The 57,671-nt window shown below is 60.2% G+C and carries 46 protein-coding genes (1 of these 46 cut by a window edge); 23 read left to right on the top strand and 23 right to left on the bottom strand.

The window, feature by feature from the left end; genetic code table 11:
- A protein-coding gene (locus tag ACM6IN_RS05815) for an acyltransferase (protein WP_414915577.1) crosses the window boundary here: on the top strand, positions 1-294 show its 3' portion. It extends 594 nt beyond the left edge of the window; only the last 294 of its 888 coding nucleotides appear in the window; the start codon falls outside the window, past its left edge; it ends in the stop codon at positions 292-294.
- A 1-nt stretch (position 295) separates the two neighbouring features.
- Here ACM6IN_RS05815 and ACM6IN_RS05820 read toward each other — a convergent pair whose 3' ends face one another.
- Positions 296-853, bottom strand: coding sequence for a DUF2780 domain-containing protein (locus ACM6IN_RS05820; protein ID WP_414915578.1), 558 nt, complete (start codon positions 851-853; stop codon positions 296-298).
- A 315-nt stretch (positions 854-1,168) separates the two neighbouring features.
- Here ACM6IN_RS05820 and ACM6IN_RS05825 point away from each other — a divergent pair, with 315 nt between their 5' ends.
- A complete protein-coding gene (locus ACM6IN_RS05825; protein WP_414915579.1) occupies positions 1,169-1,489 on the top strand; it encodes a hypothetical protein in 321 nt (106 codons plus the stop codon).
- A gap of 58 nt (positions 1,490-1,547) precedes the next feature.
- On the opposite strand, the gene fdhA is transcribed toward ACM6IN_RS05825, so the two are convergent.
- From fdhA to ACM6IN_RS05865, 8 genes are all read right to left on the bottom strand, one after another.
- On the bottom strand, positions 1,548-2,747 hold the full coding sequence (gene fdhA / locus ACM6IN_RS05830) for a formaldehyde dehydrogenase, glutathione-independent (protein WP_034155015.1): 1,200 nt from the start codon (positions 2,745-2,747) through the stop codon (positions 1,548-1,550).
- A gap of 200 nt (positions 2,748-2,947) precedes the next feature.
- Positions 2,948-3,805: a formyltetrahydrofolate deformylase gene (purU, locus tag ACM6IN_RS05835; protein WP_007909989.1), complete on the bottom strand. Its 858-nt coding sequence runs from the start codon at positions 3,803-3,805 to the stop codon at positions 2,948-2,950.
- A 222-nt stretch (positions 3,806-4,027) separates the two neighbouring features.
- Positions 4,028-4,660, bottom strand: a complete 633-nt coding sequence (locus ACM6IN_RS05840; protein WP_008086919.1) for a sarcosine oxidase subunit gamma — start codon at positions 4,658-4,660, stop codon at positions 4,028-4,030.
- Between the two features lie 132 nt (positions 4,661-4,792).
- Entirely contained in the window at positions 4,793-7,810 is a 3,018-nt protein-coding gene (locus ACM6IN_RS05845; protein WP_414915580.1) for a sarcosine oxidase subunit alpha, read from the bottom strand.
- Positions 7,807-8,136: a sarcosine oxidase subunit delta gene (locus tag ACM6IN_RS05850; RefSeq protein WP_007913119.1), complete on the bottom strand. Its 330-nt coding sequence runs from the start codon at positions 8,134-8,136 to the stop codon at positions 7,807-7,809. The genes ACM6IN_RS05845 and ACM6IN_RS05850 overlap by 4 nt, the downstream gene beginning before the upstream one ends.
- A 14-nt stretch (positions 8,137-8,150) precedes the next feature.
- Entirely contained in the window at positions 8,151-9,401 is a 1,251-nt protein-coding gene (locus tag ACM6IN_RS05855; protein ID WP_003206307.1) for a sarcosine oxidase subunit beta, read from the bottom strand.
- Between the two features lie 20 nt (positions 9,402-9,421).
- Complete coding sequence (locus ACM6IN_RS05860; protein WP_007913117.1) at positions 9,422-10,675, bottom strand: serine hydroxymethyltransferase; 1,254 nt, start codon at positions 10,673-10,675, stop codon at positions 9,422-9,424.
- Positions 10,676-10,960: 285 nt separating this feature from the next.
- Complete coding sequence (locus ACM6IN_RS05865) at positions 10,961-11,671, bottom strand: TraX family protein (RefSeq protein ID WP_414915581.1); 711 nt, start codon at positions 11,669-11,671, stop codon at positions 10,961-10,963.
- Between the two features lie 126 nt (positions 11,672-11,797).
- Here ACM6IN_RS05865 and ACM6IN_RS05870 point away from each other — a divergent pair, with 126 nt between their 5' ends.
- Complete coding sequence (locus ACM6IN_RS05870; RefSeq protein WP_236431625.1) at positions 11,798-12,838, top strand: low specificity L-threonine aldolase; 1,041 nt, start codon at positions 11,798-11,800, stop codon at positions 12,836-12,838.
- Between the two features lie 174 nt (positions 12,839-13,012).
- A complete protein-coding gene (locus ACM6IN_RS05875) occupies positions 13,013-13,837 on the top strand; it encodes an SDR family oxidoreductase (protein ID WP_414915582.1) in 825 nt (274 codons plus the stop codon).
- Between the two features lie 189 nt (positions 13,838-14,026).
- Here ACM6IN_RS05875 and gbcB read toward each other — a convergent pair whose 3' ends face one another.
- On the bottom strand, positions 14,027-15,127 hold the full coding sequence (gbcB, locus tag ACM6IN_RS05880) for a glycine-betaine demethylase subunit GbcB (protein WP_007911227.1): 1,101 nt from the start codon (positions 15,125-15,127) through the stop codon (positions 14,027-14,029).
- Between the two features lie 297 nt (positions 15,128-15,424).
- On the opposite strand from gbcB, the gene gbcA reads away from it, so the two are divergent.
- Entirely contained in the window at positions 15,425-16,720 is a 1,296-nt protein-coding gene (gene gbcA, locus ACM6IN_RS05885) for a glycine-betaine demethylase subunit GbcA (protein ID WP_007911229.1), read from the top strand.
- A 115-nt stretch (positions 16,721-16,835) separates the two neighbouring features.
- Here gbcA and ACM6IN_RS05890 read toward each other — a convergent pair whose 3' ends face one another.
- From ACM6IN_RS05890 to ACM6IN_RS05930, 9 genes are all read right to left on the bottom strand, one after another.
- A complete protein-coding gene (locus tag ACM6IN_RS05890; protein WP_123375954.1) occupies positions 16,836-18,080 on the bottom strand; it encodes a metallophosphoesterase family protein in 1,245 nt (414 codons plus the stop codon).
- Between the two features lie 26 nt (positions 18,081-18,106).
- Positions 18,107-19,975 (bottom strand): hypothetical protein, encoded by a 1,869-nt coding sequence (locus ACM6IN_RS05895; protein WP_123375953.1) that lies wholly within the window; start codon positions 19,973-19,975, stop codon positions 18,107-18,109.
- Between the two features lie 139 nt (positions 19,976-20,114).
- A complete protein-coding gene (locus ACM6IN_RS05900) occupies positions 20,115-23,567 on the bottom strand; it encodes a GMC oxidoreductase (protein ID WP_414915583.1) in 3,453 nt (1,150 codons plus the stop codon).
- A 1,128-nt stretch (positions 23,568-24,695) separates the two neighbouring features.
- A complete protein-coding gene (locus ACM6IN_RS05905) occupies positions 24,696-25,466 on the bottom strand; it encodes an electron transfer flavoprotein subunit beta (protein WP_150793274.1) in 771 nt (256 codons plus the stop codon).
- A 9-nt stretch (positions 25,467-25,475) separates the two neighbouring features.
- Complete coding sequence (locus ACM6IN_RS05910; RefSeq protein WP_414915584.1) at positions 25,476-26,696, bottom strand: electron transfer flavoprotein subunit alpha/FixB family protein; 1,221 nt, start codon at positions 26,694-26,696, stop codon at positions 25,476-25,478.
- Positions 26,696-28,645 carry a dimethylglycine demethylation protein DgcB gene (gene dgcB / locus ACM6IN_RS05915; RefSeq protein WP_095112750.1) on the bottom strand — a complete coding sequence of 650 codons (1,950 nt, stop codon included), beginning with the start codon at positions 28,643-28,645 and terminating at the stop codon, positions 26,696-26,698. The genes ACM6IN_RS05910 and dgcB overlap by 1 nt, the downstream gene beginning before the upstream one ends.
- 163 nt (positions 28,646-28,808) lie before the next feature.
- Positions 28,809-30,869, bottom strand: coding sequence for a dimethylglycine demethylation protein DgcA (gene dgcA, locus ACM6IN_RS05920; protein WP_007911244.1), 2,061 nt, complete (start codon positions 30,867-30,869; stop codon positions 28,809-28,811).
- Between the two features lie 15 nt (positions 30,870-30,884).
- Positions 30,885-31,415, bottom strand: a complete 531-nt coding sequence (locus ACM6IN_RS05925) for a DUF5943 domain-containing protein (protein WP_007907543.1) — start codon at positions 31,413-31,415, stop codon at positions 30,885-30,887.
- A gap of 106 nt (positions 31,416-31,521) precedes the next feature.
- Entirely contained in the window at positions 31,522-32,499 is a 978-nt protein-coding gene (locus ACM6IN_RS05930) for a dipeptidase (RefSeq protein ID WP_095112751.1), read from the bottom strand.
- 234 nt (positions 32,500-32,733) lie between these two features.
- Between ACM6IN_RS05930 and ACM6IN_RS05935 the strand changes: the two genes are divergently transcribed.
- The 4 genes from ACM6IN_RS05935 (at position 32,734) to ACM6IN_RS05950 (ending at position 34,355) form a co-directional block, all read left to right on the top strand.
- Entirely contained in the window at positions 32,734-33,135 is a 402-nt protein-coding gene (locus ACM6IN_RS05935; RefSeq protein ID WP_007911252.1) for a lysozyme inhibitor LprI family protein, read from the top strand.
- A gap of 212 nt (positions 33,136-33,347) precedes the next feature.
- On the top strand, positions 33,348-33,602 hold the full coding sequence (locus tag ACM6IN_RS05940; RefSeq protein WP_007911254.1) for a type II toxin-antitoxin system RelE family toxin: 255 nt from the start codon (positions 33,348-33,350) through the stop codon (positions 33,600-33,602).
- Positions 33,586-33,909, top strand: a complete 324-nt coding sequence (locus tag ACM6IN_RS05945) for a helix-turn-helix transcriptional regulator (RefSeq protein ID WP_311997004.1) — start codon at positions 33,586-33,588, stop codon at positions 33,907-33,909. The genes ACM6IN_RS05940 and ACM6IN_RS05945 overlap by 17 nt, the downstream gene beginning before the upstream one ends.
- Positions 33,910-33,938: 29 nt before the next feature.
- Positions 33,939-34,355, top strand: a complete 417-nt coding sequence (locus ACM6IN_RS05950) for a DUF3010 family protein (protein ID WP_414915585.1) — start codon at positions 33,939-33,941, stop codon at positions 34,353-34,355.
- Positions 34,356-34,491: 136 nt separating this feature from the next.
- Here the strand turns inward: ACM6IN_RS05950 and ACM6IN_RS05955 are convergent, their stop codons facing one another.
- On the bottom strand, positions 34,492-35,436 hold the full coding sequence (locus ACM6IN_RS05955; protein WP_414915586.1) for a GlxA family transcriptional regulator: 945 nt from the start codon (positions 35,434-35,436) through the stop codon (positions 34,492-34,494).
- Positions 35,437-35,628: 192 nt separating this feature from the next.
- Between ACM6IN_RS05955 and choX the strand changes: the two genes are divergently transcribed.
- From choX to ACM6IN_RS05985, 6 genes are all read left to right on the top strand, one after another.
- Positions 35,629-36,573 carry a choline ABC transporter substrate-binding protein gene (gene choX / locus ACM6IN_RS05960; protein WP_414915587.1) on the top strand — a complete coding sequence of 315 codons (945 nt, stop codon included), beginning with the start codon at positions 35,629-35,631 and terminating at the stop codon, positions 36,571-36,573.
- A gap of 109 nt (positions 36,574-36,682) precedes the next feature.
- Complete coding sequence (locus ACM6IN_RS05965; RefSeq protein ID WP_016983621.1) at positions 36,683-37,570, top strand: 3-keto-5-aminohexanoate cleavage protein; 888 nt, start codon at positions 36,683-36,685, stop codon at positions 37,568-37,570.
- A 158-nt stretch (positions 37,571-37,728) separates the two neighbouring features.
- Positions 37,729-38,694 (top strand): L-carnitine dehydrogenase, encoded by a 966-nt coding sequence (locus ACM6IN_RS05970; RefSeq protein ID WP_414915588.1) that lies wholly within the window; start codon positions 37,729-37,731, stop codon positions 38,692-38,694.
- 228 nt (positions 38,695-38,922) lie between these two features.
- Entirely contained in the window at positions 38,923-39,399 is a 477-nt protein-coding gene (locus tag ACM6IN_RS05975) for a thioesterase family protein (protein ID WP_414915589.1), read from the top strand.
- 24 nt (positions 39,400-39,423) lie between these two features.
- Positions 39,424-40,587 carry a gamma-butyrobetaine dioxygenase gene (locus ACM6IN_RS05980; protein ID WP_414915590.1) on the top strand — a complete coding sequence of 388 codons (1,164 nt, stop codon included), beginning with the start codon at positions 39,424-39,426 and terminating at the stop codon, positions 40,585-40,587.
- Between the two features lie 344 nt (positions 40,588-40,931).
- Entirely contained in the window at positions 40,932-41,195 is a 264-nt protein-coding gene (locus tag ACM6IN_RS05985) for a hypothetical protein (protein ID WP_016983943.1), read from the top strand.
- Between the two features lie 125 nt (positions 41,196-41,320).
- On the opposite strand, the gene ACM6IN_RS05990 is transcribed toward ACM6IN_RS05985, so the two are convergent.
- Together ACM6IN_RS05990 and ACM6IN_RS05995 are read right to left on the bottom strand one after the other, a co-directional pair.
- A complete protein-coding gene (locus tag ACM6IN_RS05990; protein WP_007949927.1) occupies positions 41,321-42,424 on the bottom strand; it encodes a GlxA family transcriptional regulator in 1,104 nt (367 codons plus the stop codon).
- A 514-nt stretch (positions 42,425-42,938) separates the two neighbouring features.
- Positions 42,939-44,315, bottom strand: a complete 1,377-nt coding sequence (locus ACM6IN_RS05995; protein WP_095112759.1) for an L-serine ammonia-lyase — start codon at positions 44,313-44,315, stop codon at positions 42,939-42,941.
- A gap of 437 nt (positions 44,316-44,752) precedes the next feature.
- On the opposite strand from ACM6IN_RS05995, the gene ACM6IN_RS06000 reads away from it, so the two are divergent.
- The 3 genes from ACM6IN_RS06000 to choV all read left to right on the top strand — a co-directional run bounded on the left by ACM6IN_RS06000 (position 44,753) and on the right by choV (position 47,784).
- On the top strand, positions 44,753-45,697 hold the full coding sequence (locus tag ACM6IN_RS06000; RefSeq protein WP_007918300.1) for a choline ABC transporter substrate-binding protein: 945 nt from the start codon (positions 44,753-44,755) through the stop codon (positions 45,695-45,697).
- 66 nt (positions 45,698-45,763) lie between these two features.
- Positions 45,764-46,609: a choline ABC transporter permease subunit gene (gene choW / locus ACM6IN_RS06005; RefSeq protein ID WP_007918299.1), complete on the top strand. Its 846-nt coding sequence runs from the start codon at positions 45,764-45,766 to the stop codon at positions 46,607-46,609.
- Complete coding sequence (choV, locus tag ACM6IN_RS06010) at positions 46,606-47,784, top strand: choline ABC transporter ATP-binding protein (protein ID WP_007918297.1); 1,179 nt, start codon at positions 46,606-46,608, stop codon at positions 47,782-47,784. Before choW ends, choV begins: the two co-directional genes overlap by 4 nt.
- A gap of 240 nt (positions 47,785-48,024) precedes the next feature.
- On the opposite strand, the gene betT is transcribed toward choV, so the two are convergent.
- Entirely contained in the window at positions 48,025-50,022 is a 1,998-nt protein-coding gene (betT, locus tag ACM6IN_RS06015) for a choline BCCT transporter BetT (RefSeq protein WP_007918294.1), read from the bottom strand.
- 429 nt (positions 50,023-50,451) lie between these two features.
- Between betT and betI the strand changes: the two genes are divergently transcribed.
- The 5 genes from betI (at position 50,452) to ACM6IN_RS06040 (ending at position 57,553) form a co-directional block, all read left to right on the top strand.
- The gene (betI, locus tag ACM6IN_RS06020) at positions 50,452-51,045 is read left to right on the top strand and encodes a transcriptional regulator BetI (protein WP_007918292.1); all 594 of its coding nucleotides are present in this window, start codon (positions 50,452-50,454) and stop codon (positions 51,043-51,045) included.
- An 88-nt stretch (positions 51,046-51,133) separates the two neighbouring features.
- The gene (gene betB, locus ACM6IN_RS06025) at positions 51,134-52,606 is read left to right on the top strand and encodes a betaine-aldehyde dehydrogenase (RefSeq protein ID WP_123376206.1); all 1,473 of its coding nucleotides are present in this window, start codon (positions 51,134-51,136) and stop codon (positions 52,604-52,606) included.
- Positions 52,607-52,786: 180 nt separating this feature from the next.
- Positions 52,787-54,490 (top strand): choline dehydrogenase, encoded by a 1,704-nt coding sequence (gene betA, locus ACM6IN_RS06030; RefSeq protein ID WP_414893077.1) that lies wholly within the window; start codon positions 52,787-52,789, stop codon positions 54,488-54,490.
- A 283-nt stretch (positions 54,491-54,773) separates the two neighbouring features.
- Positions 54,774-56,216, top strand: a complete 1,443-nt coding sequence (locus ACM6IN_RS06035) for a TldD/PmbA family protein (RefSeq protein WP_414915591.1) — start codon at positions 54,774-54,776, stop codon at positions 56,214-56,216.
- Positions 56,216-57,553, top strand: coding sequence for a TldD/PmbA family protein (locus ACM6IN_RS06040; protein WP_414915592.1), 1,338 nt, complete (start codon positions 56,216-56,218; stop codon positions 57,551-57,553). Before ACM6IN_RS06035 ends, ACM6IN_RS06040 begins: the two co-directional genes overlap by 1 nt.
- Positions 57,554-57,671 lie beyond the last annotated feature (118 nt).

A 57,671-nucleotide genomic window follows, 5' to 3' on the forward strand; every position in this document is an offset into this window, starting at 1 on the left:
CCCAAGGCCGGCGGCGTGGCGTTCGTATTGGCAGCGATGGGTGAACAACTGGATGCGATTCTCGATGTGACGGTGGTTTATCCACAGGCGAACATTCCGGGTTTCTGGGACTTGATCAGCGGCAACGTGCCTCGCGTGATCATCGACATCAAGACCCGCGACCTCGACCCGGCGCTGTGGCAGGGCGATTACGAGAATGATCCGGCGTTTCGCCAGAAGGTCCAGAGCTGGGTCAACCAGCTCTGGAACGAGAAGGACCAACGCATCGCCGAACTGCGCGGCGAGCGCGGCTGAATCAGCTACCGCTGCCGGCGCCCCAGATGCTGCCCAGGCTGCTCAACAGCGAACCGCCGACGCCCTGCTGACCGAGGTATTGCAACAGTACCGGGGCAAACTGGCCGATCATGCCGCTGTCCATGCCCAATGCGCTGAAGGCATTGTTCAGGTCATTGGTGTCCTTGACGTTGCCCAGCGCATTCTCCAGCCCGGCAGACTTGCCGGATGAACCGAGCAAGGCGCCCAGCGCCGCCAAATTGCCGCTGCCACCCGACAGTTTGTCGATGCCCGGCACTTCTTTGGCCAACTGCGAGTAGTCAGTGCTGCTCAGCTGATTCTTCGCCAGCCCGAGCATTGCACTGGTGCCGCCGACGGCTTGCTCCGGCGTGACATCCAGCGCACTGAGGGCACTGAGCAACCCGGCGGTCTCCGACGTCGGCGCCGCAGCGGCCGCCTTGTCACCGCCCTGCATCCCCGAAACCGCACCTGCGACGTCGTTCAGACTGAAACCGGCAAACACCGGCCCGGCGGCCAGGGTCAGGAGCGATGCCAAGGCAAAACCGCGTGAAATCTTCATTCAGACATCCTCTTGCGCTGTAAAAACCACCCGATGAGTGGGCAGTGAAACTGCCGGTTTGACCGGGTATCCGCCGGCATGTTCCGGCGCGGCGCATCCATTTTCATCCGGCCTGCGTGTGTAAAACGTGAAATCCCGGAGACCCCCGCGATGAATGAGCCCTTGGAATTCGGAGGCTGCGATCTCTTAGGCCATTCAGTAGCGATTAATTGGAATGCTTATTTCAAATGGACCTCAATACCTGTCAGGTCTGACAGTTGGCGGCAATCACTATCAAAGCGAACATTCCTGCTCCTTTTATGTAACGGAGTACAAATGATGAAGCTGAAAATCGCCGCCGGTATTTTGGTCAGTCTTGCCATGATGAGCACCGCCTACGCAGCCACTTGCCCGACACTCTCGATTACCCACTCTCAAGACAACGAAGACCTCACCTTCACCTCTGCACGCCTTAAAGACAAAGACAGCGCCAATTCCGTTGTCATTTGTCGCTACGAAGGCAAGGGCGATCTCGGCGCCTCGGCCGGTTACCGAAACGGTACGCCGGTCGACGCCGTTACCCCCACAAACTGGAGTGGTGATGATTGTTCAACCAAGGACGGCGATGCCAGCAAATGCGCGTTCAAAGAAAAATAGGAAAAATAAGGCGCAAAAAAGGGCAACCCGAGGGTTGCCCTTTTTATACGGGTAAAACCTACGCCGCACTAAACAACTTATGCGGATCAATCACAAACTTCTTCGGCACGCCCGCATCAAACTCGCCGTAACCTTCCGGCGCCTGATCGAGGCTGATCACCTGCACGCCCACCACTTCGGCGATGTTGATGCGATCCCACATGATCGCCTGCATCAGTTGGCGGTTGTACTTCATCACTGGGGTCTGGCCGGTGTGGAAGCTGTGCGACTTGGCCCAGCCCAGACCGAAGCGAATGCTCAGGCTGCCCATTTTCGCGGCGGCGTCCACGGCACCTGGATCTTCGGTGACGTACAGGCCCGGGATACCGATCTTGCCGGCAACACGCACCACGCCCATCAGTGAGTTGAGCACGGTGGCGGGAGCCTCGGCTTTCACGCCGTCGTGGCCGTGGCCGCGTGCTTCGAAGCCGACGCAGTCCACCGCGCAATCCACTTCCGGTTCGCCCAGCAGTGCGGCGATCTGTTCGTGCAGAGGGGTGTCCTTGGACAGGTCGACGATTTCAAAACCCTGGGATTTGGCGTGAGCCAAGCGGATGGTGTTGACGTCGCCGACGATCACCACCGCAGCACCGAGCAAACGTGCGGAAGCGGCAGCGGCCAGACCGACCGGGCCGGCGCCCGCAATGTAAACGGTGCTGCCCGGACCAACGCCGGCAGTGACGGCGCCGTGGTAGCCGGTCGGGAGAATGTCGGAGAGGCAGGTCAGGTCACGGATTTTCTCCATGGCCTTGTCGCGGTCCGGCAGTTTCAGCAGGTTGAAGTCAGCGTACGGCACCAGCACATATTCGGCTTGGCCACCGGTCCAGTCGCCCATGTCGACGTAACCGTAAGCGCCACCGGCACGGGCCGGGTTGACGGTCAGGCAGACGCCTGTGTGTTGCTCTTTGCAGGAACGGCAGCGCCCGCAAGCGACGTTGAACGGCACGGAAACCAGATCACCGATTTTCAGGTTTTCGACGTCGGAGCCTTTTTCGATCACCTCGCCGGTGATCTCGTGACCCAGCACCAGACCGGTCTGCGCCGTGGTACGGCCGCGCACCATGTGTTGGTCGGAGCCACAGATATTGGTGGAAACCACTTTGAGAATGACCCCGTGCTCGATCTTGCGACCGCGCGGGTCCTGCATTTTCGGATAGTCGATTTTCTGTACTTCGACCTTGCCAGCGCCGAGATACACCACACCACGATTGCCAGACATGCTTTCACCTCGCTGTTGTTTTTATGGAACCGCGTTGCCCAGGCAGGCAGCGCGTTGAGTGCTCGGGTACAGATGCTGTTTATGTGTTGCCTGTCAGGGCCTCATCGCTGGCAAGCCAGCTCCCACAGGGATTTGTGTCGTTTACAGAATCTAAATCCAACACCGAATCCTGTGGGAGCTGGCTTGCCAGCGATGGCGATCTAGAGAACGACCGTACGATTGGCGTTGAGAAACACCCTCCGCTCAATGTGATACCCAACCGCCCGCGCCAGCGTCAGGCCTTCAATATCGCGCCCCTTGGCAATCAGATCCTCAGGGTAATGACTGTGATCCACCGCCTCGACGCCCTGGGCAATGATTGGCCCTTCATCCAGATCGTTATTGATGTAATGCGCCGTCGCGCCGACCAGTTTCACGCCCTTGTTGTAGGCCTGGTGATACGGCTTGGCGCCTTTGAAACCCGGCAGCAGCGAGTGATGAATGTTGATCGCCTTGCCATCGAGCTTGCGGCACAGCTCCGGCGACAGCACCTGCATGTAGCGGGCGAGGATCACCAGTTCGGCGCCGGACTCTTCGATCACCTGCCACACCTGACGCTCCTGCGACGGCTTGTCGTTGGGGTCGAGGGGGAAATGGTAGTAGGGAATCTGGTGCCAGTCGGCCAGCGGTTTCAGATCCGGGTGGTTGGAGACCACCGCCGCCACGTCCATCGATAACTGGCCGATGCGCTGGCGGTAGAGCAAGTCGTTGAGGCAGTGGTCGGCCTTGGAGACCATGATCACCACTTTCGGCCGGTAGTTCGGTGCGGTCAGCTCGAAGATCATGCCGAAGGCCTGACCGCGTTCGGCTAAGCCTGCGCGGAAGGACTTTTCGTCGAAGCCGTCGGGCTGGCGGAATTCCACGCGAATGAAGAAACGCCCGGAGAGGCGGTCATCGAACGAGTGGTGCTCGGTGACGTAGCAGCCCTGCTCGAACAGAAAACGCGTGACCGCGTCCACGGTGCCGAGGACGCTGGGGCAGTCGGCGGTCAGAATCCATGTGTCTGGGGCGCGGCTCATGGTGCGGTGACTCCTGTTCTTTGTGCGGGGTGTCTGGGGAATTTTTGCCCCTCACCCTAGCCCTCTCCCGGAGGTAGAGGGGACTGACCGAGGTGTTGTTTCGAGCTACGCCGACCTGAAATATCGCGGCGAACTCAGGCTCGAAAACTACACAAATCTGCTCCCTTTCCCCCTCTCCCCCCTGGGGGAGAGGGCTGGGGTGAGGGGGTGGCTCTTGATCTTTCAGGCCTGAACGCTCAACCCGTACTCAGCCGAAGCATCCTGCAACCACAACCACCAGTAATCCGAGAAGCTACGACGAATCAGCAATTCCCAAGTGTCTTCAGCGGTATGGCGAATCATCAACTGCGACTTGGCGAACACCGTGCCGACCGCTTTACCGACCGGGAAGTTGTTCGGGTGCACGTCGTAGCTGGTGGATTTCATCAGCACCTGACGCACGTTCGGCCCGCTCAGTTCGAGTACTTGCTGGCCGCCGCTGACGTTGACGATCGCTATGTGCAGATCGCCCAGTGCTTCACGCAGTTTCTGTTCGGCGGCGAATTCTTCACCACTTGGCACGATCAGCAGCCACTCGTCCGGGCCCATCCATTGCAGGCTGGTTTCGCCTTTGACGATCACGCTGAGGGCGCCGGGCAATTCAATGCCCAGGGCCTTGTGCACGCCGGCGGCGAAGGCTGCATCGTGGCCATCACCACGAATGGTCAGGTGGCCGAGGAGTTTTTTCTCACGCACGATCACGCCGGCGTTCTTGCGGCCCTTGCCGACCAGGCTGGCGAGGTCGGCATGGTGCAGCGACGACTCGGCCTTGGCGCCGGTGGTCGGGCGTTGTTGGTAAACATTGGCTGTGGTCATAAAGCACCTTCCTGAATTCTTGATCGTTCCCACGCTCTGCGTGGGAATGCCGCCATGGACGCTCTGCGTCCGCTCTTGGGACGCAGAGCGTCCCGGGATGCATTCCCACGCAGAGCGTGGGAACGATCAGTGTCAGATGTTCTGGCGATCACCCTTCGGATCGAAGAACACCGAAGAAACAATCTCCGCCTCGATCACGCTGCCGTCGGCCAGCGGTGCAAACACCCGCTCACCGAGGCGCTTCAGACCGCCCTTGACCACACCCATGGCAAACGAATAACCGAGGGAGTTGTGCGCGTAGCTGGAAGTCACGTGGCCGACCATGGTCATCGGGATCGTCTGCTTGGTGTTGAACACCAGTTGCGCCCCTTCCGGCAGCCACACGTTCGGATCGATCGGCTTCAGACCGACCAGTTGCTTACGCTGATCCTTCACACAGTCTTCACGGTTCATCCCGCGCTGGCCGATCCACGAGAACGGTTTGGTGCGACCCACACACCAGCCCATGTTCAAGTCGTCCGGGGTCATCGAGCCGTCAGTGTCCTGACCGACAATGATGAAACCCTTCTCGGCACGCAGCACGTGCATGGTCTCGGTGCCGTACGGCGTCAGGTTGTATTGCTTGCCGGCCTCGACGATTTTCTCCAGCACGCCCATCGCGTAGTCGGCCTGCACGTTGACTTCGTACGACAGCTCACCGGTAAACGAGATGCGGAACACCCGCGCCGGCACACCGCCGACCAGACCTTCTTTCCAGGTCATGAACGGGAAGGCTTCGTTGCTCAGATCAATGTCGGTCACGGCGCTGAGCAGCTTGCGGCTGTTCGGCCCGGACAGGGTCATGGTTGCCCAGTGGTCGGTGACGGAGGTGAAATACACCTTCATGTCCGGCCATTCGGTCTGGTGGTACAGCTCCAGCCACTGCAGCACGCGTGCGGCGCCGCCAGTGGTGGTGGTCATGACGAAATGGTTGTCCGCCAGGCACGCCGTCACACCGTCGTCGAAGACCATGCCGTCTTCTTTGCACATCAAACCGTAGCGAGCCTTGCCCACGTCGAGCTTGGTCCAGGCGTTGGTGTACACGCGGTTGAGAAACTCGCGGGCATCCGGGCCTTGAATGTCGATCTTGCCGAGGGTCGAGGCATCGAGCAGGCCAACGCTGTCGCGCACGGCTTTGCATTCGCGCTTGACGGCGGCATGCAGGTCTTCACCGTTTTTCGGGAAGTACCATGGACGTTTCCACTGACCGACGTCTTCAAACTCGGCGCCGTTCTTAACATGCCAGGCGTGCAGCGCGGTGTGACGCACCGGTTCAAAGATGTGCCCACAGTGACGACCGGCCACGGCGCCGAAAGTCACCGGCGTGTAGTTCGGGCGGAACATCGTGGTGCCCATCTGCGGGATGGTCACGTTCAGCGAACGGGCGGCAATGGCCAGACCGTTGACGTTGCCGAGCTTGCCCTGATCGGTGCCGAAGCCCAGCGCGGTGTAGCGTTTGACGTGCTCGACCGACTCGAAACCTTCGCGGGTTGCCAGTTCGATCGCCGCAGCGGTCACGTCGTTCTGCAGGTCGACGAATTGCTTCGGCGCCCGTGCGGTGTTCTTTTCGTGCGGCACCTGGAACAGCGCCAGTGTCGGTTCTTCGTGACGGCTCAAGGCTTTCGGCAGTACGCCTTCGACAGTCTGGAAACCGGCTTCAGCGGCAGCACGCACGCCACCTTCAAAACCGTCAGCCAACGAATCGCCGAGACCGTAAACGCCATTGATGCCACCGACGCACACGCGTTTCTGCGGTGCTTCGCCCGGTACGAAACCGAGGATGTCTTCGCGCCAGGTCGGCTTGCCACCAAGGTGCGAAGCCAAATGAACGACCGGGCTGTAACCGCCGGAACTGGCGATCACGTCGCAGTCGAGCCATTCGCCCGGGCTGGTCACCGAATGGGCTTTGACATCAATCGCGGCAATGCGGGCAGCAGTGACACGCTTGCTGCCACGGGCTTCGATCACGGCGCTGCCGGTGAGGATGCGGATACCTTTGGCACGGGCTTCTTCCACCAGCGCACCACGCGGATTGCTACGGGCGTCAGCGATGGCGACCACTTGCAGACTGGCGTCGAGCCAATCCAGCGCCACGCGATAAGCGTGATCGTTGTTGGTCGACAGCACCAGTTTCTTGCCCGGCGCTACGCCATAGCGACGCACGTAAGTCGACACTGCGCCCGCGAGCATGTTGCCCGGCACGTCGTTGTTGCCGTAAACCAGCGGACGCTCGCAAGCACCGGTCGCCAGCACTACGCGTTTGGCGCGAACACGGTGAATGCGCTGACGCACCTGGCCAATCGGCGCGCGGTCACCGAGGTGATCGGTGAGGCGTTCGTGAATGGTCAGGAAGTTGTGGTCGTGGTAACCGTTGACCGTGGCGCGCGGCAACAGCAGCACGTCTGGGGTGTTCTTCAGTTCCGTGATGACGCTGGCGACCCAGTCCATCGCCGGTTTGCCGTCGAGGCTTTCGCGGGAATCGAGCAGGCTGCCGCCGAACTCTTCCTGCTCATCGGCCAGAATCACTCGGGCACCGCTGCGCGCAGCGGCCAAGGCAGCGGCGAGACCGGCCGGGCCGGCGCCGACGATCAGCACGTCGCAGTGCTGGTTCATGTAGTCGTAGGTGTCCGGATCGACTTCGGTCGGCGAACGGCCGAGGCCGGCAGCCTTGCGAATGTACTTCTCGTAGGTCATCCAGAACGATTGCGGGTACATGAAGGTTTTGTAGTAGAAACCCGGCGGCATCAGCTTGCCGCCGACCTTGCCGAGAATGCCCATCATGTCGTTATTGACGCTCGGCCAGCCGTTGGTGCTGGTCGCGACCAAACCTTGATACAGCGCCTGTTGCGTGGCGCGCACGTTGGGAATCTGTGTGGCTTCGGTCGCACCGATCTGCAGCACCGCGTTCGGCTCTTCGGCGCCGGCAGCGAAGATCCCGCGAGGACGCGAATACTTGAAGCTGCGGCCGATGATGTCGACGCCGTTGGCGATCAGCGCGGCAGCCAGCGAGTCACCCTCGAAGCCCTTGTAGCTCTGACCGTTGAAGGTGAAGCTCAGCACTTTGTTGCGGTCGATCCGTCCACCGTTGGACAGGCGATTGGTCTGGCTCATACCTTCTCTCCCAGCGCCGTCGTGGCTGTTTTCGCCGAATCAGCCTTGTCGGTGAATTGCGGCTTGGTGCCGATCTTGTAGGTTTCGAGAATCTCGTAGGTCACGGTGTCGCGGGTGACGTTGAAGTACTGACGGCAACCGGCGACGTGATCCCACAACTCGTGGTGCAGACCACGGGGGTTATCGCGGAAGAACATGTAGTCGCCCCACTCCTCGTCAGTGCAAGCGCCAGGGTCGAGCGGGCGCGGAATGTGCGCCTGACCGGATGCGTGGAATTCCTCTTCGGAGCGCAACTCGCCGCAGTGAGGACAGAAGATATGCAACATGGGGATTTCTCCTGTTAGTGGGCGACGGCAGCAGCGCCGTGTTCGTCGATGAGTGCGCCGTTGTGGAAACGGTCGATGGAAAACGGGGCGGCCAACGGGTGCATTTCACCCTTGGCCAGACTCGCGGCAAACACGTTGCCCGAGCCAGGTGTGGCCTTGAAGCCACCGGTGCCCCAACCGCAGTTGAAGAACATGTTCGGTACCGGGGTTTTCGAAATGATCGGGCAAGCGTCCGGGGTGGTGTCGACGATGCCGCCCCACTGGCGGTTCATGCGCACCCGCGACAGCACCGGGAACATCTCGACGATGGCCTGGATGGTGTGCTCGATCACCGGGTACGAACCGCGCTGGCCGTAGCCGTTGTAACCGTCGATACCGGCGCCAATCACCAGGTCGCCCTTGTCGGACTGGCTGATGTAACCGTGTACGGCGTTGGACATGATCACGCTGTCGATAATCGGCTTGATCGGCTCGGACACCAGCGCTTGCAGCGGGTGGGATTCGATCGGCAGACGGAAACCGGCCAGTTTGGCCATGTGCCCGGAGTTACCGGCCGTGACCACGCCGACGCGCTTGGCGCCGATGAAACCCTTGTTGGTTTCAACACCGATGCACACGCCGTTTTCCTTGCGGAAACCGATCACTTCGGTCTGCTGGATCAAGTCCACACCGAGGGCGTCGGCGGCACGGGCAAAGCCCCACGCCACAGCATCGTGACGGGCGACGCCGCCGCGACGCTGAACGGTCGCGCCCATCACCGGGTAGCGAGTGTTTTTCGAGCAGTCAAGGTACGGAATCTCGTCAGCGACTTGCTTGGCGTTGAGCAGTTCGCCATCGACGCCATTGAGGCGGTTGGCGCTGACCCGACGCTCGGAATCACGGATGTCCTGCAGGGTGTGGCACAGGTTGTAGACGCCACGCTGGGAGAACATCACGTTGTAGTTGAGATCCTGCGACAGGCCTTCCCACAATTTCATCGCATGTTCGTAGAGGTGCGCCGACTCGTCCCACAGGTAGTTGGAGCGAACGATGGTGGTGTTGCGCGCGGTGTTACCGCCGCCCAGCCAGCCCTTCTCGACCACGGCGACGTTGGTGATGCCGTGCTCTTTCGCGAGGTAGTAAGCGGTCGCCAGACCGTGCCCGCCGCCGCCGACGATGACCACGTCGTAGACCTTCTTCGGCGTTGGCGTGCGCCACATGCGCTGCCAGTTTTCGTGGTGGCTGAGGGAGTGTTTGAAGAGGCCGAAGCCCGAATAGCGTTGCATAGTCAGTTACTCCAGAACACTCAGCGATAAACCGGGAAGTCTGCGCACAGGGCCGACACTTGCTGGGCAACATTGGCCTCGACATCGGCATCGCCGAGGTTGTCGAGGATGTCGCAGATCCAGCCAGCCAACACTTCGCACTGGGTCACCTTGAAACCGCGCGTAGTGACAGCCGGGGTGCCGATGCGCAGGCCCGAGGTCACGAACGGCGATTGCGGGTCGTTCGGCACGGCGTTCTTGTTGACGGTGATGTGTGCACGGCCAAGGGCGGCGTCGGCGTCTTTGCCGGTCAGGCCCTGACGGATCAGGCTGACCAGGAACAAATGATTGTCGGTGCCGCCGGACACTACATCGTAGCCACGTTTGATAAACACGCTGGCCATCGCCTGAGCGTTGTCGATCACTTGTTGCTGATAAGCCTTGAAGCCCGGCTCCAGCGCTTCTTTGAAGCACACGGCTTTACCGGCGATGACGTGCATCAGCGGGCCGCCCTGAGCGCCGGGGAACACCGCGGCGTTGAGCTTCTTCTCGATCTCTTCGTTGGACTTGGCCAGGATCAGCCCGCCCCGTGGACCGCGCAGGGTTTTGTGCGTGGTGGTGGTGACCACGTCGGCGTACGGCAGCGGGTTCGGGTACAGACCGGCAGCGACCAGACCGGCGACGTGGGCCATGTCGACGAACAGCAGCGCGCCGACTTTGTCAGCAATCTGACGGAAGCGCGGGAAGTCCAGAGTCTTCGAGTAAGCGGAGAAACCGGCGACGATCATTTTTGGCTTGGATTCGACGGCCAGACGCTCGACTTCGTCGTAATCGATCAGCCCGGTGTCGGTGTTGATGCCGTACTGCACGGCGTTGTAGAGCTTGCCCGAGGACGACACTTTGGCGCCGTGGGTCAGGTGACCGCCGTGGGCCAGGCTCATGCCGAGGATGGTGTCGCCTGGCTGGATCAGCGCCAGGTACACGGCGCTGTTGGCCGAAGAACCGGAATGCGGCTGGACGTTGGCGTAATCGGCGCCGAACAGTTGCTTGGCGCGTTCGATGGCCAGCGCTTCAACTTTATCCACATGCTCGCAGCCACCGTAGTAGCGCTTGCCCGGGTAGCCTTCGGCGTATTTGTTGGTCAGGCCGCTGCCTTGCGCTTGCATGACGCGTTTGCTGGTGTAGTTCTCCGACGCGATCAGCTCGATGTGATCTTCCTGACGTTGCTCCTCGGCATTCATCGCCGCCAGCAGTGCATCGTCGTAACCCTGGATCTGGTCTTGCTTGCTGAACATCGCGTCTCTCCCAGCGGCATCTGTGCGCCATTCGTCTCGGTAAGGCACTGGCAATGAAGGCAGTGCCCTTTGATGCCGATGGTATGACCGGCGCAGACAGCTCAAATGCCTGCGCGCGCCACGCAAAGGTGCGTTTACGACATGGCCGGAAATGCGTTTTCCAGACTCGATCTCGAAAACACTGGAGAACCCTGTGGGAGCTGGCTTGCCAGCGATGGCGGCGGCACATCCGGCATTGATGGTGGCTGACCCACCGCTATCGCTGGCAAGCCAGCTCCCACAGGGTCATGCGGCAACTTGGCGGATAAGTAGCAGCAGGAGGAAATGTGTGGGGTAGAGGGCGTAAGCCCAACGGCGCATGGGGGGTGGCTGGAGATGTCGTGCATGTCGCAACAGGAACATTCCGAGCAGTGGCGCGAACAGGCAGGTGGCAATGCCGAAAATGGCAACGCTATTACCGAAGATTGCCGATTCATACAGCACTTGCCATTGGTTGGCCGCCAGACACACCAACCCCGGCAAAAGGCTGAAATACCACGACCGACGAAACACCAATAGCATCGCCAGCGGCAGCAAAACGCCGAAGAACCCGAACATCAGTCGCTCCGGAAAAACAGCGGCCAGCACCAGCGCCGCAACGCCCAGCAATCGCGACATGATCGAGGGATCCTGCCACCCCCGCGCCACCAGCAACCCCAGCGCCAGCGTCGGCATCACATTCAACGTATCGGGCTCAGGAATGTACAACCGGTAAGGAATTTCACTCACCGCACTGAACAGCAACAACCAGCCCAGGTAGCGCCATTCCGTCTTCTGCGAACCATCACGCGCCAGATTCGCCGCCATCGCCAGACAAAACCACGGAAACGCCAACCGTCCTGGCACATACAGCCAATCGACGGAAAAGCCGACATATCGCAGGTGATCGAACAACATGCTCAGCAGCGCCAGCCACTTGAGCAGATCCAGTGCGCCGTCGCGTTTGCTCAGGTGCATAATCGTCCTACAAACTGGTAATTTCCTGAACGTGACATCCCGTGTGCTCCCCGGAAGATCTTCGGTAAAGTGCGCACCCTCATTGACCACGAGCCTTCACAAGAGTCTCGACCACGGAAGCCGGCCATGACCGACAAGAGCCAACAATTCGCCAGCGACAACTACTCCGGTATCTGCCCTGAAGCCTGGGCTGCGATGGAGCAGGCCAACCACGGCCACCAGCGCGCTTATGGCGACGATGAATGGACCGCACGCGCGTCCGACCATTTCCGCAAACTGTTCGAAACCGACTGCGAAGTGTTCTTCGCCTTCAACGGCACTGCTGCCAACTCGCTGGCCCTGTCGTCGCTGTGCCAGAGTTACCACAGCGTGATCTGCTCGGAAACCGCCCACGTCGAAACCGACGAATGCGGCGCCCCGGAATTCTTCTCCAACGGCTCGAAACTGCTGATCGCCGGCACCGAAAACGGCAAGATCACCCCGCAATCGATCCGCGAAGTCGCGCTCAAGCGCCAGGACATTCACTACCCGAAACCGCGTGTGGTCACCCTGACCCAAGCCACCGAAGTCGGCAGCGTCTACACCCCGGAAGAAGTCCGCGCCATCAGCGCCACTTGCAAAGAGCTGGGCCTGCACCTGCACATGGACGGCGCGCGCTTCTCCAACGCCTGCGCCTTCCTCGGCTGCTCCCCGGCCGATCTGACCTGGAAGGCCGGTGTTGATGTGCTGTGCTTCGGCGGCACGAAAAACGGCATGGCCGTGGGTGAAGCGATTCTGTTCTTCAACCACAAACTGGCGGAAGACTTCGATTACCGCTGCAAACAGGCCGGGCAACTGGCGTCGAAAATGCGCTTCCTCTCGGCACCGTGGGTCGGCATCCTCGAAAACGACGCCTGGCTGAAATACGCCCGCCACGCCAACCACTGCGCGCAGCTGCTGGCTGAACTGGTCAGCGACATTCCCGGCGTCGAACTGATGTTCCCGGTGCAGGCCAACGGCGTGTTCCTGCAACTGTCCGAGCCGGCCATCGCCGCGCTGACCGCGAAGAACTGGCGCTTCTACACCTTCATCGGCAAGGGCGGCGCACGCTTCATGTGTTCCTGGGACACCGAAGAAGAACGCGTCCGCGAACTGGCCCGCGACATCCGCGAAGTCATGTCCGCCTGACCTGACGTCCCACCCTCCCCCTGTAGGAGCTGCCGAAGGCTGCGATCCTTTGATCTTGAAAAACAAAATCAAAAGATCGCAGCCTTCGGCAGCTCCTACACAGGTTGTGCTTCTGCTTGGTCTACATTGTCTGTCGAGCCCTCCGCTCAGATAACAATAAGCAGGAGCATCGGCATGTCGCTACAAGGCAAAACCCTGTTCATCACCGGCGCCAGCCGTGGCATTGGCCGTGAGATCGCGCTGCGTGCCGCGAGGGACGGGGCCAATATCGCCATTGCGGCGAAGAGCGCCGAACCCCACGCCAAACTGCCCGGCACCATCCACAGCGTCGCCTCTGAAGTCGAAGCGGCGGGCGGCAAGGCGTTGGCGTTGCAGGTGGATGTGCGTGATGAGGACGGCGTGCGCCAGGCACTCGCCCAGGCCAACGAACATTTCGGCGCGATCGATGCGCTGGTGAACAACGCCGGGGCGATCAAGCTCACTGGTGTGCAACACATCGAACTCAAGCGGTTCGACCTGATGCACCAGATCAACACCCGCGCGGTGTTGCTGTGCAGCCAGGCCGCCCTGCCCTACTTGAAGAGATCCGCCGGGCACATTCTCAACCTGTCACCGCCGCTGAACCTTTCCACCAAATGGTTCGCGCAGTTCAGCCCCTACACCGTGACCAAGTACGGCATGAGCATGCTGACGCTGGGGATGAGCGAGGAATTTGCCAGTTACGGGATCAGCGTCAATTCACTGTGGCCGCAGACGATGATTGCCACGGCGGCGATTGAGTTTCAGTTGGGGAATCGGGAGTCGTTCAAGCAGGCGCGAACGCCAGAGATTATGGCGGATGCGACGCATGTGATTCTGGATAGCAGCGGGCGGCAGATTACCGGGCGGTTGTTGATTGATGAGGAGATTTTGCGTGAGAACGGTGTGGCGGAGTTTGATCATTATCGGTTTGATCGGGAAAGCGAGGCGGCGTTGATGCCGGATTTGTTTGTTGACTGAAATAGCCCCTCACCCTAGCCCTCTCCCAAAGGGAGAGGGGACTGATCGGGGGATATTTGAGAATTACGCCGACGTGAAACTACTTTGCCGAATCCATAATCGATAAGGTCGTTCAGGTCGATGTAGAACGCCAGACACCTCGGTCGGCCCCCTCTCCCTCTGGGAGAGGGCTGGGGTGAGGGTTACCGATCAGAAATCGATACGCACATCCCCCTTCGGCACACTGCAGCACGACAAGATAAACCCTTCGGCCTCGTCGTCCTCGGTAATCCCGCCGTTGTGCTCCATCTCCACCTCACCGCCCAGCTTCAGCACCTTGCACGTCCCGCAAATGCCCATACCGCACGCCTTCGGAATCATCAGCCCCAGCTTGGCGGCCGCCGCATGCACGGTCTCGCCCGGTGCCACGCGAATGCTCTTGCCAGACGAAGTGAATTCGACCTGATGCAGATCCGCCGCATCGATTTCCGGTGCATCCGCAGCCTGCTCGGCCTGTTCGACCGCATCGGCACGGGCTTCCGGCGGCGTGGCGCCGAAGGATTCCTCGTGATAACGCGACATGTCGTAACCGGCCACTTCGAGCAGGCGCTTGACCGCGTTCATGTACGGCGTCGGGCCGCAGCAGAACACTTCGCGCTCGAGGAAGTCCGGCACCATCAATTCGAGCATCTTGTGGTTCAGGTAACCGCGATACCCGGCCCACGGCTCACCCAAGCCATGTTTCTCGCAAATCAGGTGCAGGCTGAAGTTGTCGATCCGCGACGCCATGTGCTCCAGCTCGCGGTGGTAAATGATGTCTTTCGGCGAGCGCGCGCTGTGGATAAAGGTCATGTCGACGTTAGCGTTGGTGTCGTAGAACCAGCGCGCCATCGACATGCACGGCGTGATGCCGACGCCGCCGCTCAGATACAGCACTTTCGGGCTCGGGAAGTCGATGGCATTGAACAACCCGACCGGCCCGTGCACCGCCAACTCTTGCCCCTCATGAAGCGTGTCGTGCAGCCAGTTGGAGACCTTGCCGCCCGGCACCCGTTTGATCGTCACCGAAAAGCTGTACGGCACCGACGGCGAACTGGAGATCGTGTACGAGCGCATGATCGGCTGGCCTTCGATTTCCAGCTCCAGGGTGACGAATTGCCCGGGCTTGAAGAAGAACAGGATCGGCTGATCAGCCATAAAGCAGAAGGTGCGCACGTCCCAGGTTTCCTGGATGACTTTGACGCAACGGACGATGTGTCGGCCATTGGCCCAGGTCTGGGTGGTGACCGGATTCAGGAAGCTGTTGGACATGCTGTTCTCCACGGCCGACTGTCGGCCTCATGTCGGCGATTCTGCGTATAGCGCGAACCGCCCGTTTACCTATCCGCGACATCGGCATACTTATCGCGACCAGCCCCCAACCACCGGGGGTTGCGCGTCGGGAACAGATTGCACCATGTCGCCCATGGATAAGGTTCGCGGCAGCGCCGGCCCCACACTCGCCCCAACACCAAGACAGATTCTTTACACCTTGCGTAGCAACCGTTAGCAGCACACCTGATCAGCCACTTTTCGCCGGCCACGCAGATGGCCATGAGGATCACATCGATGGACGTCACCGCAAAAATCAGCCTGGGCGATCCGCTGGAACCCGCACGCAAGGCCACCGCACAAATGCTCCAGGAGCGCGAGCGCACGTTTTCGCTGCCGCAACCGTTCTACAGCGATGAGCGGCTGTTCGATATCGACATGCAGGAGATCTTTCAGAAAGAGTGGTTGATCGCCGGCATGACCTGCGAAATCCCGGCCAAGGGCAACTACCTGACCCTGCAGGTCGGCAAAAACCCGATCATCGTCATTCGTGGCGCCGAAGGCGTGGTGCACGCGTTCCACAACGTCTGCCGCCACCGTGGCTCGCGTCTGTGCACCAGCGAAAAAGGCAAAGTCGCCAAACTGGTCTGCCACTACCACCAGTGGACCTATGAGCTGGACGGACGCCTGCTGTTCGCCGGCACCGAAATGGGCGCCGACTTTGACATGAAGCAGTACGGCCTGAAACCGGTGAACGTGAAGACTGCCGGCGGCTACATCTTCATCAGCCTGGCGGAGAATCCGCCGGCCATTGATGACTTCCTGTCGACGCTGAACCATTACATGGAACCGTACGACATGGAGAACACCAAGGTGGCGATCACCACCACCTTGATGGAAAAGGCCAACTGGAAACTGGTGCTGGAAAACAACCGCGAGTGCTACCACTGCAACGCGTCGCACCCGGAACTGCTGAAAACCCTGCTGGAATGGGACGACGTCACCGACCCACGCGCCGATCAGGCGTTCAAGGATCACGTCGCCGCCTCCGCCGCTGCCTGGGAAGCCGAAAAGATCCCCTACGCCCACGCCAGCTTCGGCCTGCGCAACCGCATCGTGCGCATGCCGCTGCTCAAGGGCACCGTGTCGATGACCCTCGACGGCAAACAGGGCTGCGCGAAACTGATGGGCCGCATCAAGAACCCGGACCTCGGCTCGATGCGCATCCTGCACCTGCCGCACTCGTGGAACCACTGCATGGGCGACCACATCATCGTCTTCACCGTGTGGCCGATCAGCGCGCAGGAAACCATGGTCACCACCAAGTGGATCGTGCACAAGGATGCGGTTGAAGGCGTCGATTACGACGTGGAACGCATGCGTCAGGTATGGGACGCGACCAACGATCAGGATCGTCGACTGGCCGAAGAGAACCAGCGCGGGATCAACTCCACCGCTTACCAGCCTGGGCCTTACTCCAAGACCTATGAGTTTGGCGTGGTCAACTTCGTCGATTGGTACAGCGAGCGCATGCTGAACAACCTTGGGGCCGAGCCTGCGCCTTACCTCAAAGGCGTGCCGGTCCAAGGCTAAAAGCATCGCTGGCAAGCCAGCTCCCACAGTGGTTGATGGTGTTCACAGATTCCGTGTACACCGCAAAACCTGTGGGAGCTGGCTTGCCAGCGATAGCGTCAGAACAGTCACCGCATCACTTCGATGACCACCTCACCGATCCATCCTCACCAATAAACTCCTCAAATATCTCCTCCCCCACCAACCTGATCTTCGCGTACCCGTTCAACACCCGCAGCGGATACGCCGGGTCGTTGGCATCCTGGGTCTCCGACCACAACACCCGCGAATGCCCGTTCAGCTCACTGGAATTGCCATACGGAATCGCCCCGTGCCCGGCACAACGCGCATGCAAACCACCCTGCTGCGCATACACGATGCCGTTGTGCAGATGCCCCCAATACCAGTAATCCGGTTCACGCCCCAGCGCATCGCACACCGGTTGATACAGCGCGGTCTTGTTATGCCCAGAAATATCGAAGCCCTGATGATGGCTGAGCACCATGAGTTTCTTGCGTTTCGGCAGGCCTTTCATCCACGCGATCTGCGGCTCGTTCAAGGTGCCGTCCATGTACAGATTCATCGCATCTGACGCGTAAGCCGAATCCAGCCCGACCACCAGCCAGTCATCGTTGATCAAGGCGAAGTAACTGGTGCCCTGCTGCCCCGGAAAACGCTTGGCCAGTTCCTTGAAATAACCGTGGGCGCCGCTGTACATCTCGTGATTGGAATTGAGGGTGAACGAGCCATGTGTGCCCATCGGCCAACCGGCCATGTCGACGTCTTCCTGAGAGTGACTGCCGGCGTAATACACATCGCCCAAATGAATGGTGAAATCGGCTTGGGCCAGTTGCATCTGATTGGCCACTGACACCGCCGGCGCATGACTATCGAACGGCCCGGTACCCCAATCGCCAGCGATCGCCAAGGTCACCTCGCGATCCATCTGCACCACCGCCGGGTCAGTGCCGAACGTCGCGTGATGGCGCAGGTTTTCGATCCACTTCAGTAGCGCCTCACTCCACAACAGATCGAGCAATTCCCACTTGCGACAACCGAGCAGCGTGCCGTCCTTCAACACCCGGGTCGCCAGTTGATCCGGTGATTGCGGCAGCGGCGTCGCATTGCCAATGCGCAAGATCGACAAGCCGTGCGACAACTCCCATGGCACGGCGGGTTCGTCGTCCGGCAACTCGCCGTTTTTCAGCACGTACTGCGCCTGATCGTGGCCACGCTGCAACAGCTTGATGATCGCCTGAAACTCCTGCGGCTCCAGCTCGCTGATGAGTTTCATCCAGGCCATTTCCATGCGCGTGAACAAGCCGTGAATGCGCACTTTGACCTTGTCGTATTCGTGTTCCCAATGACTGACCAGTGACATGACAAATTCCTCTATCCGAAAGGGTTTCACAGAGTTTTCATGAATTCGATCAGCGCGCGTTTGTCGTCGTCCGACAGCGTCGTGCCGTACAGGTGACCGCTGTTGTGATTGCCCTCCAGCCGCGTGTCGTATTTGAAGTCGGCCGAGGCTTTGGCCTGGGCACCGCTGGTGACGAAACCGACGTTGACCGGGTCGTAGACGTCAGAACCGGTGATGAACGTCTGCGGACGTTTTTCCGCGGGTTGCAGCAAGTCCCACAGCGTCGGCACTGAACCGTTGTGCAGGTACGGCGCGCGCAGCCAGACGCCGTCGGTGGGCGTGTTGCTGTAACTCTGGGTCTTGCGGTAGGCGCCGAAATCGAACGGCGGTTTTTTGAAGGTGTGAAACGCGGCCACCAGCCCCGTGGTGAACGAGTCGAGCCGGTGCGGATCGGTGCCGAGCTGATCGATGTTGGTGGTGACCTGCCCGGTATCGGCGCGCCCGAAGTCATGACAAGCCGCGCAGTTGGCCTCCCAGATCGGCTTGCCCTGCGCGACTTTCGCTTGATCCAGCGCCCACGGCCACGCCGGTGCCTTGTGCCCGAGCAGCCAGTTGGTCACGCGATTGAAGCTCGGCGGCAGTACCGATTCCGGCGTCGCGCCCACGGCCATCGCGGCGGCGTAGTTGCGTTCGTGGATCTTGTTGTTATTGCCATCCCAATGCAGGTACATCGATTCCCGTGGTTTCTGGTTCCACACTTGCGGCAGGTCGACGGTGCCGATGGTCGAGTCATCCGGGAAGCCGAACACCACCATTTTCGTCGGGTTGAAGGTGTCGGTGCGGCCCGGGCCTTGTTGCGGACGCAGCTTCTGCCAGGCGTAGGCCTGTTTCTGCTTGAGCAGTGCGCTTTTGGCCATCGGCATGATCAGGTAGCGGTTGTAGAGCTTCTCGAAGAAGCCCAATTGGAACTTGCTGTTGATCGCCGCCATCACCGCATCGGTGGTGAATTTCGGGTCGCTGGCGCAATCGTAGGCAAACCACTGGAAGGCTTGCAGTTGCAGGGTGTTGGCCGGTGCGCTCGGCACATTGACGGCGACATCGCTGGCATTGGCCCGGTAGGAACCGGTATGGCACAGCGCGCAGTTCGGCTCTACCGTCGGGTAGCCGATCTGCCGTTTGGCCATGCCGATCGGCAGATCCTTGCCGTTTTCAAAGAGGAAGCCGAAAACCTCCCAGCCACCGGGTTTGGGCATTTTCTCCGGGCACATCTGCGGTAGCACGGCGAACAGGTAATAGGGAATGCGCGCTTCGATACCGAGGCCAATGGCGGCGTACTTGTAGTGATCTTCGTCGGAGGCGTATTCCTGCTCAGGAACGACGCGGAGCATCTGATACCAGGTTTGGTAACCGATAAAACCGAGTACGGCGACCACGATCAGCGTGCCGACCTTGAAGGCGTGGCTTTGCCATTGTCGCGCCCACGCCGCGCGCCACTCGCGCCAGCCATCGCAGAGCAGCGCCCACGGCCGGTTTTCCGGGGTGGTGCCGAGGTAGAGCAAAATGCCGAGGATCAGAAAGAAGCTCAGATCGCCCATCAACATCGGCACGAACACCGAGCCTTGAATGCTGGTGTTGATCAGATAAATCCAGAACACCACCGCGATCAATCGCGTCAGCACGCACAGCCAGGAATGCACCACGTAGCGCGGCGCGTTGAAGCCTGACGGCATGTAAAACACGCTGATGCCGACCAGCAGCATCCCGGCGTTTTCCAGCCATGGGTCGGAGAGTTGCGGCGGCAGCCCGACCACCGATGTCAGCAAGCCCGGCGCGAACAGCGCAGGGATGGCGAACACCATGTTCATCGCAATGCCGATCCAGATGAAGCGTTGAAACCAGCGGATGTAGCTTTCCATATCAGTTCCCCTGATCGTTCCCACGCTCTGCGTGGGAATGCATCCCGTGACGCTCTGCGTCACACAAGCGGACGCAGAGCGTCCATGGCGGCATTCCCACGCGGACGGTTCGACGCCTCGACGTGGGAACGATCAGTGACTACCCGAGGGCGGTTTTCTCCAGGTGCTCAAGGATGATCGGATACACATCGACCACCGCGTTCTTGCCGAACATGCAGTCGATGTGGCCGTAGCCCGGCACCACTTGTCGGCTGTAACGCTCTGGCCCGTGCATGTCGCACAAACGCTGGTAGGTCTTGAGGGTGCTTTCCGGCAGGTAACACTGGTTGTCGGCACCGCTGATAAAGCAGATCGGCATGGTCAGCCGATCAAAGTGCGGCATGTACACATCGTTGCCTTTGAAATCCACCAGATGCCCTTTGCGCACGATCAGCGCCAGATGCTCAAACGTCTCGATGTTCGACTCGCCGAACAGCTCGTGCAGGTTGTCGTGCAGGGTTTCGTTGAGGGTGTCGTGGCGATACAGCGACGCATACATGAAAGTGATGCGGTGGCACACCGGGTTGGTGCAATAACCCTGCGCCTCGATCCGCGCGTAGCCGTTGAGGGCCTTGTCGTAAAGTTTGTTGAACCAGTTCTCCTTGCTGTCGGCGTAAGCGGTCATCGACTTGATGCCGATCGCATCGAGCATGCCCGGCAGGTGCAAGCCAGCCTTCAACCCCGTTGCGGTCGCAACCACAGTGTCAGCGGCAATCTGCGAGCAGACCACCGAACGCACGCCCTGCAATCCGGCGAGCAGCGACATGAAGAATGTCGTCGCGCCGTAGCAATGCACCACGCACTGCACATCTTTGGCCTGAGTTTGCTGCTGAATCTGCGCGATGGCAGCCTTGAAGTCGTATTGGGCGATCTGGTCGCCGTTCCATTCCTTCTTGCTCGCCGGCAACAGAATGCTCACGCGGAAATCCAGCAACCACACGTCGTAGTCGTGTTTGCACAGGAATTCGAGCAGGTTGGTCTGGATGGTGTCGGTGGAAAAGATATTCGAGCCCACGCCCAAACCATGCACCAGCATCACCGGGCCTTTGCTGCCGGCCTGATAACGGGTCAGACGCAAATCGACACCGTCCTCGGTGGGGAAGAAATGCACCGCCGGTGTCGGCGCATCCAGTGGCCGCTTCAAGCGTGGCGGCGCATCCGGGTTGAAGTAAATATCGCCGGCAAACACGCCGCCGTAACTTTCCCAGAGAATCCCGGCGAAGAACTTGCCAAACCGCGCCAGCCCTTCAATGCGCTCACGTTCGTTACGCGCATTGAGCACTTTCATGGTGGTCATCTGCTTGGCGAAATCGGTCGGATGAATGTGCATCACCCCGGAGCCGATCACCTCACCGGTCTTGTCCGGCCCGCGATACAGCGTCACGTACAGCGTGCTGGTGTCGTGCCAGATATTCAGCACGCCGTTGTCTTCCGGCACGGTTTTGAAGGCGCTGAAGAAATAGTCGTTACCGTCCTCGGCGGTCAGTTTCATGTCGTATTTCATGTGGCGCGTATCGACCTGTTGCTCGAATTGCTCGAACAGATTGAACACGCCATTACTGGCGGTCAGCGGTTTGGGTGACAGTGCCGGGGCGATCACCGTACCGACGATGGTCGCCGCGTGTTCCGGCTCCTTGATCATCCGGTTCATGTCGTTGGCGGTGATGGTCAGAGTGAAATCAATCGGCGAATTTTCCGCCTCACCGCGCTTGGCCGCTGCTTCGTAGACTTTCAGATCGGTGCTTTGCGCCGCGGTGAAGGCGCGAGAGAAATAGCCCTTCATGGTTTCGGTGAACTGCACGCCGAGGGTTGGCGGCGCCACCGGTTTGCGCGGCGCAGAAGGCAGCGTGTAGTCGATCTGCCAGCCTCGGTCGGCGGCGAGCAGGCCCATGTTGCGCTCGCTGACGGCGGAAATGGTCAGCAGCGGATTGACCGCCAGCGACGTCGGAATCACCGCCCCGTCAGTCACGTACAAATTAGCGTAAACATCCGTGCCGCTGGCACCGCTGAACACCTGCCCCTTGTGATTGACCACGCCTTGCGCCGCGTCTTCGCCCATCACGCAACCGCCCAACGGGTGCACCGAGACGATGCTGTGCTTGAGCAGTTTGGTCCAGATCGGATTCTCCACCCACACGCCACCCAGTGCCTTGGTGCTCTGCTGCAACCGTTCGTTGCCGAGCTTGAAGTTCTCCTGCTCGCCAACGCCCGGCCAGTCGATGCGCAGTTGATCCTTGCTGTCGAGGATCATCCGCCCCTGGCCACTGTCGTGGCTCATGATCAGGTAGGTCTGCATGTTGTGCAGTGCGCCGTAATACGGGCCGCGCAGAAAGCTTTCGGCTTCGCGCTCCTTGTATTTGACCTTGCCGCTGAAGCTGTCATCGGTGGCGACGCCGATCATCTCGGCAAACCCGGCCATCGCCGGCACCATCGGCCGACCGAGCGCGCCGGGGATCGAGCCTTCTTCGATGACCATGCGGCTGCGCCAGTCGCCCTCGGTACGCATGTCGATCACCGAGGTGATGCACGGACCGACCGGGTGCAGCTCCTTGGCCGGGTGCGCGCCGAAACCGATGCCGTTGATGGTTTGCTCGCAGTTGTGGCCGAAGCCGAGGATGTCGCCGTTGCCGCTCATGTTCTCGCCGAGCTGGCCGGACATCACCACGCCTTTGTCACGCGAACGCAGGAGGATTTCGGTCGAGCCAAGCGTGCCGGCGGAGACCACGACGATATCGGCCTTCACGAACAACGTCGGCGCGCTGAACATCTCCCGCCCACTGTCGAGGTACTGGAAATGCACGATCCAGCCGTCGCCATTACGCTCCAGATGGCGCACTTCGGTCTGACAGAAAATCTCCGTGCCATGGTTCCAGGCGTCCGGCAGATAGTTCATCAACGTGGTGTTCTTGGCCTTGTTGTTACAGCCCGAAACGCAGTCGCCGCACTGGTTGCACGGCAGTTGCTCGACGCCGACATGGTTGAGGTTGTTCGGCAGTTTGTCGAAGGTCACGTTGATCGGCGGCTTGTAGAAATGTGCACCTTGCTTGAGGTAGTCCGCCGATTTCTTGTTGGCGTCGAGTTTCGGCAGATTTGGTGCAGTGCTCGGATAGGGATTGGGTTTGAGCATCTCGCGGGCGCGGGCGTAACCGTCCTTGAGCAGCGTGTCGCGGTGTTCACGCACCGCTTGCGGCCAGCGCGGATCATCGAACACGCCTGGCTCCGGCTCGAGGGCAACGTTGGCATTAATCAGCGACGTGCCGCCGAGGCCGCAACCGACCACAACGTTTTGCTGGGCGTTGACGTGTAAATCGAACAGCCCGGTGCGCGAGCCGATATGGCCATCCGGGTCATGCACCTGCAGTTCTTCGGTGGCGGCAATCATGGTGTTGGGGTATTCGCCGGGCTGGATTTCCCGACCGCGTTCGAGCAGGCACACACGTTTGCCGGCACGGGACAGGCGCGAGGCAGCAATGCCGCCGCCGTAGCCTGAACCGATAACAATCACATCGTAGTGTTCCTTGATCTCGCTGATGGGCGTTGCGATCCGTGTCATGGGGTGCATCCTCTAATCAGGCAGATGGGGCAACTCTGCGGTTGCCTGCAATCAATGGGCGAACGGGCACCTGGCCACCGGATCAAGTCCGGCGACAGCACAGCGGTCTGGCGGGTGTGGCGCGCTACAGGCGAGCGTGCTGATTGGCGGCGCGCCGGAGCGTGCGCTTGCGTTGCGAAGGCGGGGGGCGGTGCGGCTGACTATCCATCATGCGTTCTCCCAGAACCTGATGTGGATAAGTGACGGCTGTCCTTGTGCCATTGCAGTGAAGACAGCGCAGGAATCGAAGTCAAGGCAACGCCTTAGAACTGTATGAAATCTGATCAATTACCGTTTGGACTATGCGCACCGGGGCTTGCGGAGTTTGGCAAACAAGTTATCCACATAACCACCCACAGCAAATGGGGGTAACTGTGGATGATTCGGAAAATAACTGACTGATTTGTGAAGAAATATCGTGACTTATCCAGAAGGACGGTTTGCCAGACGCATTGGTTGTTTTTTGATCAAATCTTCGTAAGCCACGTTTTTCATGGCCTGTAGCGGATGGCGAACACGTTATCCACAGAAGCGCCAACAGAGTTCGGGGGTAACTTTGCCTTGTCTGTGGAAAAGCGTTGGAGGCTGTGTGAAATCGAGGTTTGCGCGGGAATTAAGTCCGGAAACTGACGAATTGACTGTTTTTTGATCATCCCTTCGAAAGCCACGGTTTGTATGGTCCTCAGCGGATAGCGAACATCTTATCCACAGAAGCGCCAACAGAGATTGGGGGCAACTTATTCAGTTATCCAAGATAAAAAGCCCAGAAAATCCGTGACTTAGGCTGGTTGTTTTTTGATCGGAGAGCTGTAGGGCTTGATTGACGTGGGGTGCAGAGAGGGGCGAACACGTTATCCACAGTTCCGCCAACAGGGATTGTGGGTAAACACTCCCCCTCACCCCAGCCCTCTCCCTCCGGGAGAGGGAGCCGACCGAGGTGTATTGGAAAAGTGCAGCGACATGCGACTTTGCGGTGTCCTTAGCTTGGCCAAACCTGAGTTCGCGCAGATCTTTCAGGTCGATGTAACGCTTGAGCACGCCACCGTAGGTCCCCTCTCCCTCTGGGAGAGGGCTAGGGTGAGGGGCTTTTCAGCGAACCACACCTTCTTCAATCAGCAGCTTGAGGATCGCTTCAGCGCCAGCCTGTGCGGTAACACCTTTGAGCACCTGCCCACCGCCGCCACTGGCCTTGGCCGTCGCGGCCTTCATCCGGTCCGCCCCGCTTTTGGCCTTGATCACCTTCAAGCGTTTCGGCCGCGGCTTGGCCGCCTGCAAAGTAGCCACCGACAACAGTTCATCGTCCACCACTTCGACGTCGTCAGCCTGCAAGACCCCGCGCCGCGCCGGACCATAAGCACTCTGCCGAGGCTTCGGCGCAGCGTTATCCACAGTCGCCAGAAACGGCAGCTTCACCTTCAACCGGCGCCGCTGCCCACGCGGCAACGCTTGCAGCACCAGCGCCGAACCGTCATTGATCGACTCGACCTGCGCCAGCCCGACCACCAACGGCCAGCCCAGACCTTCCGCCAGCAGGAACGGCAACATCCCCGAACCTTCACCGGTTTCCGCCTGACTGCCGGTCAACACCACTTGCGCCCCGGCATCACGCAGATACGCGGTCAGCGCCGGCAAGGCATCAGCACCGGCGGGCTGTTCCAATACATGCATCTGCTCAAGACCCATGCCCAGATAGGCGCGCAACGCCGGTTCCGCGACGTCGCCGGCATGCAGCACTTGCAGGTTATCCCCAGCCAGTTGCAGGCCCAGTTCCACGGCGCGCGCGTCCTGGTCGGCGCGACGTGGCCGGCCCGAAGTCGGGTGGGCGCCGATGGAAACCAGACTGATAACTTTCGTGTTCATAGCGTTTCCTTAAGCCGCATCGCGCTTGGCTTCGTTGCGGTAAGCCGCGACCGCTTCGATCAGCGCTCGCAGAATCTCTGCGCTCTCGCCGATCACCGAGAGGTCGGCGCGCTTGATCATGTCGCAACCCGGATCGAGGTTGATTGCCACGACCTTGTCGCAGGCGCCGATGCCTTGCAGATGCTGGATTGCGCCGGAGATACCCACAGCCACATAAACCCGTGCGGTGACCCAGGTGCCTGACGCGCCGACCTGGCGATCACGGGCCATGAAGCCATCATCCACTGCAACGCGGGAAGCGCCTTCGGTAGCGCCTAGTGCCGCCGCCGTTTGGTGAAACAACTGCCAGTCCTTGACGCCGTTGCCGCCGGAGAAAATGAACTCCGCTTCGGCCATCGGAATCGCTGCCGGGTCCACCGCCACCGCACCGAGATCTTCGATCCGCGACAGGCTGCGCGCGACGCTTGTGGATAACTCCACCAGCAACGCTTCGTGGCGAGTTTCGCTGACCGGCTCGGCGCATTCGGCCGCAGCCAGAATCAATCGTGCGACGGGACGCGCGAGATCTTGCAGACCGGCGCCCGCGCGGCCAATGCACTCCTGATCCTTGACCTGCCAAACCCGCGTCGCCGGACGCTCGCCGAGTGCAGCGGCAAAGCGCCGCCCCAGTTCACCGCCACCACTGCGACTGTCCGGCAGCAGCCAGTGACGTGGGTTGAACTGGTTATCCACAGCGCGCAAGCCCTGCACGCGCTGTTCCGGTGCATAACCGCTGAACTCTTCACCCTCAAGCACCAGCAAGCGATCTACGCCAGCAGTCGCGAAAGCATTTTCCTTGTGCTCGCCAAAGACCACCGCCAACACCGCACCATCAGTGCCAGCGAGTTGATGGGCAAGGCCGAGCAAATCACGGTCGTGACTGCTCAAGCGGCCGCCGACCATGTCCGGCACCACGGTGATATAGAACGCCGGGGCTGGCACTTGATGCAGCGGCAGTTGCACCTCCACAGCAGCCGAACGTTTGACCGCCCCGCCCTGCTGCGCGCCGCTGCGGTCGATACGCTTGATGCCGTTGGGGCCGATAAAACCGATGCCGTGCAGATTCTTGCGGATGATGCCGTTGGGCCCCATCCAGCTGTGTTGCGCCGGTTGCATGGCCGCGTGCAGCGGGTGCAGGCGGTTACGCGCAATCCATTCGGCGCGTGGGTCGCGGCGGATAATGTCGCTCATCAGTGGGCCTCCGCAGGTTCACGTTTGGCCGGGGTGGCAGGCTTGTTCGGCGCGGCGTCTTCGAGCAGCGCGTCGGCCACCAGTTCGGCGATGTCCTTGATCAGCGGACGCGGTTCGACCACGCCTTCGAGCATCGCCGTGCACTGTGGACAACCCACCGCCACCAGTTCGGCGCCGGTCTCGCGGATGTCTTCCATGCGCATGTCGGGAATCCGCTGCTTGCCCGGAATGTCAGTGATCGGCGCCCCGCCACCGCCGCCGCAGCAGCGCGAGCGGAAGCCGGAACGTTGCATCTCTTTGACCTCGATACCGAGTGCACGCAGCACTTCACGCGGCGCTTCATATTCGCCGTTGTAGCGGCCGAGGTAGCACGGATCGTGATAGGTCACGCTGTTGCCTTTGTGCTGACCGAGATTGAGCGCGCCGGCCTGGATGATTTCCGCCATGTAAGTGCTGTGGTGTTGCACCAGGTAGTTGCCGTCGAACGCGCCGTACTCGTTTTTCAGCACGTGGAAGCTGTGCGGATCGCAAGTGACGATGCGGTTGAAGCTGTATTTGGCCAGAGTCTGGATGTTGCGTTTGGCGAGCAACTGGAAGGTCGCTTCATCGCCAAGACGCCGGGCGACGTCGCCGCTGTCACGCTCTTCGAGACCGAGTACGGCAAAGTCGATTTTCGCCGCTTTCAGCACTTTGACGAAGGCGCGCAGGGTGCGCTGATTGCGCATGTCGAAGGCACCGTCGCCGACCCAGAACAGCACGTCGGTGGATTTCTTTTCGCTGAGCAGATTGAGGTTCAAATCCGCCGCCCAGTTCATCCGCCCGCCCGGGGCAAAACCGCCCGGGTTGTCGGTGGCAATGAGGTTCTCGAGGACTTCAGCGCCCTTGTTCGGCGTCGCGCCTTTTTCCAGAGTCAGGTGACGGCGCATGTCGACGATGGCGTCGACATGTTCGATCATCATCGGGCATTCCTCGACGCAGGCACGGCAGGTGGTGCACGACCACAGGGTTTCGGCATCGACCAGACCGTTGACGATCGGTTGATGTGGATTACCGCTGTGTTCGCCCACTGGTTTGCCGGGATACGGGCTGCCGGCGAACTTCGCATCGGTGCCACCGGCGAGACCGACGACCATGTCCTGAATCAGCTTTTTCGGGTTCAGCGGCTGGCCGGCAGCAAAGGCCGGGCACGCCGCTTCGCATTTGCCGCACTGCACGCAGGCGTCAAAACCGAGCAACTGGTTCCAGGTGAAATCCTTGGGTTTCTCAACACCCAATGGTGCGCTCGGATCGTTCAGATCCAGCGGCTTCAAACCGGTGGAACGGCCGCCGCCAAAACGTTCGGCGCGACGGTGCCAAGCCAGATGCAGCGCACCGGCAAAGGCATGTTTCATCGGCCCGCCCCAAGTCATGCCGAAGAACAGTTCCGACACGCCCCACAGCACGCCAATTCCGAGGATGACCGCGAGCACCCAGCCGCCAAAGTTCTCCGGGAGGATTCCGGCCACTGGCAGGGTCAGCAGAAAGAACGACGCCGAGAACGCCAGCAGGCTTTTCGGCAGGCGCATCCACGGGCCTTTCGACAGCCGCGCCGGCGGATTGCGCCGACGCAGGTAAACGAAAATCGCGCCGACGAACATCACCGCCGTCATCAGCAGCAAGGCGTAACCGAGTATGCGGTTATGCAGGCCGAAACCGTGGACCAGCAGCGCCAGCACAATCGACGCCACCGCACCGCCCGCTGTCGCGACGTGGGTGTTGGCAATGTATTTGTCCCGCGCCACTACGTGGTGCAAATCGACCATGTAACGCTTGGGCATGGCCAACAGGCCGCCGATCAGATCGACCTTCGAGGCCCGGCCCCGGCGCCACATCGCTACCCGCCGCAACGCGCCGAGGACACCAAGGCCCAGAGCGGCGAACAACAGGATTGGAAGAAGGGTGTTCAACATGGTGAAGCTCCCACCAGTACAACCTGGAGAAACACGGCGTTCAATGATCGTTCCCACGCTCTGCGTGGGAATGCATGCCGGGACGCTCCGCGTCCCAAGCGGACGCAGAGCGTCCATTGCGGCATTCCCACGCAGAGCGTGGGAACGATCGGTTCACTAGCCCTTAGAAATCCTTGCAGAGCCGCAGGGCGTCATAGATCGCGGCGTGGGTGTTGCGCTGCGCCACGCAGTCGCCGATGCGGAACAACAAGTAGCCGTCGCCCGCCTCGCTCAGCGAAGGTTGTGGCTGGATCGCGAACAACGCCTCGACGTCGATCTGGCCCTTGTTGCGCGAACCCTCTTTGAGCGCGTAGTAGATTTCCTCATCCGGACGCACGCCGTTTTCCACCACCACCTGATCAACCACCCGCTCCTCTTTGGCGCCGGTGTATTCGTTCTCCAACACCGCGACCAGTTTGTCGCCTTCGCGGTAGACCTTCTCCAGCATCATGTCGCCGGTCATGATCACTTCTTTCGGGTACATGCTGCGGTAGTAGGTCGGGAACGACGTACCGCCGATGGCCACGCCCGGTTTGATATCGTCAGTGACGATCTCGACCTGGCTGCCTTTGTCGGCGAGGAAGTCAGCAACCGACATCCCGGTGAACTCGCAAATGGTGTCGTAGACCAGCACGTTCTTGCCCGGCGCAACCTTGCCGTCGAGCACGTCCCAGCTGCTGACCACCAGCCCTTCGGCGGCGCCCCAGTGCTCGTTCTGTTCCAGATACGGATGCCCGCCGACCGCCAGCACCACTACGTCCGGACGCAGGTCCATGATGGTGTCTGCGTCGGCCGCCGTGCCCAGGCGCAGATCGACTTTCAGTCGCGCCAGTTCCAGCTGGAACCAGCGGGTGATGCCGGCGATCTGGTCACGCTGCGGCGCTTTCGATGCGGTGGTGATCTGCCCGCCGATGAATTCCTTCTTCTCGAACAGGGTCACGTCGTGGCCACGCTCGGCGGCAACGCGGGCCGCTTCCATCCCGGCCGGGCCGGCACCGACGATCACAACCTTGCGTTTCGGACCGGTGGATTTCTCGATGATGTGCGGCACGCCCATGTACTCACGGGACGTTGCGGCGTTCTGGATGCACAACACGTCGAGGCCTTGATACTGGCGGTCGATGCAATAGTTGGCGCCGACGCACTGTTTGATCTGGTCGATCTGGCCCATCTTGATCTTGGCGATCAGGTGCGGGTCAGCGATGTGCGCGCGGGTCATGCCGACCATGTCGACGTAACCGCCCTCAAGAATCCGCGTGGCCTGGTTCGGGTCCTTGATGTTCTGTGCGTGCAGCACCGGCACTTTGACCACTTCCTTGATCCCGGCGGCCAGATGCAAGAACGGCTCCGGTGGATAACTCATGTTCGGAATCACGTTGGCCAAGGTGTTGTGGGTGTCACACCCCGAGCCGACGACGCCGATGAAATCGAGCATGCCGGTGTCGTCGTAATACTTGGCGATCTGCTTCATGTCTTCGTGGGACAGACCGTCCGGGTGGAACTCGTCACCGCAGATGCGCATGCCCACGCAGAAGTCGTCACCGACCTCGGCGCGCACGGCTTTCAGTACTTCCAGACCGAACTTCATCCGGCCTTCGAAGGTGCCGCCCCATTCGTCGGTACGCTTGTTGACGCGCGGGCTCCAGAACTGGTCGATCATGTGTTGGTGCACGGCTGACAGCTCAACGCCGTCGAGGCCACCGGCCTTGGCCCGGCGTGCGGCTTGGGCATAGTTGCCGATGACCCGCCAGATTTCTTCCGGCTCGATGGTTTTGCACGTGGCGCGGTGCACCGGTTCACGGATGCCAGACGGCGACATCAGGGTCGGCCAGTGGAAACCGTCCCAGCGCGAGCGCCGGCCCATGTGGGTAATCTGAATCATGATCTTGGCGCCGTGCTTGTGCATGGCGTCGGCCAGATTCTGGAAGTGCGGGATGATGCGGTCGGTCGACAGGTTGACCGAACTCCACCACTGCTGCGGGCTGTCGATGGCGACCACGGAGGAGCCGCCACAGATCGCCAGGCCGATGCCGCCCTTGGCTTTCTCTTCGTAATATTTGACGTAGCGCTCGGTGGTCATGCCACCGTCAGTCGCGTAGACCTCGGCGTGCGCGGTGCTGAGCACGCGGTTGCGGATGGTCAGTTTGCCGATCTGGATCGGCTGGAACATTGCTTCGAAAGCCATGGCGGGTTCCTCGACTTACAACGGCTTGACGGTGAACAGGCCGTCGTCGTGGCCTTCTTCGGAGCCACCGTAGACTTGCTCGGCGACGGTGCGGATGCTGCTGCCGCGTGCTTGCAGAATCTGGTCCATGGCCCCGGCAAACCAACCGGTGAACATGTAGTCGACCTTGCGCCCGACCTTGCCGTAGACGTAGACGAACGCCGAGTGTTCGAGCTTGACGCTGGCGGTGCCTTTGTCGAGGTCGATGTCCTGGATCTTGAACAGGCCCCAGCCGCGTTGCGACAGACGCTTCATGTAGTGCTCGAACACCGCGACGCCTTCCAGGCCGTGGCATTCAGCTTCCTTCTCGCACCAGTGCCAGGCGGATTTGTAGCCGGCCTTGTAGAGGATTTCGGCGTAGGCGTCAGCGCCCAGAACCTCTTCGATGCCCATGTGGTTGTTGACGAAGAAGTGCCGCGGTACGTAGAGCATTGGCAGGGCGTCGGAGGTCCAGACACCGGTCTCGCTGTCGACTTCGATTGGCAATTGCGGGGCGATCTTGGCCATGGAAACTTAACTCCAGAAAATTTTAGATTCAGTGTTGGCCGCGGCCCTCACCCCAGCCCTCTCCCAGAGGAAGAGGGAGCAGATCGGCGGCGGTCTTGAGAAAGCGTTACTCGCCCCAGACGTCTTTGAGGACGTTGACCCAGTTCTCGCCCATGATCTTGCGTACCACGCGCTCGGAATGGCCGCGCTTGAGCAGGGTTTCGGTCAGGTTCGGGAACTCGCCGACGGTGCGGATGCCCAGCGGGTTGATGATCTTGCCGAAACTGGTCAGACGGCGGGCGTAACCCTTGTCGTGGGTCAGGTATTCAAAGAAGTCCTGACCGTGGCCCTGGGTGAAGTCGGTGCCAATGCCGATGGCGTCTTCGCCGACGATGTTCATCACGTATTCGATCGCTTCGGCGTAATCGTCGATGGTCGAATCGATGCCCTTGGCGAGGAACGGCGCGAACATGGTCACGCCGACGAAACCGCCGTGATCAGCGATGAACTTGAGTTCCTCATCGGACTTGTTGCGCGGGTGCTCTTTGAGACCCGACGGCAGGCAGTGGGAATAGCAAACCGGTTTTTTCGATTCGAGGATGACTTCTTCGGAAGTCTTGGAACCGACGTGGGACAGGTCGCACATGACGCCAACACGGTTCATTTCAGCCACGATTTCGCGACCGAAGCCCGAGAGGCCGCCGTCACGCTCGTAGCAACCGGTGCCGACCAGGTTCTGGGTGTTGTAGCACATCTGCACGATGCCGACGCCGAGCTGCTTGAACACTTCGACATAGCCGATCTGGTCTTCAAACGCGTGGGCATTCTGGAAGCCGAAGAGGATGCCGGTCTTGCCTTGTTCTTTAGCGCGACGGATGTCAGCAGTGGTGCGCACCGGCATGACCAGGTCGCTGTTGTCGCGGATCAGCTTCTGGCTGGCAGCAATATTGTTCACGGTCGCCTGAAAGCCTTCCCACACCGACACAGTGCAGTTGGCTGCCGTCAGACCGCCCTTGCGCATGTCTTCGAACAGCTCGCGGTTCCATTTGGCAATGATCAGACCGTCGATAACGATGCTGTCGGCGTGTAATTCGGCTGGGCTCATCAGGCGTCCCCTTATTGGCGATTCATGCGCCGAATCGTCTGCCGGCGCTTTGGGGCCAGCATATGCCTCGGTGCCGGGGCGACCGGGTGCAAAAACGACAGGGGAATTGCCGAAAGCGTCAATCCGCGACAAAGGGTCGCCAGACGCTCCGATCAGCTACCTGTTCAAGCCCGCAAGCTTGAGCCAGAATCTCCGGCATCTTCGAAACACCACTGGATTAGAGCGGCGACAACAATGAAATCGATCTTCCTGGCTTTGGCTTTGATTGCGACCGGCGTACACGCCGCCGAAGAGTCCGACAACAACCCGTGCGACGCCGTCGAAAACGACGTCCAGACCCTGGAATGCTCGACCTACAGCCGCAGCACCGCCGAAGACCTGCTCAAGGACAACTACGCCAGCCTGACCGAACGCATGCAGACCGCGTACGGCAAAAACGCGACGCAACTGGCGGATATCACCGCCAAACTTAAAACCGCCCAGCAGCAGTGGCTGAAGACGCGGGATGCGGATTGCGCGGTGGAAGCGTTCCCGGCGACGGCGGGGAGCAAGGCGTTCACGATTGCGCAGAATGACTGCGTGGCGCGGATGAGTGATGAACGGTCGGAGTTTTTGGAGTCGATTGGGCAGGAATAGTCCTCAAAATTTGAAGGAAAATTGGCACTGCTTTCTGCAATTGCCTCGTGAATCTCTTCTTCTTACGGCACATGCCGACTTCGCCTACACCTATTGCGTGAAAGCCCCGATCTACGGGCGCTTCACGCAATATCCTGACAACTGTTCTTGATTGGCCACCTTAAAAATATAAGCAAAGATTCGCGAATCTTATAAAAGACTTATATTCTTCCATGAACAGCATCCACTGGACACGAAAGGCCGTTAAGCAACTCTTGAAATTGCACTCTGTGCATCAGGTACAGGTTCGAGATGCCGTTACGGCGCTTGCCGACATGCCTGATGTGGGCAATGTCAAAGCACTGATTGGCCATGACTACTCCTACCGCCTGCGTGTCGGTAATTATCGAGTCATGTTCGACTGGGATGGCGCAATCAAAGTGGTCAGTATTCAAGAGGTCAAGAAACGCGATGAACGCACCTACTGACATCCAAATCATTAATGACGCCGAGGGCAAACCAGCCTTTGTGGTCATTCCATACGCACAATATGTCGCGCAGAAAATGCAGCCCGATCTGATCCCGCATGAGGTGGTCGGTCGAATGGTCGACGGAGCGACACCGATCCGTGCCTGGCGCGAACACCTCAACCTGACTCAGGAAGAAGTCGCCAAACGCATGGGTATTTCGCAACCGGCGTTTGCTCAACAGGAAACGGTGTCCAAGCCACGTAAAGCGACACGCGAGAAAATTGCGTCGGCGTTCGGGATCACCGCCAATCAGCTTGAGCTGTAAGCTGCCCCCTTCACTTCAAGGAATTCCCCATGAACATCTGCGGCATCGAAATCAAAGGCAGCGAAGCGATTATCGCCGTGGCCGCTCTCGACGGTTCGGCCTTGAGCCACGTTCCCCTTGCCACCAAAAAGATCGCCCTCGAAGACGATGACGAGGCGGCCAACGTAAAGCTGTTCGCGGCGCAGGTGGCGTCGTTTGTGCGGGAGAACTCGGTTGATCGGATTGCGATCAAGAAACGCAGCAAGAAGGGTGAGTTTGCCGGCGGGCCGACGACGTTCAAGATTGAGGGGATTTTGCAGTTGCTGGATGGTTGCGAGGTGACGTTGTTGTCGCCGCAGACGATCAATGCGCAGGCGAAGAAGCATAATTTCGAGCTGCCGGGGACGCTGAACAAGTATCAGCATGAGGCTTACAAGGCAGCGTGTTCGGCGTTGCTGAAGAAGTAAGCGTTTTTCAGACAATGAAGATCCCAATGTGGGAGCGAGCCTGCTCGCGAAAGCGGTGGATCAGTCAATCCTGTATTGACTGACACGCCGTCTTCGCGAGCAGGCTCGCTCCCACATTGGTTTTGGGTGCATCCATTCAGGCCTGGGCGGTACGCCGGTCTTCGCGAGGGCAGCGGGCGAAGCGGGCGCGGTAACTGCGGGTGAAGTAGGACGGGGACTCGAAGCCGCAGGCGATGCTCACTTCCAGCACGCTCATGTCGGTCTGGCGCAGTAACTGGCGGGCTTTCTCCAGGCGCAGACGCAGATAGAAATTGCTCGGCGTATCGTTCAAGTGCAGCCGAAACAAGCGCTCCAATTGCCGCCGCGTCACCTTGACCGATTCCGCCAGTTGCAGCGTGGTCAGCGGCGGTTCGCTGTGCTGCTCCATCTCGCCGATCACCTGCACCAATTTCTTGTTACTGATGCCGTAGCGTGTGGCGACTTCCATGCGCTGGTGGTCTTTGCGCGGACGGATGCGCCCCAGTACAAACTGCTCGCTGACCTGAATCGCCAGCTGCGGGCCGTGGGCCTGGGCGATCAGATCGAGCATTAAGTCGATGGAAGCCGTGCCTCCCGCCGAGGTGATGCGCCGGCGGTCGATCTCGAACAGCTCTTGGGTCACGCTGAGCTGTGGATAAGATTCCTTGAACGCGTCGATGGCTTCCCAGTGCAGGGTCAGGCGATGGCCATCGAGCAGGCCCGCCTCGGCAAGGACAAAGCTGCCGGTGTCGATGGCGCCGAGTGTCACGCCTTCGTTGTCCAGCCGCCGCAACCAGTGTTCAAGGATTGGCGTGGCGAACTTCAGCGGTTCAAACCCGGCCACCACCAGCAGCGTCGCGCCTTTCTTCAGCGGTTCAAGCGCCGCGTCGGCGTTGACCGACATGCCATTGCTCGCCAGCACCGCCCCGCCGTCGGCGCTGAGCACATGCCAGCGATACAACTCGCCACGAAAGCGGTTGGCCACGCGCAGCGGTTCAATTGCAGAGATAAAGCCAATGGCGGAGAACCCCGGCATCAGCAAGAAATAGAAATCCTGGGACATGTGCGCCCTCGGTCGGCGGGTAGCGTGGATCGTTGATACGCCGATTGTCGTCGGCGTTCAAGCGCACAGGTCGCTACAGTGCAAATGCCAGTCGCCGCAGTGCGCTTTCACGGGCGCGTTGCTGCGTAACTTTGCATCACCGGCGCGTCAGACGCCGGGAACCACAATAAACGACCTGCCGAGGAACCCGACATGAAACGACTGATCAGCAGCTGTGTTCTTGCATTCAGCGGTACCGCTTTCTTCAGCGCCAGCGTCATGGCGGCCGAACCCGCCTCATGCCAGAACGTGCGCATGGGCGTAGTCAACTGGACCGACGTGATCGCCACCAGTGCCATGACCCAGGTCCTGCTCGACGGCCTCGGCTACAACACCAAACAAACCAGCGCTTCCCAGCAAATTATCTTCGCCGGGATCCGCGATCAGCGCCTGGACCTGTTCCTCGGTTACTGGAACCCGTTGATGACCCAGACCATTACCCCGTTCGTCGACGCCAATCAGGTCAAAGTCCTCGAAGCGCCGAGCCTGAAAGACGCCCGCGCCACCCTCGCCGTGCCGACTTACCTGGCGGACAAAGGCCTGAAAACCTTCGCCGACATCGCCAAGTTCGAAAAAGAACTGGGCGGCAAGATCTACGGCATCGAACCCGGTTCCGGCGCCAACACCCAGATCAAGGCAATGATCGCCAAGAACCAGTTCGGTCTCGGCAAGTTCCAGTTGGTCGAATCCAGCGAAGCCGGGATGCTCGCTGCCGTCGACCGCGCCGTGCGCCGCAAAGAGGCCGTGGTGTTCTTCGGCTGGGCGCCGCACCCGATGAACGTCAACGTCAATATGACCTATCTGACCGGCAGCGACGGCGCCCTCGGCCCGAACGAAGGCATGGCCACCGTGTGGACCGTCACCGCGCCGAAATACGCCGAACAGTGCCCGAACATTGGTCGCCTGCTGACCAACCTGACGTTCACCGCCGAGGACGAGAGCCGGATGATGCAGCCGCTGCTCGATCACAAGGATGCTTTCGAATCGGCCAAGCAATGGCTCAAGGATCACCCCGAAGACAAGCAGCGCTGGCTTGAGGGTGTGACCACGTTCGATGGCAAACCGGCCGCTGAAAACCTCCAGCTGACCAGCAAATAACCCTCTATTGAAAAACCCGCTCTCCCAGATGGGAGAGGCAAATGAACCACGCTTCGCAGCCCCGAACAGGGCTGCGGACAGACCCATCACGCCTGAAGGAAACCGCACCATGAACCACGACGTCATCATCACCTGCGCACTCACCGGTGCTGGCGACACGACCGCCAAGAGCCCACACGTGCCGGTCACTCCGAAACAGATCGCTGCGGCGGCTGTGGAAGCGGCCAAGGCCGGCGCCACGGTTGTGCACTGCCATGTGCGCGATCCGCAGACCGGCAAGTTCAGCCGCGACGTGGCGCTGTACCGCGAAGTGATGGAGCGCATTCGCGAGGCCGACGTCGACATCATCGTCAACCTCACCGCCGGCATGGGCGGCGATCTGGAGATCGGCGCCGGCGAGAACCCGATGGAGTTTGGCCCGAACACCGATCTGGTCGGCCCGCTGACCCGTCTCGCCCACGTTGAAGAGTTGCTGCCGGAAATCTGCACCCTCGATTGCGGCACGCTGAACTTCGGCGATGGCGACACCATTTACGTCTCGACCCCGGCGCAATTGCGCGCCGGCGCCAAGCGCATCACCGAGCTGGGCGTGAAAGCCGAGCTGGAAATTTTCGACACCGGTCACCTGTGGTTCGCCAAGCAGATGATCAAGGAAGGTTTGCTCGATAACCCGCTGTTCCAGTTATGCCTGGGCATTCCGTGGGGCGCCCCGGCGGACACCACCACCATGAAAGCCATGGTCGATAACTTGCCGGCGGATGCGGTGTGGGCCGGGTTCGGGATTGGCCGGATGCAGATGCCAATGGCGGCGCAAGCGGTGCTGCTCGGCGGCAACGTGCGGGTCGGGCTGGAAGACAACCTGTGGCTGGACAAAGGTGTGCTGGCGACCAATGGCCAACTGGTCGAGCGCGCCACAGAAATCCTCAGCCGCCTCGGCGCGCGCGTGCTGACCCCGGCAGAGGGCCGCAAAAAGATGGGCCTGACCCAGCGCGGTTAACCCTCAGCTCAAAAAACGGGGCTCTGACTGCCCCCCAAATTTCATCTGTAGGAGCTGCCGAAGGCTGCGATCTTTTGATTTTGTTTCTCAAGATCAAGATCAAAAGATCGCAGCCTTCGGCAGCTCCTACAGGGATTACTTTCCACGGGAAAATTCCTATGAGCTTTATCACCGAAATCAAAACCTTCGCCGCGCTGGGCAGCGGTGTCATCGGCAGCGGCTGGGTAGCCCGTGCCCTCGCCCATGGCCTCGACGTGGTGGCCTGGGACCCGGCACCGGGCGCCGAAGCGGCACTGCGCAAACGCGTGGCCAATGCCTGGGGCGCGCTGGAGAAAAACGGTCTGGCGCCGGGCGCTTCGCAGGATCGTCTGCGCTTCGTCGCGACCATCGAAGAATGCGTGCGCGATGCCGACTTCATTCAGGAAAGCGCCCCGGAACGTCTGGAGCTGAAACTTGATCTGCACAGCAAAATCAGTGCGGCAGCCAAGCCGAATGCGTTGATCGGCTCAAGCACTTCGGGCTTGTTACCGAGCGAGTTCTATGAGAGTTCGACGCATCCGGAACGCTGCGTGGTCGGCCACCCGTTCAACCCGGTTTATCTGTTGCCGCTGGTGGAAGTGGTCGGTGGCAAGAACACCGCGCCGGAAGGTGTGCAGGCGGCCATGAAGGTTTATGAGTCCCTCGGCATGCGCCCGTTGCATGTACGCAAGGAAGTGCCCGGTTTTATCGCCGACCGCTTGCTCGAAGCGCTGTGGCGTGAGGCATTGCACTTGGTTAACGACGGTGTCGCGACCACTGGCGAGATCGATGATGCGATCCGTTTTGGCGCCGGGTTGCGCTGGTCGTTCATGGGTACGTTCCTCACTTACACGCTGGCTGGGGGTGACGCAGGCATGCGCCACTTCATGTCGCAATTCGGCCCGGCGTTGCAGTTGCCGTGGACGTATCTGCCGGCGCCGGAGCTGACTGCCAAGTTGATTGATGATGTGGTCGATGGCACCAGTGATCAGCTCGGTCGTCACAGCATTTCGGCGCTGGAGCGCTATCGTGATGATTGCTTGCTGGCGGTGCTGGAGGCGGTGAAGAGCACCAAGGAGAAGCATGGGATGAGTTTTAGCGAGTGATGGGGCTGGCATGACATCGCGGCCCTCACCCTAGCCCTCTCCCGGGGGGAGAGGGAACTGACCGTGGTGTTTTTGCGAGCTACGCCGATTTGCACTACTGAGTCGAACTCAAGACTTGAAAGACTTGAAGATCTGCTCCCTTTCCCCCTCGCCCCCCTTGGGGGAGAGGGCTGGGGTGAGGGGGTAGCTCTTGATCTTAACGACCCGCCAACTGCCGGAACCCAAACCATGCCCCACCTCACCACCTACCAAACCAAAGTCATCCCCGACTGGGTCGACTACAACGGCCACCTGCGCGACGCCTTCTACCTGCTGATTTTCAGCTACGCCACCGACGCCCTGATGGACCGCCTCGGCATGGACAGCAACCACCGCGAAGCCAGCGGCCACTCGCTGTTCACCCTCGAACTGCACCTCAATTATCTGCACGAAGTGAAGCTCGACACCGAGGTCGAAGTGCACACGCAAATCATCGGTCACGACAGCAAACGTCTGCACCTCTATCACAGCCTGCACAAGGTCGGTGATGCGCAAGAGCTGGCCGGCAACGAACAGATGCTGCTGCACGTCGACCTCGCCGGCCCGCGCTCGGCGCTGTTCAGCCCGGACACCTTGAACCGCCTGCAAGACATCATCGCCGAGCAGAAAGACTTGCCCGCTCCCGCTTACATCGGCCGCGTCATCGCGCTGCCACCTGCAAGGTAAATCCATCAATCGCAAGGAGCCGCTATGAACACCGCTGCCGCTGTTGCCGATTTCCGTACTTATCCGTTGATCAGCGCGCTAAGCGGCGTGCAGACCCTGGCGGATCGCGTTGCCATCGCCTGGGCTGACGGTCGCGTCAGCCCGTTTCACCATGTCTGGTTGCGGGACAATTGCCCGTGCCCGAAGTGCGTCTACAACGTCACCCGCGAACAGGTGTTCGAGATTGTCGACGCCGCTGAAGACCTCAAGCCTGTCGCCGCGCATATCGATACTGACGGCTGCCTGCGCATTGACTGGCAGGACGGCCACCTCAGCCGCTTCGATCCCGGTTGGTTACGCGCACACGCCTACGACGATGATTCCCGCGCCGAACGTCTGGCGGGAAAACCCAAGTCTTACCTGTGGCACAGCGATTTGCAGTTGCCGGTGTTCGACTATTCGGCACTGATGAACGACAACGCCACCCTGCTGCAATGGATGATCGCCATTCGCGACATTGGCCTGACGCAGGTGCGCGGTGTGCCCACTGAACCCGGCTCGCTGAAACTCATCGCGCAGCGCATTTCATTCATCCGCGAGAGCAACTTCGGCGTGCTGTTCAACGTGCAATCCAAAGCCGATGCCGACAGCAATGCCTACACCGCTTTCAACCTGCCCTTGCACACGGATCTGCCAACTCGCGAGCTGCAACCGGGGCTGCAATTTCTGCATTGCCTGGTAAACGCCGCCGAGGGTGGCGAGAGTATTTTTGTCGATGGCTTTGCGATTGCCGATGCGTTGCGCAGTGAAGACCCGGCGTCGTTTCAGGCCTTGTGTGAAATCCCGGTGGAGTTTCGCAACAAGGACCGCCACAGCGACTATCGCTGCCTGGCGCCGATCATTGCGTTGGATGCCTTGGGACGCGTGACGGAGATTCGTATGGCGAACTTTCTGCGCGGCGCATTTGATACGTCGGTGGAGCAGATGCCGGTGCTGTATCGGGCTTATCGGCGGTTTATTGCGATGACCCGTGAGCCACGGTTTCGGCTCATGCAAAGGCTCAATCCCGGTGAGCTTTGGTGCTTCGATAACCGCCGCACCTTGCATGCGCGCAATGCGTTTGACCCGGCGACCGGGGCACGGCATTTTCAGGGTTGCTATGTCGATCGGGATGAGTTGTTGTCGCGGATTCTGGTGTTGCAGCGCTAGACCATAAAAAGATCGCAGCCTTCGGCAGCTCCTACAGGGAAATGCATTCCAATGTAGGAGCTGCCGAAGGCTGCGATCTTTGCTTTTCAGCAGGCAAAAAAAGCCCCGATACCAGCCGTGACTGGATCGGGGCTCAAGCTACTGTTGAGGAGCTGCCGTGCGAGGGTGACCAAACCTTCGTGTTGCAAGCTGAGTTCAGTGTGCCCACTCCCTTGAGCGGCAAGTTAGCCGAAAACGACCTGTTCATAGCCGTCGCAGCCACTGCGACAAAACGCCCTTGCCGTGCCCCGGCGTGGCTACCAGAATCGAGCCACGACCTCCGTTATTGAAGAAGGATGCGCGTCATGATGTATGCCGATTTGATCGATCAGGAAGATTTGTTGGGCCAGCTCAAGGCGTTGGGTATTCAAGTACCCAGTGGCACGACCGCCGATCAGGCCTGCGAGTGCGCGGTGCGCGGTCTGGATAATGTGCGCGCGTTTGAACTGCGCAAGATGGTCAAGGACATGTACACCAGCGGCGCCAGCATCCAGCCGGCGGTGCGGCAGGCGATCGACAAGCAGTTGTTGCCGGCATTGGCGGACTACCAGCAAAGCCATAGCGCCTGATGTTGCTCACCTGATCGTTCCCACGCTCCGCGTGGGAATGCCTCAACGGACGCTCCGCGTTCGGCCTCTTGGGACGCAGAGCGTCCCGGGCTGCGTTCCCACGCAGAGCGTGGGAACGATCCTCATCAGAGCCTTACGCTGGCAAACGTCGACTCATTGCGCGCCTGACTCAACGCCGACATCGGCCCCGACAGCGGCGACATCACAATCGCCTGCGGCAGCGGCAGCATCGCCACTTGCTGGGTGGTGTTGGAACCTACGCGCTCGTCACGCGGCGGAATGCCGAAGTATTCGCGGTAGCACTTGGAGAAGTGCGGCGTCGAGACGAAACCACACACCGACGCCACTTCGATGATCGACATCGGCGTTTGCTTGAGCAATTGCCGGGCGCGGATCAGGCGCAGCTTCAAGTAGTAACGCGACGGCGAGCAGTGCAGGTATTTCTGGAACAACCGCTCCAGCTGTCGACGCGACACAGCGACGTACACCGCCAATTCATCGAGGTCGATCGGCTCTTCGAGGTTGGCTTCCATCAGCGCGACGATTTCCTGCAGCTTCGGCTGATTGGTGCCGAGCATGTGCTTGAGCGGCACACGCTGGTGATCTTGTTCATTGCGGATACGTTCGTAGACGAACATTTCCGAGATCGCGGCGGACAGCTCACGACCATGATCGCGGCTGATCAGGTGCAGCATCATGTCCAGCGGCGCGGTGCCGCCGGAGCTGGTGAAACGGTTACGGTCGAGGGTGAACAAGCGAGTGCTCATGGCCACGCGCGGGAAAGCTTCCTGCATCGCCGCCAGACATTCCCAGTGCACGCTGCAATCGAAACCGTCGAGCAGGCCAGCGCAGGCCAGCGCCCAACTGCCGGTGCACACGGCGCCAAGGCGCTTGGACTGGCGCGCCTGGCTTTGCAGCCAGGAAACGTGTTCACGGGTCACGGTACGCTGAATGCCGATACCGCCGCAGACAATCACGGTGTCCAGCGGTGGCGCTTTGTGCATGGACGCGTCGGGAGTGATTTGCAGACCGTCACTGGCCCACACCTGGCCGCCATCGACGGTGAGGGTGCTCCAGCGATACAGCTCGCGACCGGACAATTGGTTGGCCATGCGTAGAGGTTCTACTGCGGAGGCCAGAGAAATCAGCGTGAAATTGTCCAGCAGCAGAAAGCCGATGGATTGAGGCGCACGGTTCTGGGGTTGGGCCCCGGAGTTGAACGACGTCATCGCGGTATCTCCTCACACAAAGCGGGTGATGGCCTCAGGCGGAGGCTCTTGTTATTGCCAGCGTTCTCGCGTGGGAGACGGGCTTTGTTATGACAGAGCAATTGCCATGCCTAAAATTGGATGGCCGTTCAATAACTCCTGAAAACGACGTCGCGACGTGTCTATACGAGACGTCCGACAAAAGGTATTTCGAAGTGCCATCAGCATGGCTGAAAGCCCTGCCCCGCAGCGTGTGAGCAAATCGGTAGCACTTGTGGGAACTGGCCTGCGCGCGGTTTGGGGGGAGTGTCACCGCAAGCACGGGTGACGGACGGTCAGGGCGCGGATCGTATGTAACAGGTGGGAAAGACTCTTATCTGTTTGCGACGCGCTAAAAGGTGGCGTGATTTATTGTCCGTGTTCACTTGGTGAGCAGTTTTGACTGGTCTGACGCTATCGCGAGCAGGCTCACTCCTACAATTGGAATGCGTTCCCCTGTAGGAGTGAGCCTGCTCGCGATTGGGGCAACGCGGTCTCAGCACTCCACCGCGCTGACCGCCAACCCACCTCGCGATGTCTCTTTATATTTGTCATGCATATCCGCACCGGTATCGCGCATGGTGCGGATCACCCGGTCCAGCGAGATAAAGTGCTGACCATCCCCACGCAACGCCATTTGCGCCGCGTTGATCGCCTTCACCGCCGCAATCGCATTGCGCTCGATGCACGGCACTTGCACCAGACCACCGACCGGATCGCAGGTCAGCCCAAGGTTATGTTCCAGGCCAATCTCCGCCGCGTTGCACAATTGCTCCGGCGTAGCGCCAAGAATCTCCGCCAGCCCCGCCGCCGCCATCGCGCAGGCAGAACCGACTTCGCCCTGACAGCCCACCTCAGCGCCCGAGATCGAAGCATTCTTCTTGCACAGAATCCCCACCGCCGCTGCACCGAGGAAGTAATCGACCACGTTGGCGTCAGTCACCGCTTCGCTGAACTTCATAAAGTAGTGCAACACTGCCGGAATGATCCCCGCCGCGCCATTGGTCGGCGCCGTGACCATGCGCCCGCCGGCCGCGTTTTCTTCATTAACAGCCAACGCAAACAGATTGACCCACTCCATCGCGCTCAGCGTCGAGCCGATCACATTGGGTTTGCCCAACTCCTGAAGACTGCGATGCAACTTCGCCGCGCGCCGACGCACATTCAATCCGCCGGGCAGGATGCCTTCGTGTTTCAAACCCTGCTCGACGCAATCCTGCATCGCCCGCCACAGCTTCATCAGCCCGGCGCGGATTTCTTCCTCGCTGCGCCAGACTTTTTCGTTGGCCATCATCAATTCAGCGACGCGAAGATTGTTCCGCTTGCACAACTCCAGCAACTCGACCGCGCTGGAAAAGTCATAAGGCAATTCAGTGCGATCCAGATCAACGACGCCGCTGGACGCCTGCGCTTGATCGACGACAAAACCACCGCCCACCGAATAGTAGGTGTCGCGATGCAGTTCGCCGTGATCACCCTCGGCCACAATCGTCATGGCATTGGGGTGGAACGGCAGGTTCTCGTCGATCAGGCGCATGTCCCGCGCCCAGACAAACGGCACCGACAAACGACCATCCAATAGAAGGGTATGAGTTTCACGCAGGGCCTGGATGCGCGGGCCGATCTGCGACGGGTCGATTGCGTCCGGCCACTCGCCCATCAAGCCCATGATCACCGCGTTGTCGCTGCCGTGACCGATACCGGTAGCAGACAGCGACCCGAACAATTGCACTTCTATACGGCGCACCTGTTCCAGTTGGTGCTTGTCCCGTAGCGACTCGACGAACAACGCCGCGGCGCGCATGGGTCCGACGGTGTGGGAACTGGAAGGGCCGATGCCGATTTTGAACAGGTCGAAAACACTGATAGCCATTGCTGCAGAGCTCCTGAGGATGCCGGTCCGGGACGCAAAAGCGCCCGCTGGCGGAGCTGCTACGCTCAAGCTGCGATCCGCCGGAATGCCCGCATCATCAGGCTTTTGTCCGGACGCACGGCGTCTGACACCGACGCACTCATGTCCACCAGCGCCGCGCCGTTTTCGCCCCGGTTTTTCGCCGTTTTTGTACGGTTCAGATGGCCATTCGGGGCTGAAAAAAGCTGTAAGCGACGTCACTGACACTGGATGCGACCATCCCTGTACTGGATACGACCCCCCCTGTAGGCGTCAGATTTTCACTGGTACATGATCGTTATGACTCGATTGCAAGGCGCCGTGGTAGAGCTGTCTCCAGAACGCCATCCAACCGCAACCTATAAGTGCGGTGGTCCACAGTCGGAACACTGCCAAAAAAAACACCAAGGAGTCCATCCATGAAAGGTTCCCCGTCGTTGTTGTTGGCCGCCATGCTGAGTCTGCCGTTACTGGCGCAAGCTGCAGAACCGGCACAGTGCAGTACCGTTAACTTCTCTGATGTCGGCTGGACCGACATTACCGCCACCACCGCCACCACCTCCGTCGTGCTCAACGCCCTCGGCTACAAGACCAAGACCACCATGATCTCCGTGCCCGTGACCTACAAGTCGCTGGCCGATGGCAAGAACATGGACGTGTTCCTCGGTAACTGGATGCCGACCATGGAAAACGACATCAAGGCCTACCGCGACGCGGGCACCGTGGAAACCGTGCGCACCAACCTCAAGGGCGCCAAATACACCCTCGCCGTGCCGCAAGCCCTGTATGACAAAGGTCTGCATGACTTCGCCGACATCGCCAAATTCAAGAAAGAGCTCGACGGCAAGATCTACGGCATCGAGCCTGGCAACGACGGCAACCGTCTGATCCAGAGCATGATCGACAAGGACGCCTTCGGCCTGAAGACCGCCGGTTTCAAAGTCGTCGAATCATCGGAAGCGGGCATGCTCTCGCAGGTGGATCGCGCGCAAAAACGCGACACAGCGGTGGTCTTCCTCGGCTGGGCGCCGCACCCGATGAACAAGCGCTTCAAGATTCAATACCTGACCGGTGGCGATGATTTCTTCGGCCCCGATTTCGGTGCTGCAACCGTGGCGACCAACACCCGCAAGGGTTACGCCGAGGAATGCAGCAACGTTGGTCAGTTGCTGAAGAACCTGGAGTTCACCGTCGACATGGAAAGCGAACTGATGGGCAACATTCTCGACGACAAGATGAAGCCTGACGCGGCCGCCAAGGCCTGGCTGAAAAAGAATCCACAAGTGCTCGATACCTGGCTCGCTGGCGTGACCACCATTGACGGTAAACCTGGCCTGGAGGCCGTGAAAGCCAAGCTTCAGTAATCGCTTATGCCGGGCGGGTTCGCCCGCCCGGGCTGTTTATTTCCTTGCATGCGGACGTTCACTACCATGCTGATTGATCAGAAAATACCTTTAGGCCAGTACATCGCGGGCTTCGTTGAATGGTTGACGCAACACGGCGCCAACACCTTCGACGCAATCGCCGTGACCCTGGAAACGATGATCCACGGCGTGACGTTTGCGCTGACCTGGTTCAACCCACTGGTCTTGATTGGCCTGATCGCACTACTCGCTCACTTCATTCAGCGTAAATGGGGCCTGACCGCGTTCGTCATCGCCTCCTTCCTGCTGATCCTCAATCTGGGGTACTGGCAGGAGACCATGGAAACCCTCGCCCAGGTCATGTTCGCGACCCTGGTCTGCGTGGTCATCGGCGTGCCGCTGGGCATCGTCGCCGCGCACAAACCGATGTTCTACACGGTCATGCGTCCGGTACTCGATCTGATGCAGACCGTACCGACCTTCGTTTACCTCATTCCGACCCTGACCCTCTTCGGGCTGGGTGTGGTGCCAGGCCTGATCTCCACGGTGGTGTTCGCCATCGCTGCGCCGATCCGCCTGACCTACCTGGGCATCCGCGATGTCCCGCAAGAACTGATGGACGCCGGCAAGGCCTTTGGCTGCTCGCGTCGTCAACTGCTCTCACGGATCGAACTGCCTCACGCCATGCCGAGCATCGCAGCCGGCATCACCCAGTGCATCATGCTGTCGTTGTCGATGGTGGTGATCGCGGCACTGGTAGGCGCCGACGGACTCGGCAAACCGGTGGTCAACGCACTGAACACTGCTGATATCGCCCTGGGCTTCGAAGCGGGCCTGGCGATCGTACTGCTGGCGATCATGCTCGACCGTATCTGCAAACAACCCGACGCCAAAGTAGGGGGTGACGCATGAGCATAATTCGCTTCGAAGACGTCGACGTAATCTTCTCCAAAGATCCACGCGAGGCACTCAAGCTGCTCGATCAGGGCATGACGCGCAACGAGATCCTGAAGAAGACCGGCCAGATCGTCGGCGTGGAAAAAGCCTCGCTGGACATCAACAAAGGCGAAATCTGCGTGCTGATGGGCTTGTCGGGTTCCGGCAAGTCGAGCCTGCTGCGCTGCATCAACGGCCTCAACACCGTGAGCCGCGGCAAGCTGTTCGTCGAGCATGAAAACCGCCAGATCGACATCGCCTCCTGCACCCCGGCCGAGCTGAAAATGATGCGCACCAAACGCATCGCCATGGTGTTCCAGAAGTTCGCCCTGATGCCGTGGCTGACGGTGCGCGAGAACATCAGTTTCGGTCTGGAAATGCAGGGTCGTCCGGAGAAGGAACGCAAGAAACTGGTCGATGAAAAACTCGAACTGGTTGGCCTGACCCAATGGCGCAACAAGAAGCCTGACGAACTCTCCGGCGGCATGCAGCAGCGTGTCGGTCTGGCGCGGGCACTGGCGATGGACGCCGACATTCTGCTGATGGACGAACCGTTCTCGGCGCTCGACCCGCTGATCCGTCAGGGTCTGCAGGATGAACTGCTCGAACTGCAACGCAAGCTGAGCAAGACCATCGTGTTCGTGAGTCACGACCTCGACGAGGCGCTGAAACTCGGTAGCCGCATCGCGATCATGAAAGACGGCCGGATCATCCAGTACAGCGTGCCGGAAGAGATCGTGCTGAACCCGGCGGACGACTATGTGCGTACCTTCGTCGCACACACCAATCCGCTCAATGTGCTCTGCGGTCGCAGCCTGATGCGCACGCTGGACAAGTGCAAACGCATCAATGGTTCGGTGTGCCTGGATCCGGGTGGCGATTCGTGGCTGGACCTGGCCGAAGGCAACACCATCAAAGGCGCGCGGCAGAACGGCTCGGTGCTGAACCTGCAGAACTGGGCACCGGGGCAAGCGGTGGAAGGCCTGGAGCGCAAGCCGACACTGGTGGACTCGAACATCGGCATGCGCGATGCGTTGCAGATTCGTTATCAGACCGGCAACAAGCTGGTGCTGCACGATGACAATCATGTGGTGGGGATCCTGGGCGACAGCGAGTTGTATCACGCGTTGCTGGGCAAGAACCTCGGTTAAGGAGGGATAAAAAAAGGGATCGCGGTGAGCGATCCCTTTTTATTGGGTCAGGAAAAAAGCCCCTCATCGGAACGCCGCCCGCCTAGCCCTCTCCCAGAGGGAGAAGGAACCTACCGAGTAGTACTTTCAAGCTACATCGACCTGAGAAATCGAGTCGAACTCAGGTATTGAAAAGCCCCCGATCTGCTCCCTTTCCCCCTCTCCCTTAGGGAGAGGGCTGGGGTGAGGGGGCTTTTGACTTTAGCTGTACACCCGGCCAAGGAGCTGCCGATGGCTTTCAAACTGATCGAGCACATCCCGCGTGATCTGATCCTGCGTGAAGCCCATCAGGTCGTAATCCTGGCTGCCGTTGTGCAGATACACCTCCGCGCGGTAGTAACGCTGACGCGCTTCATCGGACTGCGCCGATTCAGTCGGGGTCGCCAGATAGCCGTCCAGGCTCACTTCGTAAACGAAAGGGTTGCCCTCTTCCATCTCGACGCGCACGCCCATGCAACGCTTGGATTTACCCAACAGCGTCTGCACTTCCAGCCCCTGCGCACGCATCTGCGCGGTGGCATCTTCCAGCGCCGGGCTGACCTGCTTGTCCATGAAACGCTGCACCACCGATTGGCTCGGTTGCAGGTCCAGTTGCGTCAGACGCTCGCTGAAACCACGACGACCGCGCTCCGCCAGTTGCGCTTGCTCCTGTTCGATCTGCACGTCCTGACGCATCGCCTTGTGCAGGCCGAACATGAAGAACACCAGCACTACCGAGAACGGCAGGCCAGCCAACACGACCATGGTTTGCATGGCTTCGAAGTTACCGGCAAACAGCAGACCGATGGTCACCAGGGTGATCACCACCGACCAGAAGATCCGCAGCCAGTGCGGCGCATCTTCGTCGACGTTGCCGCCCTTGCAGGACAGATTCGCCATCATCACCGCGCCAGAGTCGGCCGGGGTCAGGAACAGTACGAAACCAACAAAGATCGACACACCGATGACGACTTTCGACGCCGGGTAGTGCTCAAGCAATTGATAAATCGCCATCGACGGCTGTTCCAGGGCCGTCTTGCCCAGCTCCACCGCGCCATGGTTCATCACCAGGTCCAGCGCCGAGTTACCGAAGATCGACAGCCAGGCCAGGGTAAAGCCCAGCGGAATCAACAGCACGCCAGCCACCAGCTCACGCACGGTACGACCACGGGAAATACGCGCGATGAACATGCCAACGAATGGCGCCCAGGAAATCCACCACGCCCAGTAGAACAGGGTCCACAGGCCCATCCAGCGCTCGGACTTGGCGTTATCGCCCTCGTACACATAAAGGTCGAAGGTTTTCAGCACGATGCCATTGAGGTAGTCACCGATGTTCTGCACGAAGCCGTTGAGCAGGTGCAGGGTCGGGCCGAACAGCAATACGAAAATCAGCAGACCGCTGAACAGTACGATGTTCAGGTTGGACAGACGACGGATGCCGTTTTCCACGCCGGACACGGCAGCGATGGTCGCCACGGTGCTCATCACGATGATCACGATCAAAAGGTTAGTGTTGCTGTGTTCCATGCCGAACAGGTTTTCCAGCCCCGACGACACTTGCAGCGAACCAATCCCCAGGTTCGTCACCAGACCCAGCAGGGTCACGAACATGCCGAAGCCGTCCACCGCGTGACCGGCCGCACCCTTGACCCAACGCTCGCCGACCAGCGGATACAGCGCCGAACGCAGGGCCAGCGGCTGGTTATGCCGGTAAGCAAAGTACGCTACGGCCAGACCAACCAGTGCGTAGATCGCCCAGCCGTGCAGGCCCCAGTGCAAGAAAGTCAGCTGTACAGCCTGACGCGCGGCCATGTTGCTGGCCGATGTGCCTTCCGGCGGATTGAAGTAGTGATCCAGTGGCTCGGACGCGCCGAAGTACAGCAGCGAAATACCGATACCCGACGAGAACAGCATCCCCGCCCAGGCGCCGTAACTGAAATCCGGGGTGTCGTCCTTGCTGCCCAGTTTGAGTTTGCCGTACGAGGAAAACGCCAGGCCCACCACAAACACCAGGTAGGCGGCGATGACCACCATGTAGTACCAGCCGAAGCTGCGCGACAACCAGGCCTGAGCGATACCCAACAGTCTGCCGGCCTCTTGCGGGGCGATAATCAGAATGGCGGTCAACAACAGAATCAGCGCGGTAGAGGTGTAAAACACCCAACCGTTGACCGTCACCTTCTCGGGCGGGGTCTTTATAAGCGAGGCAGAACTCATGGCACAAATGCTCCAGGCAGTGCGAGAGAAGAACACAAGGCAACACGGAACCCGACCAATCGGTTAGTTGGCAGCCGACCGGCGGGTGATATAAAGACATCCCGAAAAAAGCCCGAACCTGCCGAAATGGCGCTGCGAATCGCTTTCGTGGCCGAAGGTGGACGGACGTTCATCCGAAACCTGGCCGTGAGCGTCTTGCCCTTTCAACACGTCCATCGAATCGCGAACCGCGCCATGCCCCACGCAGGTTTCGAGCTGTTTCAGATGTCGGTTTTATCGCCACTTACACGTAGGAAAAATCTGTAGGCAGCGACGATTTGTCGCAGATCTTATTCTTTGTTGATTGAACGTTCAATCAAAACAAAATAGACTGGCCGTCAATCCGATAGGCGTCATTCGCCGCTCGGAAGGCCTAAGGAGATGTGCAAGATGCCCAAGGTCGGTATGCAACCCATCCGCCGCCAACAACTGATCGAAGCCACTTTGCAGGCGGTCGATCAGGTCGGAATGGGGGACGCCAGCATTGCGCTGATCGCCCGTTTGGCCGGTGTCTCGAATGGCATCATCAGTCATTACTTTCAGGACAAGAACGGCCTGATTGCCGCCACGATGCGGTATCTGATGACCGCCCTCAGCGAGAGCGTCACCGCGCGCCGTCAGGCGCTGGCAGATGACAGCCCACGGGCGCATCTGCAGGTGATCATCGAAGGCAACTTCGACGCCAGCCAGGTCAATGGCCCGGCAATGAAAACCTGGCTGGCCTTCTGGGCCACCAGCATGCACCAGCCGTCTTTGCACAGGTTGCAGCGGATCAACGATCACCGTCTGTATTCCAACCTGTGCTGCCAGTTCCGCCGTGTGCTGTCGCTCGAAGATGCGCGCAGCGCAGCACGAGGACTGGCAGCGTTGATTGACGGCTTGTGGTTGCGCGGTGCTTTGTCGGGAGACGCTTTCGACACGGCGCAGGCGCAACAGATCGCTTACGAATACATGGATTTCCAATTGGCCAAGAAGGTGAGCTAGAGCACACAGAAAACGCTCGGCCCCTGAACGCCACCGCAGCCTCACCGCGGTGGTCAACGCCAACCACCAATGCACTTGCGAGGACACTATGGCCCGTTTCGAACTGCAAAAACTTTACATCGATGGCGCGTACTCCGACGCCGGCAGCGATGCCACCTTCGAAGCCATCAACCCGGCTAACGGTGAAGTCCTCGCACTGGTGCAACGTGCGACCAAGGAAGACGTCGAGCGCGCCGTAGTCAGCGCTGAAAAGGGCCAGAAAATCTGGGCCGCGATGACCGCCATGGAGCGTTCGCGCATCCTGCGTCGTGCCGTCGACATCCTGCGCGAGCGCAACGATGAACTGGCCGCGCTGGAAACCCTGGACACCGGCAAATCCTTCTCCGAAACCAAATACGTCGACATCGTTACCGGCGCTGACGTGCTGGAATACTACGCAGGCCTGGTACCGGCCATCGAAGGCGAGCAGATCCCGCTGCGTGACACTTCTTTCGTCTACACCCGTCGCGAGCCGCTGGGCGTTGTCGCCGGTATCGGCGCGTGGAACTACCCGATCCAGATCGCCCTGTGGAAATCCGCACCAGCCCTGGCGGCCGGTAACGCGATGATCTTCAAGCCAAGCGAAGTCACCTCGCTGACCACCCTGAAACTGGCCGAGATCTACACCGAAGCCGGCGTTCCAAACGGTGTGTTCAACGTACTGACCGGCAGCGGCCGTGAAGTCGGCACCTGGCTGACCGAGCACCCGCGCATCGAGAAAATCTCGTTCACTGGCGGCACCGACACCGGCAAAAAAGTAATGGCCAGCGCTTCGGCTTCGTCGCTCAAAGACGTGACCATGGAACTGGGTGGCAAATCCCCGCTGATCATCTGCGACGACGCGGACCTGGATCGCGCTGCCGACACCGCGATGATGGCCAACTTCTACAGCTCCGGTCAGGTCTGCACCAACGGCACTCGCGTGTTCGTTCCGGCGCACCTGAAAGCCGCGTTCGAAGCCAAGATCGTTGAACGCGTTGCACGCATCCGCGTTGGCAACCCGGAAGACGAAAACACCAACTTCGGCCCGCTGGTCAGCTTCGCGCACATGGAAAGCGTGCTGGGTTACATCGCCAAAGGTAAAGAGCAAGGCGCCCGCGTGCTGTGTGGCGGCGAGCGTCTGACCGACGGCGAATTCGCCAAAGGCGCATTCGTGGCACCTACCGTGTTCACCGATTGCACCGACGACATGACCATCGTTCGTGAAGAAATCTTTGGCCCAGTGATGGCGATCCTCTCCTACGAAACCGAAGAAGAAGTGATCCGCCGCGCCAACGACACCGACTTCGGCCTGGCCGCCGGTATCGTCACCAAAGACCTGAACCGCGCGCACCGCGTGATTCATCAACTGGAAGCCGGTATCTGCTGGATCAACGCCTGGGGCGAGTCCGACGCAAAAATGCCGGTTGGCGGTTACAAGCAGTCGGGTGTCGGCCGTGAGAACGGCATCAGCTCGCTGAACAACTTCACCCGCATCAAATCGGTACAGGTCGAGCTGGGCGATTACGTTTCGGTGTTCTAAGACCCGAGATTTGCATTGCCCGCGAAGGCCTCTTCGCGGGCAAGCCCGCTCCCACAGGCTTGGAGTCGTCCATCCAATTTGTGGCAGCCCCCAATCCCTGTGGGAGCTGGCTTGCCAGCGATTCGAGTGCACAGCACTCGCCAAGGTCCGACCTGACCACTATCAAAGAGGGTGCATTCAATGTCCCAAGAATTCGATTACATCATCATCGGTGCCGGCTCGGCCGGTAACACCCTGGCGACCCGTCTGACTGAAGACGCTGGCGTCACCGTTCTGCTGCTCGAAGCAGGCGGCCCGGACTACCGTTTCGACTTCCGCACGCAAATGCCGGCTGCACTGGCGTTCCCGCTGCAAGGTCGTCGTTACAACTGGGCGTACGAAACCGATCCAGAGCCACACATGGACGGTCGCCGGATGGAATGCGGTCGCGGCAAAGGCCTCGGCGGTTCCTCGTTGATCAACGGCATGTGCTACATCCGTGGTAACGCCATGGACTACGACGGCTGGGCAAAACTGCCAGGTCTGGAAGACTGGTCGTACCTCGACTGCCTGCCGTACTTCCGCAAAGCCGAAACCCGCGACATCGGCCCGAACGACTACCACGGTGGCGAAGGCCCGGTCAGCGTGACCACGCCGAAGGCTGGCAACAACCCGCTGTTCCACGCCATGGTTGAAGCTGGCGTACAAGCCGGTTACCCGCGCACCGAAGACTTGAACGGTTACCAGCAGGAAGGCTTCGGCCCGATGGACCGCACCGTGACGCCGAACGGCCGTCGTGCCTCCACCGCCCGTGGCTACCTCGACACCGCGAAAAAGCGTTCGACCCTGACCATCGTCACCCACGCCCTGACCGACAAAATTCTGTTTGAAGGCAAGCGTGCCGTTGGCGTGCGTTACCTGGTCGGCGACGCCGAAGAGCGCGTCGAAGTCAAAGCGCGCAAAGAAGTGCTGCTGTGCTCCGGCGCCATCGCTTCGCCGCAGATTCTGCAGCGCTCCGGTGTCGGTCCTGCCGAACTGCTGAAGTCGCTCGACATTCCGGTCGTTCACGACCTGCCGGGCGTCGGTGAAAACCTGCAGGATCACCTTGAGCTGTACCTGCAATACGCCTGCACTCAGCCGGTTTCGCTGTACCCGTCGCTGCTCTGGTACAACCAGCCGGCCATCGGTGCCGAGTGGCTGTTCAACGGCACCGGCATCGGCGCCAGCAACCAGTTCGAAGCCGGCGGTTTCATCCGTTCGCGTCCGGAATTCGAATGGCCGAACATCCAGTACCACTTCCTGCCAGTGGCGATTAACTACAACGGCAGCAACGGTGTGAAAGAGCACGGTTTCCAGGCGCACATGGGTTCCATGCGCTCGCCAAGCCGTGGTCGCATCCAGGCCAAATCGAAAGACCCGCGCCAGCACCCGAGCATCCTGTTCAACTACATGGCTACCGAGCAGGACTGGCAGGAATTCCGCGACGGCATCCGCCTGACCCGTGAAATCATGCAGCAGCCGGCACTCGACGCTTTCCGTGGCCGCGAAATCAGCCCGGGTATCGAAGTGCAAACCGATGAGCAGTTGGACAAGTTCATCCGCGAGCACGCCGAAACCGCGTTCCACCCGTCCTGCTCGTGCAAGATGGGCACCGACGAGATGGCTGTGGTTGATGGCGAAGGTCGCGTGCACGGCATGCAGAGCCTGCGTGTGGTCGATGCCTCGATCATGCCGATCATCACCACCGGCAACCTCAACGCGCCGACGATCATGATCGCCGAGAAAATCGCCGACAAGATCCGTGGTCGCAAACCACTGCCGCGCAGCAATGCTGCTTACTACGTGGCGGGCGATGCGCCGGTGAAGGGCAAGCCGATGCGTGATATCACCCCGGCGGCTCAGTAAGACGTAATACCGCGTCACGGCTAATCGCTGGCAAGCCAGCTCCCACAGGGTTTTGCGTCGTTCACACATATTGTGTTCACCAAAAAACCTGTGGGAGCCTGGCTTGCCAGCGATGGGGCCCTCAGATTCAGCACAAATTCCCTCGCTGCACAGTAAATCCCCCTACACCCCCTCTTCACTTGATCCTACCCCCACGCAGGCCTACTCTAGACCTCGCGCAACCGTTTCACCCCTCCCCGCCGAGTAGCCTCACCCCGCTTCCCCCTGACAAGGAGGTTCCCGAATGTTCGATTTCCACCCCCAGCTCAAGCAGCGCTTCGCTGCCTTGCGCACGGGCGCTGAGTTCTTTTCCCTGCGATACGTAAGCGAGTCCGGGCAGTACCTGTCGGTACGTAAAAACGTCGCCGAACCGCCGAGCCTGAGCCGCGACGAAGGCGCGATGCTCACCGTTCGGGTCAATGGTGTTGAGGCCTACGCGGCGACCAACGATCTGTCGCAACAAGGTCTGCAAGCCGCCCTCGAACGCGCCGAGCTGCAAGCCCGTCGGCTCAAGCCGCACGCCTTGCTCGACCTGCGCGATCAGCCAGTGTCCAGCGATCGCGCTGATTACTTTTCGCCCAATCTCGAACAACCCTTCCCGTCCCTGAGCGAATGCTTTGAGCTGCTCGGCGCGGAATCCGCCTCGGTGCCAAAGGATGAGCGCCTGGTGAATTGGCAGGTGAGCATTGGCATCACCCACGTCGAACAGATCTACCTGAGCAGCGCCGGGGCTGAATTGCGCCAGGCCCAGCGCTTCGTTTATCCAGGCCTCGACGTCACCGCTTACGACGGCAACGACAGCCAGACTCGCAGCCTCGGTCGCGAGAACTTCGGCCAACAGGGCGGCGCTGACGTGATCAGCCGTTGCGGTTTGATCGGCGCCGGTCCGCAAGTTGCCGATCAGGCCCTGCAATTGCTGCTTGCGCCGAACACCCCGCAAGGCCCGCGCGACCTGCTGTTGATGCCGGACCAGATGATGCTGCAGATCCACGAATCCATCGGCCACCCGCTGGAACTCGACCGCATTCTCGGCGACGAACGCAATTACGCCGGCACCAGTTTCGTCAAAGCCAGCGACTTCGGCAGCCTGCAATACGGCTCCAAACTACTCAACGTGACCTTCGATCCAGGCATTCCCGAAGAACTGGCCAGCTATGGCCACGATGACGACGGCAGCAAGGCCAGCAAACAATTCCTGATCCGCGATGGCCTGTTGCTGCGTCCGCTGGGCGGGGCGCTGTCGCAGTTCCGCGCCGGTCTCGATGGCGTTGCCAACAGCCGCGCCTGCGGCTGGAACCGTGCGCCGATCGATCGCATGGCCAACCTTAATATCGAGCCGGGCGATCAGCCACTGAACAAACTGATCGAAGGCATCGAGAACGGCATTCTGATGAGCACCAACCGTTCTTGGTCGATCGACGATGCGCGCAACAAATTCCAGTTCGGCTGTGAATGGGGCCAGTTGATCGAAAACGGCGAACTCAAAGGCGTAGTAAAAAACCCGAACTACCGGGCGATTTCCGCGCACTTCTGGAAAAGCCTGCGCGCCGTCGGCGACGCCAACACCGTCAAGGTGCTGGGCACGCCGAACTGCGGCAAGGGCGAACCGAACCAGGTGATCCGCGTCGGCCACGCTTCGCCGGCCTGCGTATTCAGCAACGTTGATGTGTTTGGGGGAGACGCCTGATGAGCATTTCGAAGAGTCAGTCCGACGCCTTCAAGGTCATGGTCGAGTGGCTGCGCGACAGCGTGCGCGAGCCGGAACAATTCACCCTCAGCTTTGCCGCCGAATCCTCGGCGTTCGTGCGTTTCAATCACGCCAAGGTACGTCAGGCCGGACAAGTGCAGCAGGCCAATATCGTCCTGAAACTGATCAACGATGGTCGCCACGCCGACCTTCAGGTCACCCTGTCCGGTGATCAGGAAGGCGATCTGCAACGGCTTGCCGAAGGTCTGCAACAACTGCGCGAAACCCTGCCGTTGCTGCCGCAGGATCCGTATCTGTTGCTCAACCACAACGGCTGGCAGAGCCAGAACGTGCAGGAACATCCGCTGCCGGACACTGAACAGGTGGTCGATGAAATCTGTGCTGCCGCTGAGGGTCTGGACTTGGTTGGCTTCTATGCCGCCGGCCCGATCAGCCGTGGCTTCGCCAGTTCTTCGGGAGCGTTTGGCTGGCATCAGGCCAACAGCTTCAACTTCGATTTCAGCCTGTTCCACGAGAACGGTGAAGCGGTGAAAGCCAGCTACGCCGGGCATGACTGGAGTAGCGAAGGTTTCGCCAAGCGCTTTGCTCAGGCACGTGAGCAACTGGAGTTTCTCGGCCGCCCGCTGCGCACCTTGGCGCCGGGGCAGTACCGTGCGTATCTGGCACCGGCGGCGCTGGAAGAAATCATGGGCATGCTGAGCTGGGGCGGTTTCTCGGCGCAGTCAATCGCGAGCAAGAGCAGCCCGTTGCAGAAGTTGTATGTCGGCGATCAGGCCTTCAGTCCGCTGCTGTCGCTGGATGAAAAAGTCAGTGAATCGCTGAGCCCGGCGTTTTCCGGCGAAGGTTATCCGCGCAGCGATCTGCGGCTGATCGTCGAAGGCAAAGCGGGCGATCAACTGGTCGGTTCGCGCAGCGCCGCCGAATATGGCCTGGCCGCCAACGGCGCCGGCGGCGGTGAAATGCCAAGTGCGTTGAACATGGCAGCGGGTGATCTGGCGCAAGCAGAGATCCTCAAGCAGTTGGGCACCGGGTTGTACATCAGCAACCTGTGGTACCTGAACTACTCGGATCAACCGGCCGCGCGCATGACTGGCATGACCCGTTTCGCGACCTTCTGGGTCGAGAACGGCGAGATTCAGGCGCCGGTGAGCACCATGCGCTTTGACGATAGCGCCTACAGCCTGCTCGGTTCGCAGCTGGAAGCGTTGACCGCCGAGCGCGAGTTGCTGCTGTCGGCGAGTACGTACAGCCAGCGCAATACCTCGTCGGCGTTACTGCCGGGGGCGCTGGTCAGCCGTTTAACCCTGACCCTCTGACGGTGATCGTTCCCACGCTCTGCGTGGGAATGCAGCCGGGGACGCTCTGCGTCCCAGCCAAAAGCGGACGCGGAGCGTCCGTTGAGGCATTCCCACGCGGAGCGTGGGAACGATCATT

This window comes from Pseudomonas sp. IT-P395 (assembly GCF_949767675.1).
In the GTDB taxonomy this organism is placed as follows: Bacteria; Pseudomonadota; Gammaproteobacteria; order Pseudomonadales; family Pseudomonadaceae; genus Aquipseudomonas.

What these genes read in the sequence shown, in the direction of transcription:
- ACM6IN_RS05820 (WP_414915578.1), bottom strand. Translation starts at nt 853, where the DNA reads ATGAAGATTTCACGCGGTTTTGCCTTGGCATCGCTCCTGACCCTGGCC.
- ACM6IN_RS05825 (WP_414915579.1), top strand. Translation starts at nt 1,169, where the DNA reads ATGATGAAGCTGAAAATCGCCGCCGGTATTTTGGTCAGTCTTGCCATG.
- fdhA (WP_034155015.1), bottom strand. Translation starts at nt 2,747, where the DNA reads ATGTCTGGCAATCGTGGTGTGGTGTATCTCGGCGCTGGCAAGGTCGAA.
- purU (WP_007909989.1), bottom strand. Translation starts at nt 3,805, where the DNA reads ATGAGCCGCGCCCCAGACACATGGATTCTGACCGCCGACTGCCCCAGC.
- ACM6IN_RS05840 (WP_008086919.1), bottom strand. Translation starts at nt 4,660, where the DNA reads ATGACCACAGCCAATGTTTACCAACAACGCCCGACCACCGGCGCCAAG.
- ACM6IN_RS05845 (WP_414915580.1), bottom strand. Translation starts at nt 7,810, where the DNA reads ATGAGCCAGACCAATCGCCTGTCCAACGGTGGACGGATCGACCGCAAC.
- ACM6IN_RS05850 (WP_007913119.1), bottom strand. Translation starts at nt 8,136, where the DNA reads ATGTTGCATATCTTCTGTCCTCACTGCGGCGAGTTGCGCTCCGAAGAG.
- ACM6IN_RS05855 (WP_003206307.1), bottom strand. Translation starts at nt 9,401, where the DNA reads ATGCAACGCTATTCGGGCTTCGGCCTCTTCAAACACTCCCTCAGCCAC.
- ACM6IN_RS05860 (WP_007913117.1), bottom strand. Translation starts at nt 10,675, where the DNA reads ATGTTCAGCAAGCAAGACCAGATCCAGGGTTACGACGATGCACTGCTG.
- ACM6IN_RS05865 (WP_414915581.1), bottom strand. Translation starts at nt 11,671, where the DNA reads ATGCACCTGAGCAAACGCGACGGCGCACTGGATCTGCTCAAGTGGCTG.
- ACM6IN_RS05870 (WP_236431625.1), top strand. Translation starts at nt 11,798, where the DNA reads ATGACCGACAAGAGCCAACAATTCGCCAGCGACAACTACTCCGGTATC.
- ACM6IN_RS05875 (WP_414915582.1), top strand. Translation starts at nt 13,013, where the DNA reads ATGTCGCTACAAGGCAAAACCCTGTTCATCACCGGCGCCAGCCGTGGC.
- gbcB (WP_007911227.1), bottom strand. Translation starts at nt 15,127, where the DNA reads ATGTCCAACAGCTTCCTGAATCCGGTCACCACCCAGACCTGGGCCAAT.
- gbcA (WP_007911229.1), top strand. Translation starts at nt 15,425, where the DNA reads ATGGACGTCACCGCAAAAATCAGCCTGGGCGATCCGCTGGAACCCGCA.
- ACM6IN_RS05890 (WP_123375954.1), bottom strand. Translation starts at nt 18,080, where the DNA reads ATGTCACTGGTCAGTCATTGGGAACACGAATACGACAAGGTCAAAGTG.
- ACM6IN_RS05895 (WP_123375953.1), bottom strand. Translation starts at nt 19,975, where the DNA reads ATGGAAAGCTACATCCGCTGGTTTCAACGCTTCATCTGGATCGGCATT.
- ACM6IN_RS05900 (WP_414915583.1), bottom strand. Translation starts at nt 23,567, where the DNA reads ATGACACGGATCGCAACGCCCATCAGCGAGATCAAGGAACACTACGAT.
- ACM6IN_RS05905 (WP_150793274.1), bottom strand. Translation starts at nt 25,466, where the DNA reads ATGAACACGAAAGTTATCAGTCTGGTTTCCATCGGCGCCCACCCGACT.
- ACM6IN_RS05910 (WP_414915584.1), bottom strand. Translation starts at nt 26,696, where the DNA reads ATGAGCGACATTATCCGCCGCGACCCACGCGCCGAATGGATTGCGCGT.
- dgcB (WP_095112750.1), bottom strand. Translation starts at nt 28,645, where the DNA reads ATGTTGAACACCCTTCTTCCAATCCTGTTGTTCGCCGCTCTGGGCCTT.
- dgcA (WP_007911244.1), bottom strand. Translation starts at nt 30,869, where the DNA reads ATGGCTTTCGAAGCAATGTTCCAGCCGATCCAGATCGGCAAACTGACC.
- ACM6IN_RS05925 (WP_007907543.1), bottom strand. Translation starts at nt 31,415, where the DNA reads ATGGCCAAGATCGCCCCGCAATTGCCAATCGAAGTCGACAGCGAGACC.
- ACM6IN_RS05930 (WP_095112751.1), bottom strand. Translation starts at nt 32,499, where the DNA reads ATGAGCCCAGCCGAATTACACGCCGACAGCATCGTTATCGACGGTCTG.
- ACM6IN_RS05935 (WP_007911252.1), top strand. Translation starts at nt 32,734, where the DNA reads ATGAAATCGATCTTCCTGGCTTTGGCTTTGATTGCGACCGGCGTACAC.
- ACM6IN_RS05940 (WP_007911254.1), top strand. Translation starts at nt 33,348, where the DNA reads ATGAACAGCATCCACTGGACACGAAAGGCCGTTAAGCAACTCTTGAAA.
- ACM6IN_RS05945 (WP_311997004.1), top strand. Translation starts at nt 33,586, where the DNA reads ATGAACGCACCTACTGACATCCAAATCATTAATGACGCCGAGGGCAAA.
- ACM6IN_RS05950 (WP_414915585.1), top strand. Translation starts at nt 33,939, where the DNA reads ATGAACATCTGCGGCATCGAAATCAAAGGCAGCGAAGCGATTATCGCC.
- ACM6IN_RS05955 (WP_414915586.1), bottom strand. Translation starts at nt 35,436, where the DNA reads ATGTCCCAGGATTTCTATTTCTTGCTGATGCCGGGGTTCTCCGCCATT.
- choX (WP_414915587.1), top strand. Translation starts at nt 35,629, where the DNA reads ATGAAACGACTGATCAGCAGCTGTGTTCTTGCATTCAGCGGTACCGCT.
- ACM6IN_RS05965 (WP_016983621.1), top strand. Translation starts at nt 36,683, where the DNA reads ATGAACCACGACGTCATCATCACCTGCGCACTCACCGGTGCTGGCGAC.
- ACM6IN_RS05970 (WP_414915588.1), top strand. Translation starts at nt 37,729, where the DNA reads ATGAGCTTTATCACCGAAATCAAAACCTTCGCCGCGCTGGGCAGCGGT.
- ACM6IN_RS05975 (WP_414915589.1), top strand. Translation starts at nt 38,923, where the DNA reads ATGCCCCACCTCACCACCTACCAAACCAAAGTCATCCCCGACTGGGTC.
- ACM6IN_RS05980 (WP_414915590.1), top strand. Translation starts at nt 39,424, where the DNA reads ATGAACACCGCTGCCGCTGTTGCCGATTTCCGTACTTATCCGTTGATC.
- ACM6IN_RS05985 (WP_016983943.1), top strand. Translation starts at nt 40,932, where the DNA reads ATGATGTATGCCGATTTGATCGATCAGGAAGATTTGTTGGGCCAGCTC.
- ACM6IN_RS05990 (WP_007949927.1), bottom strand. Translation starts at nt 42,424, where the DNA reads ATGACGTCGTTCAACTCCGGGGCCCAACCCCAGAACCGTGCGCCTCAA.
- ACM6IN_RS05995 (WP_095112759.1), bottom strand. Translation starts at nt 44,315, where the DNA reads ATGGCTATCAGTGTTTTCGACCTGTTCAAAATCGGCATCGGCCCTTCC.
- ACM6IN_RS06000 (WP_007918300.1), top strand. Translation starts at nt 44,753, where the DNA reads ATGAAAGGTTCCCCGTCGTTGTTGTTGGCCGCCATGCTGAGTCTGCCG.
- choW (WP_007918299.1), top strand. Translation starts at nt 45,764, where the DNA reads ATGCTGATTGATCAGAAAATACCTTTAGGCCAGTACATCGCGGGCTTC.
- choV (WP_007918297.1), top strand. Translation starts at nt 46,606, where the DNA reads ATGAGCATAATTCGCTTCGAAGACGTCGACGTAATCTTCTCCAAAGAT.
- betT (WP_007918294.1), bottom strand. Translation starts at nt 50,022, where the DNA reads ATGAGTTCTGCCTCGCTTATAAAGACCCCGCCCGAGAAGGTGACGGTC.
- betI (WP_007918292.1), top strand. Translation starts at nt 50,452, where the DNA reads ATGCCCAAGGTCGGTATGCAACCCATCCGCCGCCAACAACTGATCGAA.
- betB (WP_123376206.1), top strand. Translation starts at nt 51,134, where the DNA reads ATGGCCCGTTTCGAACTGCAAAAACTTTACATCGATGGCGCGTACTCC.
- betA (WP_414893077.1), top strand. Translation starts at nt 52,787, where the DNA reads ATGTCCCAAGAATTCGATTACATCATCATCGGTGCCGGCTCGGCCGGT.
- ACM6IN_RS06035 (WP_414915591.1), top strand. Translation starts at nt 54,774, where the DNA reads ATGTTCGATTTCCACCCCCAGCTCAAGCAGCGCTTCGCTGCCTTGCGC.
- ACM6IN_RS06040 (WP_414915592.1), top strand. Translation starts at nt 56,216, where the DNA reads ATGAGCATTTCGAAGAGTCAGTCCGACGCCTTCAAGGTCATGGTCGAG.